This is a genomic window from Streptomyces sp. NBC_00354, from assembly GCF_036106915.1.
GTDB lineage: Bacteria > Actinomycetota > Actinomycetes > Streptomycetales > Streptomycetaceae > Streptomyces.
This window is the reverse complement of sequence record NZ_CP107983.1, coordinates 961,304-1,018,026: the sequence shown is the minus strand read 5'-3', so window position 1 is coordinate 1,018,026 and position 56,723 is coordinate 961,304. Positions and strand designations below refer to the sequence as shown.

Below are 56,723 nucleotides of genomic sequence, written 5' to 3'. Positions count from 1 at the left end.
CAAAATCGGCCGCGACGCGGGCCGGCTCGGCAAACTCGACCACGACACCGGGGTCCTGGCCACCGACGACATCGAGGCGGTCCTCGCCGCCGGGCCGCAGGCCGTCGTCTACGCGGCCTCCGGCGACACCCGCCCCGACGACGCCCTCGCCGACATCACCCGGGCCGTCCGGGCCGGCGCGGTCGTCGTCAGCCCCGCCCTCTATCCGCTCTACGACCACCGCAACGCGCCGCCCGAGTTCCGCGATCCGGTGGCCGCCGCCGTCGCGGAGGGCGGCGGCTCGCTGTTCGCCTCCGGCGTGGACCCCGGCTGGGGCAACGACGTACTCCCGCTCCTGCTCAGCGGACTCGGCAGCACCATCGACGCCATCCGCTGCCAGGAGATATTCGACTACTCCACCTACGACCAGCCGGACTCCGTCCGCCACCTCGTCGGCATGGGACAGCCCATGGACTTCGAGCCGATGATGCTGATGCCGTCCGTCCCGACCATGGTGTGGGGCGGGCAGATCCGCATGATGGCCCGGGCCCTGGGCGTCGAACTCGACGAGATCCGCGAGACCGTGGACCGCCGAGCCCTCGACACCACCGTGGCCACCCGCACCATGGGCGAGTTCGAGGCCGGCACCCAGGGTGCCATCCGCTTCGAAGTGCAGGGGATCGTCGAGGGCGAACCCCGCATCGTCATCGAGCACGTCACCCGCATCCATGCCTCCTGCGCCCCCGACTGGCCCACGCCGCCCGGCGGTGGCGACGGCGCCCACCGGGTGATCATCGAGGGCCGCCCGCACATCGAGGTCACCATCGAGGCCACCGACGAGGGCGAGAACCGCTCGGCAGGCGGCAACGCCACCGCCGTCGGCCGTCTGGTCGGCGCCATCGACTGGCTGGTGGAGGCCGAACCGGGCCTCTACGACGCCCTCGACATCCCCCTGCGCCCCGCCATCGGCAAGCTCGGAAGGAAGAAGCCTTGAGGATCGACATACCCGAGGGTCAGCACCCGATCGAGTACGTGTGGGGCGACATGGTCCCCGGGATCGGGATGGCCGCCGCGAACTTCTCCCTGTCCGTGTACGCCCACACCACCCTGGGGCTGCGCGAGTTCGAGGCCGCACGGCTGCGCGTCGCGCAGATCAACGGGTGCGTGTTCTGCCTGGACTGGCGGACCGAGCGGGACGGGGAGAAGGTCGAGGAGGAGTTCTCCGACGCCGTCACCGACTGGCGCACCACGGACCGGTTCGACGAGCGGACCCGGCTGGCCGCCGAGTACGCGGAGCGGTACACGCTCGACCACCACAACCTCGACGAGGAGTTCTGGGAGCGGATGACCGCGCACTACAGCCAGCTCGAGATCGTGGAGCTGACGATGAGCATCGGGTCCTGGCTGGCCTTCGGCCGGCTCAACCACGTGCTCGGCCTCGACAGTGTGTGCGTACTGCCGGGGCACTGAGGCCGGTTGCGGCAACGGGTCCGGGGCCGGTCGGTACCGCCGACGGCCCCGGGTCTGCGTACGGATCGCCTACAGGTCGGTGGCGATGATCTTCTCGATGTTGCGCTCGGCGAGCGCCGTGATGGTGACGAACGGGTTGACGCTGGTGTTGCCGGGGATCAGCGCGCCGTCGATGACGTACAGGCCGGTGTAGCCGTGCAGGCGGCCGTAGTTGTCGGTGGCCTTGTCCAGGACCGCGCCGCCGAGCGGGTGGTAGGTGAGGTGGTCGCCCCAGATCTTGTTGGTGCCGAAAAGGTCCGTCCGGTAGATCGTCCCCTCCTTCGAGTTGATCTTGTCGAAGATGGTCTTGGCCATGTCGATGGACGGCTGCTTCCACGCCATCTGCCAGTTCAGCTCGACGTTGCTCGAGGCCGCGTTGTACGTGAACTCGGCGCGGTGCGGGTTCTTGGTGATCGACAGGTAGAAGGAGGCGTACGTCTCGATCCCGGTCGGCAGCGGTGCCACCTCGGCGAACGCCCCGCCCGCGTCCCAGTTGTCGATGCCGCCGCAGGGGATGGAGGCCTGGACCTTGCCGGTCGGGTCCCACAGGTGGTTGGCCCGCCCGCACATCACGTTGCCGTTGTCGCCCCAGCCCTTGCCGATCTCGCCGTTCAGGGCGGGCAGTGCGCCGGTGGCCTTGAGTTTGACGAGCAGCTTGCTGGTGCCGACGCTGCCGGCCGCGAAGAACACCTTGTCGGCGACCACGGTCTTGGTGGCCGTGGTGGCGCCGGTGGTGTTGATCTGGTCGATGACGACCGAGTAGCCGCCGCCGGCCGCGGGGGAGACGGAAGTGACCTTGTGCAGCGGGGAGATGGTGACCTTGCCGGTGGCCCTGGCCTGGGCGAGATAGGTCTTCTGCAGCGATTTCTTGCCGTAGTTGTTGCCGTAGAGGATCTCTCCGGCGACCGCGGACTTGGGGGCGGTGCCGGCGGCCTCCTGCTTCATGTAGTCCCAGTCGTAGACGTCCGGGACGAAGACGAACGGGAAGCCGGAGCGCTGGGCGTGCTTGCGGCCGACACGGGCGAACTGGTAGCAGTCGACGGTGTCGAACCACGCCGGGTCGACCAGACCGACCCCGAGACCGGTATTGGCCCGCGGGTAGTAGGTGGTGTACATCTCGTCGGCGTTCACCGACGGGAGGATCGCGGCGAAGTTCGCACGCTTCGGCGTGACCGCCATACCGCCGTTGACCAGGGAACCGCCGCCGACGCCGCGGCCCTGGTAGACGATGATGCCGCCCATCTCCTCGGCGTCCAGGATCCCGGTGTAGCGGGGGATGTCCTTGTCGATCGGGAAGCCGAGGAAGTTGCTCAGGGGCTGCTTGGTCTTGGTCCGCAGCCAGTAGGAGCGCTGGTCCGGGCTGGTCGTATTGCAGAAGATCTTGCCGTCCGGGCCCGGGGTGTCCCAGGCCATGCCCATTTCGATCATGTGGACGTCGACGCCCGCCTGGGCGAGTCGCAGGGCGGCGACGGACCCTCCGTAGCCGGTGCCGATCACCAGGGCCGGTACGTGCGCGCCGTTGTCGATGGCGCCGCCGGCCGCTGCCACTGACGCGACGGTCCGCGCGTGGGCCGGGGTGATCTGACCGGCCAGGGCCGCCGCCCCGAGAATAGAACTTGTTCCAGCCATGAATCCACGACGTGAGATCCCGTTGGAGCCGGATTTGTGCAGGGGTTTGTCACTCATGTGACGTTCCTCACTCTCGGTGGAATGGGAACGAGTTCTACTGCCGGTCGCATGGGAAGTCACTACATACGTCTAGGTAACTTTCGGCCTGTCATGTCACAGAGGCGCCGGGCCGGGGGCGCCGTACCCACCCCAGGACCAGCAGGGACGAGACCGCCGCGAAGGCGCACCAGGTGGAGGCGAATTCCAGCCGCCACAGCGCTGAGCAGGCCAATGCCCCGGCGCCGAGCACCGCACCGAGGAGCCGCAGCCGCCGGTCGCCCGACAGCAGCAGGGCGCCCAGCGTGGCGAACAGGTAGCCCGCGAGGATGAGCGGCATCCACGGAACATTCACGCCGTAGCCGAGGGTGTGCCCCCGGATCTCGGCGGTCGCCGGCCGCGTCGCGAGGCAGTACGAGAGCACCGCGGCGGTGGCGAGACCGGCGACGGCCGGACCCCACAGGCGGCGGCGGTCCGCCGGAGCGGCCGCGAGCAGCACCCCGAGCGGCACCCACACCGGCAGCACCGGGAGGGCGATCACCACCCAGGCCGTGGTCGCCGGACCGCAGCCGCCGCCCGCGTGCCACACCGCGGCCTCGACCAGCTGGTGGACGCCCAGCAGCAGGGGCAGTGCGGCGACGGGCAGATCGCGGGCCCGCCGTGCGTGCGCCACACACACGATCCCGGCGGCGGTGATGACCGCACCCGCCGTCAGATCGGCCGTGGCGTTCCAGCACATGGCGCGCCGGTCAGGGCTTCGCCGTCCTCGGGGGCTCGAGCGGCGGGGAGGTCGTCGCGCAGAAGGTGTGGCACTCCGGGTGGCACCCCGCTCCCGGCACGGGGTTGCGTACGGTGGTCCAGGCCACGGCAGCGCCCGCCACCAGCAGCCCCGCACACCACAGCATGGCCCGCCCGAACGCGGCGTCGAACTCGGACGCCGAGCGGTACGCGTCCGGCCCCATGCCGGCCAGCAGCGGCAGCGCCGCCACTGCCAGCAGTCCGGCCGCCCGCGCGGCCGCGTTGTTGATGCCGCTGGCCAGGCCCGCCCGGCCGGGGTCCACCGAGGACAGCACGGTCGCCGTCAGCGGAGCCACCAGGGCCACCATGCCCATGCCCATCACGATCAGCGCCGGCAGCACGTCCTGTACGTACGAGGCGTCCGGCCCCACCCGCAGCATCAGCAGCAGTCCGGCCGCGCACAGCAGCGGCCCCACGGTGAGCGGGATCCGCGGCCCGATCTTCTCCCCGAGCGCCCCCGACCGAGCCGAAAGCAGCAGCATCAGCGCGGTCGTCGGCAGCAGCGCCGCCCCCGCGGCCAGCGCCGAGTAGCCGGAGACCACCTGGAGCTGCAGGACGACGAGGAAGAAGAACCCGCTGAAGGCCGCGTACACGAACAGGGTGACCACGTTGACGGCGGTGAACTGCCGGGAGGCGAAGATGTCGGGCGGCAGCATCGGATCGGCCCGGTGCCGCTCGACGTGGATGAACACGGCGGCCAGCAGCACGCCCCCGACGGCCGCGGCGATCACCAGCGGGGACCCGGAACGGGCCTCGATCAGCGCGTACGTCACCAGGGCCAGGGCCGCGGCCCCCAGGACCGCACCGAGCACGTCGAACCGCCCGTGCGCCTGCGGATCACGCGATTCCGGTACGTGCCGCAGGGCGATCGGCACGCACACCGCGGCCACCGGCACGTTCAGCAGGAACACCCAGCGCCAGCCGGGCCCGTCCACCAGCCAGCCGCCGAGGAACGGCCCCACGGCCGCGCCCACCCCGCCGAACCCCGACCACAGCCCGACGGCCCGGGCCCGGTCCCCGGCGGCGATCGAGCCCTGGATCAACGCGAGCGAACCGGGGGTCAGCAGTGCGCCGCCCACGCCCTGGAGGGCCCGCGCGGCCACCAGGACCCCTGCGTTGGGCGCGATCCCGCACAGCAGTGAGGCGGCCGCGAACCACACCACGCCGAGGACGAAGATCCGGCGCCGCCCGAACCGGTCGCCCAGCGCCCCGCCGACCAGGATCAGCCCGGCCAGGGTGAGCATGTACGCGTTGACCGTCCACTGGAGGACGGCCAAGTCGGCACCCAGGTCCACCCCGATGGTGGGGAGGGCGACGTTGACGACGGTCGAGTCGAGCAGGGCCATGGTCGACCCGAGCACGGTGGCCAGCACGATCCAGCGGCCCCGGGCGGAGGCGAGCGGTACACCGGGCCCGGCCGGAACGTGCTCTTCCGTACCCGGCACTGGATCGGTCATGTCTTCAGGCTGGCCCGCCGGGGCCGCAATGGCCACCCCGGGCGCGCAGCATACGGCTCATTAGGCCCTCTTGTAATGAGCATGACCCCTCCTTCACCATGACCGCGCACGTCACGCACGCCCTTCCCGCACAACCTGCACACGGCGTCCGAGGAGGACCACACGTGGCCCAACGCAACAGACGACGATCCTTACGCGCGGCGCTCGCCGCACTCACCGCAGTCCTGCTGTTACCCATCGGCGCGGGCGTTGCAGCGGCCGCGCCGGAACCCGGGCCCACCCCCGGAGCGGCCGAGCGCAAGATCGAGCCGAAGCTCCGTGCCCAGCTCGACGACTCCGCCAAAGCCGCCTTCTGGGTCTACCTGGACAGCGCCGCCGACCTCACGGCGGCGGGCAGGCAGAAGACCCGGGCCGCCAAAGCGGAAACGGTTCTGCACGCCAAACAGCAGCACGCCGCGCGCAGCCAGGCCGAGGTGGTCAAGGCCCTGGACGGCGCCAAGGCCGAGTACACCTCGTACTGGATCGTGAACGCCGTCCGCGTCGTCGGCAGCCAGAAACTCGCCGGGACCCTCGCGCAGCGCCCCGAGGTCTCCCGGATCGACGCAGACGACAAGGTCACCCTCCCCAAGCCCGCCGAGGGCAAGCGGGAGAAGGCCGCCGCCGACGCCGTCGAGTGGAACATCGACCGCATCAAGGCCCCGCAGGTCTGGGACCAGCTCGGCGTGCGCGGTGAGGGCATCGTCGTCGCCAACATCGACAGCGGCGTCGACTACACGCACCCGGCCGTGAACGGCCAGTACCGCGGCAAGAGCGCCGACGGTTCGTACGACCACAACTACAACTGGTTCGATCCGGCCGGCGTCTGTCCCACCGCGGCCCCCTGCGACAACAACGACCACGGCACCCACACCATGGGCACGATGGTCGGCGACGACGGCGGCGCCAACAAGATCGGCGTGGCCCCCGGCGCCAAATGGATCGCCGCGAAGGGCTGCGAGACCAATTCCTGCTCCGAGGCCTCCCTCCTCGCCGCCGGCCAGTGGGTCGTCGCCCCGACCGACCTGAACGGCCAGAACCCGCGCCCCGACCTCGCCCCGCACATCGTCAACAACTCCTGGGGCAGCGCGACGCACGACGACTGGTACCAGCAGATCGTCGACGCCTGGCGCGCCGCCGGCATCTTCCCCGCGTTCTCCAACGGGAACTCCGGCCCCGGCTGCGCCACCAGCGGATCGCCCGGCGACTACGCGAGCTCCTACAGCTCCGGCGCGTTCGACATCAACGGCGCGATCGCACCGTTCTCCTCGCGCGGCGCGGGGCCCGGCGGCATCATCAAGCCGAACATCGCGGCCCCCGGCGTGAACGTCCGCTCCTCCGTCCCCGGCGGCGGGTACGAGGCCTTCTCCGGCACCTCCATGGCCTCACCGCACACCGCGGCCACCGTGGCCCTGCTCTGGTCCGCCGCACCCGCCCTCGAAGGCGACATCGCGCAGACCGAGCAGCTGCTGAACGGAACCGCCCAGGACACCGACAACGGCCAGTGCGGCGGCAACGCCGCAGACAACAACGTCTTCGGCGAGGGCAAGCTCGACGCGCTCGCCGCCGTCTCGGGCGCCCCGCGCGGCGCCATCGGCGCCGTCTCCGGCACCGTCCGCTCCGGCGGCGAGCCGGTCGCGGGCGTCAAGGTCACCGCCACCGGACCGATCGGCCGTACGACGACCACTGCGGCCGACGGCACCTACACCTTCCGGTCCCTGTCGGTCGGCGCCTACACGCTGACTGCCGCCAAGTTCGGCTACGGCCAGGAGACCGCAACGGCGACGGTGACCGAGAACGCCACCGCCACCGGCGACTTCACCCTCACCCAGGCCCCCTCAGGCAAGCTCACCGGCACCGTCACCTCGGCCGCCGGACCCGCCGCGGGCGCCACCGTCACCGTCACGGACACCCCGGTGACCGCGACCGCCGACGCGCAGGGCCGCTTCGAGGTCACCCTGCCGCACGGCACGTACGAGGTACGGGCCGCGCACTCCTCCCGGTGCGTCACCGGCGGCAGCGCCCGGACCACCGTCGCCGGCGACACCACGGTGGCGGTCAACCTGCCGGAGCGCACCGACGGCTACGGCTACGCCTGCTCCACCGCGGGCAGCCGCCCGTACGCGGCGGGGGACCGGCAGCTCGCGCTGACCGGCGACAACACCACCGAGCGCATCGACCTCCCGTTCCCCGTCCCGCTGTACGGCAAGACGTACGGCCAGGCCTGGATCGGGACGAACGGCACCGTCAGCTTCGGCGGCAACAACACCGGTGACATCAACGGGGACATCCCGAGCACGGCCACGCCCAACGCGGCGCTGTACCCGTTCTGGGACGACCTGGTCGTCGGCGCGGCCGGCAGCGGCTCGGGCGTCTTCACCGCCGTCACCGGCACCGCCCCGCACCGGACGTACGTGATCGAGTGGCGCGAGGTGTCCCACTGGTCGGCGCAGACCGACAAGTTCTCGTTCTCGGCGGCGATCGGCGAGGACGGCACCGTCGCGTACACGTACAAGGGGACGGGCGGCACCGGCATCAGGGGCGGCTCCACGGCCACGGTCGGCGTGGAGAACGCGGCGGGCACGGACGCCTTCAAATACTCCTTCAACCAGGCGGTCGTCACCGACGGCCTGGCCATCGCCTTCAGGACGACCAAGAGCGGCGTGGTCGCGGGCCGGGTGCTCGACGCGAACGACGGCAACGGCGTCGCGGGAGCCACGGTGACCGTCGGCACCGGCGACACGGCGGTGTCGGCGACCACGGCGGCGGACGGTGGATACGTCGTCCAGAGCCCGTCCGGTTCGCGGGCGGTGTCCCTCGCGGCCCCCTCGTACGAATCCGCGGCGGCGACCGTGGACGTCAAGGCGGCCGACGTCACGACGGTGACGCAGTCGCTGCGCACGGGCCGGGTCACCGCCGCCAAGCCGGCGGTGGAGGTCGTCCTCCCCGCCGACCAGAAGCGGACCCGCACCCTCGACCTCACCAACCCGGGCCTCGGCACGGACTTCACGGTGACCGAGGACGCGGCCTGGCTGACGGCCACCCCGGGGACGGGGAACCTGCCGACGGGAGGCAAGGCCGCGGTCACCCTGGCCGTGGACACCAAGGGCATGACCGCCGGGACGGTCCTGACGGCCGACCTGAAGATCACCTCGGCCAGCGGGCGCGCGCCGGTGCTCACCGTGCCGGTCAAGGTCGTGGTCCCGCGCTACCAGGTCGCCCTGGACGCGGGCTCCGACTACACGGCCACGGACACCCTGGGGGACAGCTGGTCCCCGGACCGCAAGTACACGGCCGGCTCGTACGGCTACCAGGGCAACTCCTCGGTGCACGCCACCGGCCGCACGATCGCCGGCACGGCCGAGCAGAAGCTGTTCCGCAACGCCCGTGAGGGCATGTACGAATACCGCTTCGACAACGTCCCGAACGGCACCTACACCGTGGAGCTCGGCTTCGCGGAGCTGTCCTCGACGAAGCCGAACAAGCGCGTCTTCGACGTCCTGGCCGAGGGCACGCAGGTCCTGCCCTCGCTGGACATCTCGCTGGAGGCGGGCACGTACACGGCCCTGACCCGGACGTACACGGTCACGGTCACGGACGGGGTGCTCAACGTCCGCTTCGTCGCGCACGGGGGCTACGGCAAGCCGTTGCTGAACTCCCTGCGGGTGACGGACCGCCCCGACAAGAGCTGACGCCGTCGGGCGGATCTTTCGGGGGCGGGGCGCCGTGGGGCGCCCCGCCCCTTCCGGTCCGTCAGCGCAGGAACGCCCGGTCGCGGTCGGCGACGCAGTGCACCGGGGCGGCGGCGCGCAGGACGACGTCGAGGGCGCGCTGCGGATCGCACGCGTACGTGCCGCTCGCCCAGGCGGCGTTCGCCTCGATCACCGACCAGCGGCCGTCCGCGACACCGACGTCGACGACGATCGCGGACGGGAGGGTGGTGAAGGGGAGCCGTTCTGCGAAGGCCACCGCCTCGTCGGCGGCCGGGCCGAGGCTCAGGCGGCCGTCCTCGGCGTACCGGCTCGCGGTGTGCACGACGCCGTCGAGGAGGTACATCCGGTACTCGGCCGTGAAGCCTGCGACATCGCTGACCAGCACCTCCGTCTCGGGATCCACGGCGTCCGGGCCGGGGAGGCGGGAGCCGTCGGCGTAGACCAGGGCCGGGATCGACTTGTCGTTGGGCGACTTCACGAAGACGGGCCGGCGCAGTGCACGGGCCTCACGGATCGGGACCAGGCGGACCTCCCGGCCGGTGAACTCCCGAGGCAGCCGCGCCAGCCAGTCCGCCGGGGCCTCCAGCAGCCCGATCCCGAGCCGGGGTGCCACGGCGTCGGCGAATCCCGGCCCGGCGTGCAGATGCCGGGCCCGCAGCCCTTCGGGCACGGCGAAGGTGTCCAGCTGTACGGTGTCCAGCCCGCGCGCGCGGGCGGCGTCCCGGAGCCGGGCGGCGGAGTCGGTGATGCGGGGCGGCAGGATCAAGGTCACGGACCGACCCTGCCAGCCGTACTGCCGGACAGCACATGGTTTTCCGGCCCCCGGGCCCGCCAGGTCCGGGCGCACGCCGGTGGGTGGCGCGCGGCTGGCATTCGGGTGGCGCCGGGGCGAATCCGCGCCGACTTCGTGGCGACGCGCCCGCGAGGGCGGCCGGCCGGTGGCTAGCGTGGGGAAGCATGACGCTCCAGAGCGACCATGCCGATGCGGCCGAGCCGACCGACACAGCCGAGGGAGTCGATCTGCCCGACGCGGTCAAGACGGCCCACCGGGGTGAGCGGGCCGGTGTGGGCCAGGCGGCCGACGTGGGCGGGGTGGCCGACGCGGCGGATGCGGTCGACCCTGCCGACATGGCCGAGCGGGTTCGGGTCGTACTGCAAGCCGCGGATCCCGGCGCGGCGTGGGCGGTCGGGGGGCCGGACGGGCTCCATGCCGGATCGCAGGACGACGGCTCGGCCCTCGACGTCGGGGACCTGAGCCCCGTGCTCGCCGTTTGGCCCGTGATCGGGAGCCTCGTCGCCGAAGAGGCCCTGCGGCTGCACACCCCCCTCACGGCGTACGGGACCGAAGCCCCCGCCGGGACCACCGCACACCACCTGCTCAGCCACTCCACCGGCCCCGCGGCCCATGACGCCCTCACCCGTCTCGCCGAGCAGCTCACCGGCAGCCCCCTCGCGGAGCTCGCCGCCACCCGCTTCTGGCACCCCCTCGGCATGGCCGGCACGTGCTTCGCCGACGGCACGCTGCGCGCCCCCCTGGCCGACCTCGTCCGCTTCCTGAGTCACCTGCTCTCCCCGGCGGACCACCCCGTCACCCGCGCCTGGATCACCGAGTCCCTCCGCATTCGGACGGGCGAGCTGACCCCCGCCCGGGGCCTCCTCTGGTACCCGGCCCCGCACGGCACCTGGTCGTACGGCGAAACCCCGACGGTCTGGGTCTCCCCCCGCCGACACCGCTGGGCGATCCTCCTCCCCACCCACCCCCCGGGCCCCCTCCGCCACACCTTCCGCGACACGGCCTTCGCCCCAACTCCCTATCCTTGAGCGCACATTGACGTGACAGGGGGAGTGGGCTGAGCGTGACCGGCCCGGGCCGCAGTCCGCTGGGACGAGGTGCTCGTCGAGCAGGGACGCCGGTCGACGAGGCCGTGGCGCTCGTGAGGCGGCCGCGGTCGCCCTGGGCGCTGAGCAACGACGCCTTCACCTCCTACCTCTCCGCCGGGCTCGATGTCGCCGCGCTGCTCGTGGGGCTGGATCCGCTCGGGTAGTGCTCGGGGCGCGGTCGCCGCGAGGCCGACGTACGGTGAGCTCGATGTCACCGACCGTTGGTTTCCGGCTGCGCGCGGAGGTACACGGATGCGCACGCTTCACGAGGCCGCCCTCGACGTGCTGCGCGTACGGCGTCGGCGCCCGCCGGAGGACCCCGCCGCCCGGACCGGCCGCCGCGCGCGGCCTCCGGCGGCCCGATCCCAGGGAGGCGGTGAAGCCATGACCGGTCCCGGTACGACCCAGTCGGCCGTCTCACGCGGACAGCAGGCGCGGGCCGGGCGCGCCGGGTCCGTCCGGTTCGTCGCCGGCCGTGCCCTCCCGCTCTTCGTCCGCGGCTCCGGCGGCGCCCGCCCCGTCTTCTCCGCCGACACGCTGCGCGCCCTGCGGGCCCGCCACGGCGGGGCGCCCGTCCTCGCCCGCGGGCTGTCGGGGGCCGTGCTCGTCCTGCTGGACCGGCAGGAACTGCGGCAGTTCTACGAGGCCGAGGCCGAGGCCGAGGCCGAAGCCGCCGTGCTGTCGCCCGGAGCCGGCGAAATCCGCCCGTGCGGGGCCGTCCGCAGCATCATCGCCGAGGAGGCCCGGCACCTGACCGCCGCCGCCACCCTCGACCTGGCCCGCGCCCGGCACACCGTGGCCCGCGCCGCCCGGCGGATCGTGCTCGGCGACGCCGCGGCCGCGGGGGACGAGCAACTCACCGGCCTGCTCGGCCGGCTGCGCCGCCGCGGCCGGGAACGTGCCGGGGCGGCCGACGGGCACACCCGGCTCGGCCTGCCCGGCGCGTACGCCGACCGGGAGGAGCGGGCCCTGCGGGCCATGGACTGCATCCCCGCGACCCTGCTGCGCACCCTGCTCCTGCTCGCCGCCCATCCCGCCGAGCAGGACGCGGCGGCCGCCGAAGCCGCCGGATCGGCGGTCCCGGGGGAACTGCCCCGGCTGCGCGCCTGCGTACGGGAGTGCCTGCGCCTGTACCCGGCGGTGCCCGACCTGATCCGGGTCACCCGTGCCGAGACCGAGTGGCGGGGCGTGCGCCACCCGGCCGGCACCTCCGTTCTGCTGCCCGCCCACTTCCACCAGCGCGACCCGGAACACGTGCCCGCCGCGCACGTCTTCGTACCGGGCCGCTGGAAGACCCCCGGCGCGGACGAGGACGTCCGGATGGCCCCGTTCGGGCACGGCCCGGGACGCTGCCCGGGCGACCGGCTGGGCCTGCTGATCACCACCGCGCTGTGCGCCGAGGTCCTGCGCCGGCGCCGCATCACGGGCACCCGGCCGGTGCTCGACCCGACCGGACCGCTGCCCGTGGCGCTGGACCCGCGCGGCATCCGGCTCACCCTCACCCGCCGCTGACGCCACCCTCCCCACCGACATCCCGCGAGGATTCCATGTCCGACGCCGCGACCTCCGCGCCCACCGACCCGGACGTAGAACTGCTCGACGCGCTGTGCCGCGAGCTCGCCGAGGCCGCCGACGCCGTCGGCGAAGCCGCCCGGCACGCCTCCGAACTGGCCCTAGGCACCCGTCTCCCGGCCGCCGCCCTGAGCCGGTCCCGGGCCCGTGTCCGCGCCCGCTCGCGGCTCGGCTGGCGCACTCTGCTGCGCACCCTCACCGATCCGGCGGGCCTGGGCTGGGCCCCGCGCGGCCGGGGAGTCGCGCGGGCCGGCTGGTTCGCCGGGATCCTCACCGGCCGCGAGAGCCTCGCCGTCAGCCTCGCCGTCTGCGGTCTCAAGGCCCGGATCCGGGTGGCGAGCGCCGGCCGTCCCGATCTGCTGGACGACCCCGACTGCGCGGCGATCCTGCGCGCCGTGGACGAGGACCGGCAGGCGGCGGCCGTCCGCGTGTTCCGCCGGCTCGTGCGGGACCGGGGCGCCGAGCGGGCGTTCGCGCTGCTGTCGCCGTCCTTTGCCGACCTGTTCGCCTGGAACGCCCTGACCGACGTGAACCCGTTCAATGACCACGCAGGCTGGCAGGTGGCCACCGGCCGGGCCGTGCCCGCCGAACCACTGCTCGGACTCGGCGCCGCCGTACGGGCGTTCTTCGACCGGGACCGGGAGTCGCGCCACCAGCCCACCACGACCGCCTCGGCCGGTCCGCACAAAGGCTGCGTCCACACCATCGGCCTCATCGGCACCGGCGGCATCCTCCTCGTCCAGCCCTGGCGCAGCCGGTGAGCCCCGCCACCCGGCTGCGGTCCGGTCCGCCGGACCCGGCCGACGGCCTGCGCAGCCACTCCGTCGTCCTGCGCGGCCACGCGCGCCGGCTGCGCGCCGCCGCCGAAGCGCTGGACTGGCAGGGCCCGCAGGCCGACGCGTTCCGCGCCGAGGTCGCCGCTCTGGCCGACCGCTGCGCCACCGCCGCGAACGGCCTCGCCGTGGCCGCCGCGCAGTTGGAGGACAGCCCTTAGAGGACGAGTGACAGCAGCAGGACGAAGCCCAGCCCGACGACCGAGATGATGGTCTCCATCACCGACCAGGTCTTGATCGTCTGTCCGACCGTCATGCCGAAGTACTCCTTGACCAGCCAGAACCCGGCGTCGTTGACATGGCTGAAGAACAGCGAGCCCGACCCGATCGCCAGCACCAGCAGCGCCGTCTCCGTGGTCGACATGCCGGCGGCGAGCGGGGCGACCAGGCCGGCCGCCGAGATCGTGGCGACCGTCGCCGAGCCCGTGGCCAGGCGGATGGCCACCGCGATCAGCCAGGCCAGCAGCAGGGCCGGGATGGACCAGCCCTGCGACAGCTCCAGGATCATCCGGCCGACGCCCGCGTCGATCAGGGTCTGCTTGAAGCCTCCGCCCGCGCCCACGATCAGCAGGATGCCCGCGATCGGGGCCAGTGACTTCTCCACGGTCGTGGAGATCCGTGCCTTGGTGAACCCGGCCGCCCGGCCGAGGGTGAACATGCCCACCAGCACCGCCGTGAGCAGGGCGATCAGCGGGGATCCCGCGACGTCCGTGACCCGCTGCAGGCCGTTCTCCGGGTCGTCGACAACGATGTCCACCAGTGCCTTCACGAGCATCAGCGCCACCGGCAGCAGCACGGTGAACACCGTCGCCCCGAACCGGGGGCGGTGCTCGAGCTCCGCCGACGGCCGCTGCGGGACCATGTGCTCGGGCGCCGGGATGTCCACCCAGCGCGCCGCGTACTTGGAGAAGAGCGGCCCGGCGATGATCACCGTCGGGATCGCCACCAGCACGCCGAGGCCGAGGGTGACGCCGAGGTTCGCGTGCAGCGCGTCGATCGCGACGAGCGGGCCGGGGTGCGGCGGGATCAGCCCGTGCATCACGGAGAGGCCGGCGAGCGCAGGGATGCCGATCCGCATCAGCGAGTAGTTGCCGCGCTTGGCCACCAGCAGCACCACCGGGATCAGCAGCACGATGCCGACCTCGAAGAAGAGCGGCAGCCCGATCACCGAGGCGATCAGCACCATGGCCCAGGGCATCGCCCGGCCCTTGGCCCTGGCGAGGATGGTGTCGACGATCTCGTCCGCGCCGCCCGAGTCCGCGAGCAGCCGGCCCAGGATCGCGCCGAGCGCGATCAGTACGCCGACCCCCGCGACGGTGGCGCCGAGCCCGGCGGTGAAGCTGGCGATCGTCTTGTCCAGCGGGGCGCCCGCGAACACCCCGAGGGCGAGCGAGCCGACCGTCAGCGCCAGGAAGGCGTGCAGCTTGAGGCGGGTGATGAGCAGCACGATGACGGCGATGCCTGCGAGGACGGCCACGCCCAGCTGGGCGTCCCCGGCCGAGGTGATCGGGGCGGGCGCGGCCGCTGCCAGTATCTCGACGTTGAGACCTGTCACGGTGGGTTCCTTCAGCTTTCTCGGGACGGAGCGGCGGGCGGGCACACACCAGGGAGCGCGGACAGCGCGGCCAGGGCCCGTTCGGTGATCTCCTCGGGTGATCCGGACACGTCGACGACGACGCCGAGTTCGTCCTGCTGGAGCGGCTCCAGCGTGGCGAACTGCGAATCCAGCAGGGCGGCCGGCATGAAATGGCCCGTGCGCGCCGCCATCCGCCGCTCGATCAGCGGGCGCTCTCCGGTGAGGTGCACGAACACCGCGTCGGGCGCGGCGCTGCGCAGCCGGTCGCGGTAGGCGCGCTTGAGCGCCGACGAGGCCACCACCGCACCCCGGCCCGCGGGCCGGGCGCGGATCCACTCGCCGATGGCGTCCAGCCAGGGCCACCGGTCGGCGTCGCCCAGCGGAATCCCGGCGGACATCTTGGCGACGTTGGCCGCCGGGTGGAACGCATCGCCCTCCACGTACGGAACGCCGAGCGCGTCCGCGAGCAGCCTGCCCACGGTCGTCTTGCCCGTGCCGGCCACGCCCATCACCACCAGCACGCGCTGGGTGCCGCTCACGTCGTACCTCGCTGTCTTCGTCGACATCGGTTCGTGCGCCCTCACTGAAGCCTATTAAGTAGTACTTATTCAAGAGTCCGGCGGTAAACATCACATCTTTGGTTCGCCGGGAGGTCACCGTACGCTTGCGCCATGACCACTGAAGGCCAGGGACTCCACTCCCACGTGCTGGACACCCTCGGCCTGGCGATCACCGCGGGGGAGCACCCGCCGGGCAGTGTCCTGCGCACCGACGAGATCGCCGAGCGCTTCGACGCCTCGCGCACCGTGGTCCGCGAGGTCGTCCGGGTGCTGGAGTCCATGCAACTGGTCGAGTCCCGCCGCCGGGTCGGCGTCACCGTGCGCCCGGCCGAGGAGTGGAACGTCTACGACCCGCGCGTCATCCGCTGGCGCCTCGCCGGCACCGACCGCCCCCGCCAGCTGCGCTCCCTGACCGTGCTGCGCTCCGCGATCGAGCCGGTCGCGGCCGGCCTCGCCGCCGCCCGGGCCACCCCCGACCAGTGCGCCGCCCTCACAGAGGCGGCCCTCGGCATGGTCCGCACCTCGCGCGGCCACCAGCTCGACGGCTACCTGCGCCACGACATCGCGTTCCACCGGATCGTGCTGAACGCCTCCGGCAACGAGATGTTCGCCCGGCTCGGCGATGTCGTCGCCGAGGTCCTGACCGGCCGTACGCAGCACGCGGTGATGTTCCACGACCCCGACCCGGCCGCCGTCACCCTTCACGTCCAGGTCGCCGAGGCCGTACGGGAGGGCGACGCGGCCCGCGCCGAGGCCCTGACCCGGCAGATCGCGGTGGGCGCCCTGGAGGAACTCGACGTCCTCGCGCCGGCGCCCGCCTCCCCGTGACGGGCCTCCCGGCCGGCAGAGCGGAACAAGTCATTCAATAGAGTCGGGCCATGAAGTTCTTCAGGTCCAAGTCCGCCACCTCGTACGATCCCCACCTGCCCGCCCTGACGACCCGCCAGGCCGAGCATCTCCGGGAACTGGTGCACCGTCATCATGCCGACCAGGGCGCACAGGTCACCGTCGCCGGAGACTCGGTCCAGGCGCCCCAGGGCACCCGGGCCCTGCACAACCTCGCCGAGTTCGTCCGCCGAGCCGACCCGCGGGACTGGCCCCGCATCGTGGAGCAGCACTTCACCGCCCTCGACAACGCCTCCCGGTCGACGGCCGACGCCCCCGACCGGACGCTGCGCAGCGCGTACTTGCGGCTCGTGCCCGAGGACTCCATCCCGCCGCAGGCCGCCCCCTCCTTCAGCTACACCCGCCGCATCGCGCCCGGACTGCTGGAGACGCTCGCGCTCGACCTTCCCGACGCCGTACGGATCCTCGACGACCAGGATGTCGCGGGCATCGGCCTCGAAGCGCTGCGCACGGCCGGCCGCGCCAACCTGGTCGCCGAGCCCGTCGAGTACGAGACGACGCGCACGCAGAGCGGCGGGCTGCTGCACATCGTCTCGGGCGAGTCGATGTTCGTCGCGAGCAAGGCGCTGGTCCTCGACGAGCTCGTCCGCTCCGTGACGGGAAGCCATCTGCCGGCCGACGGCGCCCTGTTCACCGTGCCCAGCCGGCACCACCTGGTCTTCCACCCGCTGGCGGACCACCACGTGGTCGGCGCCGTCAACGACCTGGCCGCCTTCGGGCTCGGTGCCTACCAGGACAACAATCCGGGCCCCCTCTCACCGCGGCTGTACTGGTGGCACCAGGGCGCCGTGACGAGCCTGACGCAGATCGACGACGCGACCCGGTCCTTCTCCGTGGTCCCGCCCGACGAACTGATGGCGGTCATGCGCCGCCTGCACACCCCCTAAGGCGTGTCGGCGAAGCCGGCGAAGTAGGCGGCGGCCATGTCCTGTTCGGCGTGGCCGCGGGCCGCCGCGCGGTGGAGGCGGGCGGCGGTGGCCCGGGCCAGGTCGACGGCCACGCCCGCCCGGTCCGCCGCCTCCGCGATCAGGCCGGTGTCCTTCTCGGCGCCGTGCACCGTGAAGCTCGGGGCGAAGTCCCGTTCCAGGACCGCTTTCATCTTCGCCTGGAGGTACGGGTTGTCCATCGGGCCGCCGGTCACCGCCTGCGCGAACAAGCCCGGGTCCACCCCCAGCCCCTCCGCCAGCGCGAGGGCCTCGCCGACCGCCGCCGTCAACGTGATCGCGTACCCGACCGTCGTCAGCTTCAGGCGGGTCGCCGCCCCCGCCTCCTCCCCGGCCCGGAGCGTCTTGGCGCCCACCGCGGCGAACACCGGCTCCAGCCGCGGATCCGCCGGTCCGGAGGCCAGTACCACCAGCGTCCCGGCCTCCGCGGGCTGCCGGGTCCCCTGCACCGGGGCGTCCACGAACACCAGGCCGTGCTCCCGGGCGAAGCCGGCCAGCTCCTCGAGCGCGAGCACGCCGACCGTGCTCATCTGCGCCCACACCTGCCCGGCGCGCAGACCCGGCACGGCCGCGGCCATCGCCTGCGCCACCGCCGCGCCGTCCGTCAGCATGGTCAGCACCACATCGGCCCCGGCGACCGCCTCGGCCGGGCTGTCCGCGACGACGGCGCCCTCCGCGGCCAGCGGCTCGGCCTTCTCCCGGGTCCGGTTCCACACCCGCAGCCCGAGCCCGGTCCGCAGCAGGTTCCGGGCCATCCCCGAGCCCATGATCCCGGTGCCCAGCAGTGCGACAGTCTCCACGGCGTCACTTCCCTTCCGGATACGTCCAGTTGCCCGCCCAGTCTGGACGCCGCGCGCCACCGGCGGGTCACCCCACGCCCGGCACCATGCCCTGCGTGCACAGCCGGACGGCTTCCGATTCCGGATTCACGAGACCTGACCTCCGCCGGCCGGGCGGGCGGGCAGGGCTACGGGCATGACCAGCGTCGTGAAGCTGCCCTGGTCGGCCGAGCGGACCAGGACCGGCCGGGCGGGCGCCAAGGAGATCTCCAGCAGGACGTCCGGCCCGACGGCCGCTTCCAGGGCCGGTGCCAGCGCCGCCGGGTCGAAGCCGATCCGCACCGGCTCCGCTTCCTCGCGTACGGCGGCCAGCCGGGCGGCGCAGGTGCCGGTGTCCGGCCGGGACACGAGCAGCCTGTCGCGGCCCAGTTCGACCGCGACGGCCGGGACGGCGTCGCCGCACGTGTCGAGGGCGGCGATCAGCGCGGCCCGGTCCACGACCACCCGGTGGGCGGGACCGTCGAGGGCAGCCAGCATCTCCCGGTACGCGGGGAACGCGCCATCGGCCGCGACCACCTCGCGGGAGCCGCCCGGATGCCGGACCGTGAGCGGGATCCGGGCCCCCTCGGGGCCGGCGGTCACCGTCACCTCGGCGGCCCGGGCCGCCCAAGTCCCCAGCGCGACCAAGGCGTCCGCCTCGATCAGGAACCGGCCCGGCGGCCCGCTCAGGGCCGAGGGCCGCAGCGTACGCAGGGCGAACCGGTAGCGGTCGGTGGCCACGAAGCGGACCTCGTCCTCCTCGAACTCCACCAGCACACAGCCCAGGACCGGATGTCCGGGATCCCGCCCGGCGGCCGGCGCCACCTGCCGGGCCGCGCTCGCCAACTCGGCTCCGCCGAGCGTGAACTCGGTGACCGCCGGGCCGCCGGGCAGCCCGCCCAGCACCGCCCCGATCGCCGCGTCGGCGGCCCGCCCGCGCTCCCGGACCGCGGCCCGGTGCCGCTCCAGCACCTCCCGGGCCCCCTCGGGCGGCCCGTCGAGTACGGCGACCACGTCGGCCAGCGCCAGCCCGGCGGCGCGCAGATCGCGCAGCAGCGCGGCCCGCGGCTCCTGCGCGGCGGTGTAGTGGCGGTACCCGGTCGCCGCGTCCACGTGGGCGGGCAGCAGCACGCGGCAGTCGTCGTAGAAGCGCAGGGCGCTGGGTGCGAGTCCGACCCTGCGGGCGAACGCGCTGATGGTCATCAGGTCGGGCGAGGTGTCGCCGGTATCGTCCATGACGCGATTGTCGACTTTCATCCCGCTTGAAGGTCAACTCACGGCCGCCGCAGCGGCCTGCCGCCCGACCTGCAGAGCCCCTGGGGCGTGTCGTCAAGGTCCCGTCGGGCCGGCGACGCCACTTGACGACAATCCCTAGCTTTCGGCTGCCGCCGTCGTGCGCGGCTTCGTCTGCTGCACAGCCCAGCCGTTGCCGTCGGGGTCGGAGAAGTAGACGAACGAGCCCCACGGCATGTCCTGGATCTCCGTCACCTCGATGCCCCGGCCGCGCAGGTCCTCGTACGCCTCCTCGATGTCGGTGACGACGACCTGCATGTTGTCCAGCGAGCCCGGGGCCATCCGGGTGAGGCCCTTGCCCAGGGCGATCGAGCAGGCCGACCCCGGCGGGGTCAGCTGCACGAAGCGAACGTCCTCGCTCACGGTGACGTCGTGATCGGCATGGAAGCCGACCCGCTCGTAGAAGGCCTTGGCCCGGTCGACGTCGGTGACGGGGACGGCGACCAGCTCCAGCTTGATGTCCATCGGTGCTCCACGTGCTCCACGGTCGGTGGTCGGCGGCGGCCCGCCGCATGAGGGCCTCCCGGCATCATGCTCCAGCAGCCGGTACGGCGCCGCCCGGCGCGGCATCCGCCGCCGCGAACTGGGTCCGGTACAGCTCCTCGTACCGCCCGCCAGCGGCCAACAGCTCCGGGTGCGTCCCGCGCTCCACGATCCGGCCGTCCTCGACCACCAGGATCAGGTCGGCCGCCTGTACGGTCGAGAGCCGGTGCGCGATGACCACCGCGGTCCGGCCCGCCAGGGCCTCGCCCAGGGCCTCCTGCACCGCCGCCTCCGAGGTGGAGTCCAGGTGCGCCGTGGCCTCGTCCAGGATCACCACCCGCTGCCGGGCCAGCAGCAGCCGCGCGATGGTCAGCCGCTGCCGCTCACCGCCCGAGAGGCGGTAACCGCGCTCGCCGACCACCGTGTCCAGGCCGTCCGGGAGCGAGGCGACCAGCCCGTCCAGCCGCGAGCGCCGCAGCGCCTCCCAGATCTCCTCCTCGCCCGCACCCGGCCGGGCCAGCAGCAGGTTGGCCCGCACCGACTCGTGGAACAGGTGCCCGTCCTGGGTGACCATGCCGAGCGTCTCCCTGATGGAGTCGGCCGTGAGGTCCCGTACGTCGACCCCGCCCAGGCGGACGGCGCCCGCATCGGCGTCGTACAGCCGCGGCAGCAGCTGTGCGATGGTCGACTTGCCGGCGCCGGACGAGCCGACCAGGGCGATCATCTGCCCGGGCTCGGCGCGGAACGACACCTCGTGCAGGACCTGCGTACCGCCGCGGGCGTCGAGGACCGCGACCTCCTCCAGCGAGGCGAGCGAGACCTTGTCGGGGGAGGGGTAGCCGAAGGAGACCCGGTCGAACTCCACGGCCACCGGCCCGTCCGGCACCCGGCGGGCGTCCGGCTTCTGGGCGATCAGCGGCTTCAGGTCGAGGATCTCGAAGACCCGCTCGAAGCTCACCAGGGCGCTCATCACCTCGACGCGGGCCCCGGCGAGCGAGGTCAGCGGGGCGTACAGCCGGGTCAGGAGCAGGGCGAGGGCGACGACGTTCCCGGCGTCCAGGGTCCCGCGCAGGGCGTAGTACCCGCCGAGCCCGTAGACGAGCGCGAGCGCGAGGGCCGAGACCAGGGTGAGCGCGGTGATGAACGCCGACTGGGCCATCGCCGTACGGATCCCGATGTCCCGTACGCGCGCCGCCCGCGCCGCGAACTCCGCGGACTCGTCGGCGGGCCGCCCGAACAGTTTGACGAGGGTGGCACCCGGCGCGGAGAAACGCTCCGTCATCTGCGTGCCCATCGCGGCGTTCAGCGTCGACGCCTCCCGCTGCATGGCGGCCATCCGTGTCCCCATCCGGCGTGCCGGCAGCACGAACACGGGCAGCAGGACGAGGGCCAGCAGGGTGATCTGCCAGGAGATGCTCAGCATCACGGCCAGCGTCAGCAGCAGGGTCACCGTGTTGGCGACCACCCCGGACAGGGTGTTGCTGAACGCCCGCTGGGCGCCGATCACATCGTTGTTGAGCCGGCTGACCAGCGCCCCGGTCCGGGTCCGGGTGAAGAAGGCCACCGGCATCCGCTGCACGTGGTCGAAGACGGCCGTCCGCAGATCCAGGATCAGCCCCTCCCCGAGCGTGGCCGACAGCTTGCGGGTGAGCAGCCCGAGCCCCGCCTCCGCGACCGCGATCACCGCGATGAGCAGGGCGAGCCGGGTGACCGCCCCGCTGTCCCGGCCGTCCACGATGGCGGTGACCACCCGACTGGCGAGGACCGGAGTGGCCACCGCGAGCAGCGCGGTCACCACGCTGAGCAGCAGGAACAGGGTGAGCCCGCGGCGGTGCGGGCGGGCGAATGCGGCGACCCGGCGCAGGCTCGCCCGGGAGAGCGGGCGCCGGTCCTGCTGGGCGTTCATCGCGCTGTGCAGCGATGTCCAGGCGGTGACTTCCATGTCCATGGTGGGAACGCTAGGACCTCAACCAAACTTGAGGTCAACCTTTTGGCCGGATCGGTACCGAACTCCCGCTCGTACGAGGGATGTTCACGTCTCCTCCCTGCTGTCGGCGGCGGGTGCCATCATCGGGGGATGACGCAGGGATCGACGCAGGAACCAGGGTCCGATCGCTCCGGTCGGACGACCGCCGACACCGTCCTGCACCTGTTCGAGCTACAGGCGCGGGACACCCCGCAGGCATACGCCCTCATCGCCGGCGTGCACAGCCTCACGTACGGGCAACTGGACGTCCGCGCCAACCAGTTGGCACACCACCTCATAGCCGACGGACTGCCGCCCGGCGCCGTCGTGGCCATCGGGACCGCCCGCCGGACCGAGATCGTCGTCGCCCTCCTCGCCGTCCTCAAGGCCGGCGGGGCCTACGCCGTCATCGACGTAGAGGTTCCGCTCACCGGGCAGCGGCAACTCGCCGCCCTCACTCCGTACGTCCTGCTCACCGACGCCGCGCACCATGCCCGGCTCGACGACGGCAGCGGGCTGCGGGTGATCCGCCTCGGCGCGGAGGCGGCCGAGACGGCCGGCCGGCCCACCGAAGCGCCGGAGCGGCCCGAGCCCGGCGCGACGGCCGCCGTCCTGTTCACCGGAGCGACGGTGCCGCGTGCCGTGCCCGTCGGCCACGTCCGGCTGCTCGCCGCCCACGAGGGCTGGGCCGAGGTCATCCGGCCGGTCCCCGTGGACCGCCACCTGATCACCCACGGCCCCGACCTCACCCCGTTCGCGGCCGGTTGGACCCGGGCCCTGTGCTCGGGCGGCGCCCTCGTCGTGCCCGAGCGCACGCCCTGGACGCCCGAGGGGATCCGCCGGGCGATCGAGACCGAGCAGGTCAGCGTGGTGCACACCGACCCGGCGGGTGCGACCCGGCTGCTCATACGCGACGCCTCGACCGCTGCCGGATCCGGCGGGGGATCTGCGGGCGGCGCGCGCAGCCGCCGCGACGGCGACCCGGCCCTGCGGTCGCTGCGACTGGTCACGGTCACCGGGGACCGGCTCTTCCTCGACGAGCAGGCCGCCTTGCAGGCCAGGCTCCGCGCCGGCGCCCGGCTGCTCAACGTCTACGGACCCACCGAGACCGCGGGCGTCGGCGCCTGGTTCGAACTGCCGCAGCTGCCCCGCCCGTTGGACGACCCCGAGCAGATCGCCCTGATCGGCACCCCCTTCCCCGGCTGCCGCGTGGACCTCCGCGACGGGGAGATCAGCCTCACCCCGCCCGACGGCGGCGATGCGATCCCCACCGGCGACCGCGCGGGAATCCGCCCGGACGGGCTGCTGGAGTTCCGCGGCCGCACCCGGGACCGGATCACCGTGGCCGGTGCGGTGCTCCACCCGCACGCCGTCGAATCCGTCATCCGGAGCCACCCGGACGTCGGCGCCGCGCTCGTGGCCCAGGTCCTGGACGGCGACGGCACGGGCCGGCTGGTCGCCTACGTGGCTCCGCCCGCCGACGCGCACTCCTGGCCCCCGGGCACCGACCTGCCGGAGAGCGGCCGGCTCGGTGCCCACCTCGCCGGGAAGGTGCTCCCGACGCGGACCCCGAGCGCCGTGGTCCGGCTGCGCACCCTGCCCCGCAACCGCGCGGGCCAGGAGGACCGGGAGGCCGTGGCGAAGCCCGTGCTCGCGGTGAAGCCGGGCCAGGGGAGCGCCGCGCCGGGCGCCGGAAAATACGCGGCCGCCGGCCGCGGCACCCTCCCGACACCGCTCGGCCTCATCGGCTGCGGCCTCCCGCTGCTGGTCGCCGCCGGCCTGGTCTTCTTCGTCCTCTCGAAGATCTTCTGGCCGGGCTCGACCGACCTGAGCGGTGTGCCACACCCATGGGCGTTCCTCTTCTTCGTGCTCTACCTGTTCGAGGGAGCCGCCTTCGCCGCCGGGTTGCTGTTCCTGATCGGGGGACGGGCGTGGATGGTGCGGCACGGCCGAGGCCAGGGCCGCGGGCTCACCACGGCGGCGCACCTGGCGGTGGTCTACCTGCTCGTCGCCTGGTGGCCGCAGGACAACTTCTACCGGCTCGCGGCCAAGCAGGACTGGCCGCTCCAGGCCGCCCTCGTCTACGCCTTCAACATCCCCCTGATGATCGCGGCCGGCATCGCCGCCGCCTACGTCACCGTGAAGCCGCCGTCGCCCTTCGACTTCGACGACGAGGACGATTGAGCCGGCTCCGACGTCGTCGGCGGCTCCGGCGGCTCCGACGGATCTGAAGCCCCGGACCGCTGGCCTTCGGTGAAGGCCGCCCCGACGGCGAGCGCCTCCGCCCGTACCACTGCCTCGGCCGCGTCCAGCACCTCCCTGCTGTGCGCGGCCACGAACACGCCCAGCCAGGGCGCAGGCTCGAAGGCTCCGGTCGGGATCGCCGGGAGGAACACCGCCCCGAGCTCCGTGCAGCGCCGGGCCAGCGTCTCGCACAGCTCGTCGAGCGGGGCCTCGGGCAGCCTGGCCCCCAGCTCCACCCGGTCCATGATCCGTACGAGATGGCCCGCGCCCCGCAGCGCGTCGAGCCGGGCCGCCACCATGAAGGCCACGGACGGCCCGGTGAGGCGCAGGTTCGTCTCGGTCGGCGCCAGCCGCCCCGCTCCGTCGGCGACGAAGTCCACGTCGAACCAGCCCCGGTAGCCGGCGGCCGCCAGCTCCCGGCCCACCGCCTCCCCGAAGGCGAGCAGCGGTTTCTCCGCCCATGCGGGCACCACCCCGGGGCCCGCCGTGGCGCCGCGGTACCCCGTGCCCGCGACGTCCATCACCGCGCCGCCGACCTCGTGCACCCGGCCAGCCCCGTCCACGAACCCGTCGTACGTCAGGTCGCGCGGTGCGCCGGGCTCCGTCGGGCCGGCCACGTACTCCTCCACCAGCAGCGGCCCACGCGGCAGAGCGCGCAGCACCGCGCGGGCGCCGCCCGCCGCCCGGACCCGGCCGGGTGTCACCACGGTGGTGCCCGAGCCGCCGACACCGTGCTCCGATTTGAGAACGGTGCTCTCGCCCGCCTCGGCCCGGGCGGCCAGCAGCCGGGCCGCCGCCCGCCGGCTGGCGGCCCGCCACTGGGCGGGGAGCACGATCCGGGAATGCCCGCCGCCCGCCAGGATCCGCGCGAACAGGCCGTGCGCCGCCGCCTTCGACTCGTACCGCAGCTCGCGCGGCCGCCACGGCCTTCCGGTCAGCCGTGCGAACGCCTCCGTCCGGCCCCACGGTACGAGGGGCAGCCCGGCCGCGGTCAGCCGCCCGGCCAGCGCAGGGCGGGCCCGTACGGCATCCGACAGCCCGGCATCAGCCGGCAGCCCGGGACCCCCGTCCGCCAGGCCGTCGTAGACTTCCACCCCCTCCCACTCCAGGAGGCGTCCGACCCGCTCGATCCAGCCCCGCGGCACCGCCGCGGGCAGCACCAGCGCCCCCGGCCACGGGCTGTAGAACGCGGCCAGGCAGGCGTAGTGGTGTGCGGCCCGCTGTTCGCGGTCCAGGGAGGCATCGGCGAACTGGGCGTTGTACTCGGCGACATTGCCCACGTGCACGGCCGGTCCGCCGCCGGTCCAGGCCTGCGCCCAGTCGGCGAGCGGCGCGGGCGCCGCCTCGAACCGCACCAGGCCGGCGGGCACGTCGTCGTCGCCCGGCCGGCAGGACGTCGGAGAAGTCAGCGCGCCCATCGCCCGGTAGAACCCCGCCGCATGCGGATCGGCGTCGATCAGCAGCCTGCGGAACCCCAGTGCGGCAGCCCGGCGCAGCGCATCCCGGTACAGCCGCCGTCCCACGCCCCGCCCGACGGCGTCCGGCTCCACGAACAGCAGCCCCAGCCGGGCCACCGGCGCCGCGCCCTCCAGGGAGGCGACACCCAGCACCCGCCCGCCGGAGGTGTCTTCGGCCACCACGATCCGGCGGTCCGCCACCTCCCCGGCCCGGATCCGCAGTTCGTGCGCGCAGGAGGCCAGGAACTCCGCGTCGTACCCCCAGTACGCCTTGGAACGCAGCACCAGCGCGGTGAGCGCCTCCGCCTCACCGGCCCCCGCCGCTCTGAGCTTTACCATTCCCTGACCTCCCCATGGTCTGCCGCAAGACGGTGCGATAGATTCGGCCACCCTGACGGCCGGTGCGCGGCAGGTACGGCAGGACCTTCCTACCCCCACGGAGAACGGCTTCTCAATGAGCGACATCATCAACGGACTTGGCCGTACCAGCGCCTTCGGTGCCCTCGGCCTGGTGCTGCTGATCCTCGGCATCGTCCTGGTGGACGTGCTGACGCCCGGGAAGCTGCCCAAGCAGATCTGGGAGGAGCGCAACCGGAACGCGGCCGTCATGCTGAGCTCCGCGCTCATCGGCGTCGGCGGGATCGTGTTCACCTCGATCTGGACCACGTACGACGACTTCGGCAAGGGCCTGCTGTCCACCGCCGCCTTCGGCCTGCTCGGCCTGATCCTGATGGGTGTGGCCTTCCTGGTGCTGGACTGGGTGACCCCCGGCAAGCTCGGCGCCATAGTCGTCGACCCGGAGCCGCACCCGGCGGTCTGGGTCACGGCCTGCTGCAACCTGGCGGTGGCCGCCATTGTCGCGGCCTCGATCGCCTGACCTGTTTCCCGTCCACGCCGAGAGCGCCGCTCCCTGAGGGGAGCGGCGCTCTCGGCACTGTTGGCCACCGGGTCGCCTACGTGGCCACGGTCGGGGCCGGCGACGGGGGACCACACGGAGCGGCGACGCAGATCCATACGGGTTCCCTGTACGGGTTCGTCACTCCGGTGTTCTCATGGCGGTCGGTCTTGCCGGGGCGGAGCTTGCCCAGGTCCGGCTTGACCACATCACCCTTGCCCTGGCCGTCCTGGGCGTCGGGCTTGACGACGATCCTGCCCTCGTCACTGTCCTCGGGAACGACCAGGAGGAGGGTGGAGTTGTTGTCGTTGTGCGCGGGATTGGGGCCGGGTTCGCCCTGGGCTACGACGGTGTGCGGCGTCGCCGGAGTGGCGGCGAAGGCCCCGGTGGGCAACAGCACGGCGCCTGCAGCCGCGGCGGTCGAGGCGGCGAAGACGAACATGCGTCGCATCCGGAAAGGGTGCGTCATGGGAATTCTCCTTGAGTGAGTGGGCCGATGCGGGTGGGCCACTTCACTACGTGAGCCCATGTCCAGTAAGGCCCCGCCCTCGCGTCGAGTCATGCCCCTGCATCACGTGGCTTGACGGACGGCAACGGTCTTGGTACTTCCCCGTACTCACACAGCCCCGCGCCCGAGTGTCAGGCCAGGCCCAGCGCGAACACCGCGAACCCGGCCGCCAGCAGTCCCGTGAGCGTCCGCCGGACCACCGTGGCCCGCTTCCACGGCTCCTCGAACCGGCGCGCGTAGCGGGCGATGCCCACCAGCAGCGCCGCGAACACCGGTATCCACGCCACCCGCGCCGCGATCCACCCCAGGCTGTCCGGCGCCGTCGTCAGACCCGCCAGCTCCCCCACGAAGGAACCGGGCACGGCCGCAGCCAGCATGGCCGTCTGGTGCCAGCACAGGATCGTCATCGCGCACAGGTTGATCACGACCACGGGCGCCCACAGAGCCGGCCGGGCGAGCAGCTTCGCCAGCCGGCCCCGCAGCAGCATCGCCGCCCCCGACTGCGCCGCGGCCAGGGCCAGCACCAGCAGCGACGGCGGGTGCGAGTTGGTCCGCGCCTCGCCCGGTACGCCGACCATCGACGCCGGGTAGTGGAACAGCGTCAGCAGCGCCGCGAACAGCACGGTCCCGCCCGCCAGCAGCAGCCAGGCCCCGCGCCGCCCGATCCGCCCTTCACCCCAGGAGACGCCGAGCTGGTACGCGAACAGCCAGCCCGGCAGGATGTTCACCACGGCCAGCCAGGAGGGCACGGAGTCGGCGAGCGGCCCGTAGCGCAGGAAGTCCACCACCGCGACCGAGGCGAGCAGCGGGGCCGCCGCCCAGCCGCCGAGCCGGTGGGCCGCCCGTACGCAGTACGGGGTCAGCGCGGTGACCACCACGTACACCCCGACGAACCACAGCGGCTGGATCACCAGGGTGGCCCCCGTCCGCAGCGTTGCCTCCGGCACCCCCGCCGCGTACAGCACCGGCGCGGCCAGCGCCCACGCCGCCGTGACCCCGAGCACCGGCCGCCCCAGCCGGGCGATCCGGCCCTTCAGCCAGGCCCCGGCGGACCCCGTGCGGCGGTGGTAGGAGAGCGCCGATGCATAGCCGCCGACCAGGAAGAAGATGCCCAGCATCTGGAGCACCCAGCCGGCCGGCGCGAGAGCGCCGAACGCGGACAGCGGGCTGGCATTGTGCAGGGCGCCCTCCGCGTCGAGGGTGAATCCGCCGAGCAGCCAGTGCCCGGTCGGCACGGCAAGCAGGGCGAGGGCGCGCAGCCCGTCGACGGCCCGGTCGCGGTGGGCGGGCGTCTGCCGCTCGATCCGGTCGGCCGTCCCCTTGAGCAGGGTCAGGGTGCTCATCGGGCCTCTCCCCTCGCGATCGCGGCGAAGGCCGCCAGGGACTGGGTGCCGGGTACGAGATAGCCGGTGTGGCCCTGTACGTCGGCGGCGGGCACCTTGCGGGCGCCGAAGGCGGCGGAGGCCGGATCGGCGCCGTGGCCGATCCCGGCGAGCTGCACGTTCGGCACGTCGGCGATCCAGTCGGAGGGCCCCCGGGCCGCCCAGACGCGTGCCCCGGTGTGCAGGCCGGCCGCGTTGTCGGCGCGCATGCCCGGGGAGCCGAACACGACGATGTCGGTGGCGTCCGTGTGCCGGGCGGCAAGGCCCCCCACCACCGAGCCGTAGCTGTGGCAGAACAGCACCGGGTCGGGCGCACCGACCGCGTCGAGCCCTGCCGTGAACCGGGCCAGCCGGTCCGCGCCCGCCTTCGCGAGCCGCCCGGAGGCCGCGTCCAGGCCGACCCCGACGGGGGTGGTGTAGCCGGTCCATGCCACCACCGCGGTGCTCTCGCCTGCCGCGGCGTGCAGCGACCGGGCCATCCCGGCCGGACCGGTGTTCGGCGCGCGCCTCGCGTCGTACGTGGTGGCGTCACTGTCGGAACCCGGCACGATCACCGATACGTGCGCGGCCCGCTCCAGATCCCCGAAGACCTCGACGACCTGGCCGCGCCCGCGCGGGTCGAACGCGAGGATCTGCCGCCCCTGCGAGGCGAGCGAGGCGTAGCGCGCCTCGCCGGTCGCGAGGACGGCCAGCCGGTTGGCCTCGTACCTGAGGGTGACCGGGGCGCCGTCGAGGTTGCCGACCACCAGCGGGTGGTGCCGTACGAGCTCCCGGCGCTCGGCGTCGTCCAGCCCGGCGAAGAACCGGGCCACGTCCTGCGGCGAGGCGCTCGCGGGATCGGGGAGCGAGCGGCCGGACGCGGTGTCGGCCCGCCAGGCGGCGGTGCCGGGCGGCGGTCCGGTGACCGCGTGCTGGCTGTCGCCGGAGGCCCATCCCGCGGTCCCCCCGACCACGGCCACGGCCAGTGCGGCCGTGACCAGGGTCCTTCCGAAGCGGCGCATGCCCCTTCTCCTCTCCTCGTGACGAGGAGAAAGTAGGAAGGAGGTGTCAGGCCGGGCGTCGGACCGTGGAGCCAAGTCGGATGTCATACCCCGGTAGGGGGTGGAGGAGATGCGCCGCGCCAGGCCGGGGCAGACGGGCAGGCGTCAGTCGGAGTCGCCCGGCCGGACCAGCCCCGCCTCGTACGCGAAGATCACGGCCTGCGCCCGGTCCCGCAGGTCCAGCTTGGCCAGCACTCGCCCGATGTGCGTCTTCACCGTCTGCTCCGCCAGCACCAGGTGCCCGGCGATCTCCTGGTTCGACAGTCCGCGCGCGATGAGCTCCAGTACCTCGGTCTCCCGCGGGGTCAGCCCGTTCAGCCGCAGCGCCGGGTCCTTGCGCGGGGCCGGCCGCTGCTGGACGAAGTCCGCGATCAGCCGCCGCGTCACCGAGGGCGCCAGCAGCGCCTCGCCCGACGCGACCACCCGCACCGCCGCGATCAGATCGGCCGGCGGCGCGTCCTTCAGCAGGAACCCGGAGGCGCCCGCGCGCAGCGCCTCGTACACGTAGTCGTCGATGTCGAAGGTGGTCAGCATCAGCACTTTCGGCCGGTGGACGACCCCCGGCGGCGGGCTGAGCAGCTCCCGGGCGGCCGTGAGCCCGTCCATCTCCGGCATGCGTACGTCCATCAGCACCACGTCGGGATGCACGGTGCGGGAGACCTGTACCCCCTGCCGCCCGTCGGGGGCCTCGCCCACCACGTCGATGTCGGCCTGCGCCGACAGCAAAGCGGCGAACCCCGCCCGTACCATGGCCTGGTCGTCGACGATGATCACACGGATGGTCAACTGGCGTCCTTGGTCGGGTCGTTCGTCGGGTCGTCCGTCGGGTCGTTCAGGGGCAGGCGGGCCGCAACCCGGAAACCGCCGTCGGGCAGCGGACCGGTGTCCAGCGTCCCGCCCGTCAACCGTACGCGTTCCTGCATGCCGACCAGACCGTGCCCGGTGCCCGAACTCTCCAGTACCACCACGGCATCCCGGGCCGCCGGGCCGTTCACCACGAGCACGAGGACCTCCTCGGCGTCGTGCGTCACCGACACCCGGGTCTCGGCCCCCGGCGCGTGCCGCACCACGTTCGCCAGGGCCTCCTGCACGATCCGGTACGCCGACAGATCCACGGCAGGCGGCGCCGCCTGCGCCGCCCCGGCGGCGAGCGACAACTCCACCGGCTGCCCGGCCCGTACGGTCGCCTCCACCAGCTGCTGGATCCTGCCGATCCCCGGCTGCGGGGCCAGTACGCCCCCGCCGCCGGACGTCCCGTTGCCGCCGTTCCCGCCGTTCGCCCGGTCACTGCGCAGCACCGTCAGCAGCCGCCGCATCTCGCCCAGCGACTCGCGCGCACTCGCCGCGATCGCCGCGAACTCCTCCTGCACCGGCTCCGGCATGCCGGGCAGCCGGTACGGCGCGGAATCCGCCTGCACGGTGATCACCGACATGTGGTGCGCGACCACGTCGTGCAGCTCGCGGGCGATCCGCGCCCGCTCCTCGAGCAGGGTCCGCCGGGCCCGCTCGGCCTCGCTGATGCTCTCCTGCTCGGCGATCCGCTGCTGGGCGTCGCCGATCCCGCGCAGCGCCCCGGTCACGGCGAGGAAGGCTCCGCTCAGCACGAAGAGAAGGGCGGCCGTCGTGGTCACCTCGAGGTCGTAGAACCCCAGCGCCACCCCGACGGCGCCCGTCACCAGCCACACCCCGACCAGCGTCCGGATGGACTCGCGCAGCCCCAGGCAGACCATCAGCAGCAGGTAGCCGACGATGCTCATCGGGGTCCACGGCCAGGCGTGCCCGGCCACGTTGTCGGCGGAGGCCAGCACCATCGCCCCGACCGTGTCCGCGAGCAGGACCAGGACCCACGCGGGCACCGGCCGGGTCACGGCCAGCAGCAGCGGCACGGTCTGGGCCACGCCCAGCGCCCCCGCCCAGCCACCGCCCGCCTTGTAGTCGTCGGTCAGCACGGCGATGGTCACCGGCAGCAGCGACACCACGAAGACGCCGACGACGGCGTACGGCAGCATCCGCTGCCAGGCCTTCGGCGCCTGCGCGAACAGGGGTTCTGCCGCCCGGGCGGGCGTGCGCAGCACCACTGTGAACCGCATCGGCGCCCGGGCCGCCTTCGCGGGGGCCGGCGTACGGGGACGGGCTTCGTCGCGATCGCTCATGATCGGACCAGCCTAGGGGCTGTCCGGGCGGGCACGGGTAGGCTGCTCGCGGTCGATCACAGGGGGAGCCGGTACGCATGGGCACGGCAGCCGCACTCGAGAAGCTCGTGCCGGTACTGCTGGCCTTCGGCGGCGGCGTACTGCTCGCCCGCCGCAAGACCGTCCCGGCCGAGGCCTCCAAGGCCTTCGCCGACTACGCCTTCCTCTTCGCCGTCCCGTGCTACCTCTTCGGCAACATCTACGCCAGCGACCTCGGCGCCCTCTTCAACTGGCGGGCCATCGGCGCCTACGCCGCGGCTGCCGCCCTCGCGGTGCTCGCCATCGCCTTCGCCTCGGGCGCCCACGGCGTACGGGAGCCCCGCGACGTGGCGCTGCGCGTGATGGCCGGAGTCCAGGTGAACACGGCCTACTTCGCCGTCCCGGTGTTCATCACCCTCTTCGGGACGGCCGCGCCGATCTTCCCCGTCCTGCTGTTCCAGGTCTGCGTGCTGTCCCTCGTCGTCATCTCCATCATGGAGCTGGGCCGCGCCGGCCCGGCCTCGGGCGGTCCGGGGCAGCGGCTCGTCCGGGCCGTCGGCGCCTCGCTCTCGACCCCGCTGGTGCTGGCCTGCAATGCCGGGATCGTGCTCAACCTGCTCTCGGTGCACGTCCCGAAGGTGGTCCTGGACGGGGCCGCCTTCGTCGGCGACAGCGCCTCGCCGATCGCCCTGTTCGCCCTCGGGCTCCACCTCGGCGGCCTCGGGCTGGACATCCGGGGCACCGGCCGTGAGGAACTGGCCCTCATCGCCTTCAAGTGCCTCGGCTTCCCGCTGCTGGCCTGGGCGGTCTGCGGGCTGCTGTTCGGCGTACGGGGCGAGTGGCTGACGTACCTCGTCCTGATCGCCGCGATGCCGACCCCGCAGAACCTCTTCGTCTTCGCCCAGCGGTACGACGTCGGCGTGGACCTCTCCGCCTCGCTGGTGATCAAGAGTTCGGTGGTTTCCCTGCTGCTGCTCCCGGTCTGGCTGCAGACTGTGGCCTCATGACTGCACCGACGCGAACCGCCACCGCCACCGCCGCCGTCACGGGCTTCGGGCTCCTGGCCGCCTGGGCCGTGCACGACCTGGAGGAGGTGGCGACGATGGGGCGTTGGTCCCGTACCCGGGTCCCCGTACTGCGCGAGCGCCACCCCCGGGTCCCCGACCGGATCTGGGACCGGCTGGGCAGCACGGACGGCCGGGAGTTCGCGCGCGCCGTCGGGGTCATGGGCCTCGTGGTGGCCGCGGCGGCCGCGGACGGGTACCGCACCGGTGGCCGGTCCGCCTTCTACCAGACGAGCCTGAACGGCTTCGGCCTGCACGGCCTCGTCCACCTCGCGCAGGCGGCCGCCACCCGCGGCTACACCCCGGGCGCAGCCACCTCGCCGCTCGTGGTGGTCCCCTTCACCCTCTGGGCGCGGGGCCGGCTGCGGCGCGCCGGGGTGCTGCGGCCCGCGCGGGCGCGCGACGCGGTTCAGGGACTGGCCCTGGCCGCGGCGGCCACCGCGGGGGCGCACGCCGTGGCCCGGCGCCTCGGGTGACCCGCGAGCTGTGAACCGGCGGGCGGCCGGTCGTTCCCCGCGGGGGCTTCGGTCGTTGACCCGGCATGGAGCTGCTGCCGACCATCGCGGCGCCGGGCGTCGGTGAACGGGCCGACGCCGCGGCCGATGCCGCCTGCCACCTCTACGACGCCGTCGCCCCCTGGAGCTCCGCCGAGCCCGGCGGGTGGAGCCGTACGGCGGCGGAGGACGCCGCCGAGACCATCGAGACCACCGCGCACGCACTCGCGTACGCCCATCCACGCGCCGAGGTCATCCTGGCGCCGGTGCACGCCGCCCTCGCCGACCTGCGGCGCCGGCTCGGGCTCCCGCCCTCCGACCAGCTGACCGCCGACGGGCTCCCGGCGACCCCGCGCACGGTGGGGAACCCGCGGCGCACCCGCCGGGTGCGGGTGCTCACGCCGCCTTTGCCCCGGCAACCGCCTGCTCGTACAACTTCTTGATCTCCGGGCCGAAGTAGGAGCTGTACGAGGTGTCGGCGGTGTCCCCGCCCGTCTTCCAGCCGCCGATGACCCCGACGACGTCCCCGGTCTCGGTCACCTTGTCGTAGTTCTTCAGGAAGGGGCCGCCGCTGGTCCCGCCGGGGTACCCGGTGCAGTCGATGCGCAGGAACGATCCGGGGATGCCCGCATCCTTGCTCGTGAACTTGGTCGTACTGTTCACGCACAGCCGCGGGCGTGCGGCCGATGCCGGATAGCCGATCAGCGACACCTTCGCGTGCTCGTAACCGGCGCCGGTGACCAGGCGGTTCCCGCCGACCACGTCCTCCACGGGGAACCCGTCCGCATCCGGCCCGACCTGCGCGAAGGCCACGTCGAGGGTGGCCCCCTTGTCGGCGCCCAGGCTCTTGTAGCGCGGGTCGATCCACACCTTCGAACGCCCGTCGGCGGCGCGCTGCACCGGGAACATCCCGTACGGCTGCGGGTTGTCCGCCGTGTACAGCGGTACGAAGGCCACCTGGCGGGCGTCGGTGCCGAGCAGGCAGTGGGCCGCGCTCAGCACCAGGTTGCGGCCGGGGGAGGCGACCACGCTCGCGGTGCAGAAGTACGCGCCGCCGTCCTTCATCACGAACATCCGGCCGACGACCGGGATCCCGTCGAAGTCCTGCCCGGTGCCGGGGTCGGTGGCCGGAGCCGCCGACGCCAGGGTCATGGGGGCCGCGGCCGCCATCCGGTCGGCCGTCCAGAACGTCTCCGCCTCGCGGGCGGACCACCTGCCGGGCGACGGCAGGGCGCTCCCGGCCTCGGCCACCGGCAGCGGCCCGGCGGGCAGCAGCAGGGCTGCCGTCGCCGCCGCCACGGTCAACGTACGTCGCATGTCGAGCTCCTCTAGTGCTGTGGCCGGAAAGGTTTGCCGGGTCGCGGTGTCCGGTGCGGTGCATCGCAGGGCGGAGGGCCGCGACTCGTACTGGACGTACCGTCGCGGTCCGACAACGCGGCGAGGTGCCGTGCCGGGCGCCGTGACACGGTGAACCTTTCCGGCCACAGCACTAGATGGCCTGCGGGAAGCGGAACAGCCGGTCCGGGTCGTAGGTGCGCCGGACCTCCTCGAGGCGGGCGAGGTTCGGCCCGTAGTAGGCCTCGCGCCAGGAGGGCAGTTTCGGGTCGATGTAGTTCTGGTACGCGCGCCCGCTCGCCCAGGGGCGCAGGTCCTGCCACAGCCCGTCGAGCCAGCCCTGGTGCGCGGCCACCTGCGCGGGCGTCGCGGACGCGGGCCGGTAGGCGAGGTACTGGGTCAGGAAGGCGCAGTCCCGGTGCACGAACGCGGTGTCGGCCGCCGCCGTCCGGTTCACCGCCCCGCCGCATTCGCCGCTGAACTGCACGACCCCGAGCCCGCCGGCCGGCACGGACTGCCCGTAGCGGCGTACGGCGGCCAGCACTGCGGCGATGCCCGCGTCGGGCAGCCCGGCGCCGCCCCAGAAGTCGCAGCGCCCGCCGTACGAGTCCCGGCCGATCCGTCCCTCGGGGGTCCGGCCGGGCAGGGTGCCCGGCAGATGGCACTGGGCGGCGCTCCGGTCCTGGCAGCCCGACATGGCCCGCAGCGTCTCCTCGTACGTGCGTACGGCGATCCAGCTGTCCCGGAGCGGTCTGCCGACCAGGTCGGACAGGCGGGTCAGCTCCCGGTCGAGCTCGGCGCGCCCGCCGAAGCACAGGACGCGTACGGCGGGGGCCGGAGCCGGAGTCCCCTCGACGAGGAACTCGACCTGGCTCCAGAAGGGGTCGGGCAGGGCTGCCAGCCAGCGCTGCCAGGCGCGCAGTACGGCGGCGGAATCGGCTTCGGCCCAGTGGAGTTCGGCGTAGGCGCAGTCGGTGGCCGGATGAGTGCGGAAGCGGAACTCGGTGACCACGCCGAAGTTGCCGCCCCCGCCGCCGCGCAGGGCCCAGAACAGCCCCGGGTCATGGGTGGCGTCGACCTCGCGCACGATGCCGTCGGGGGTGACCACGGTGGCGCCGGTGAGGGCGTCGGAGGTGGTCCCGTACGCCCGGGAGGCCAGGCCCAGCCCGCCGCCCAGGGTGAGCCCCGCGATCCCGACGGTGGGGCACAGCCCGGTCGGGATGCCGAGGCGCTGCGCGGCGAGGTGCCGGTTGACGTCGCCGAGCCGGGCCCCGGCGCCGATCCGCACACCTTCCGCCCCGTCGACGGTCAGCCCGGCCATGGCGCCGACGTCGACGACGAGCCCGCCGGCGCAGGTGGACCAGCCGGCGTAGCTGTGGCCGCCGCCGCGCGGCACGACGGGGACGGCGGACCGGCGGGCGAAGTCCAGGCAGACGGCCACGTCGGCGGCGTGCGCGGGGTAGGCCACCGCGCCCGGAGCGACCGTGTCGTACCGGGGCTGGAACAGCTGCCGGGCCTCGGGGTAGTCGGGGTCGCCCGGCAGCACCACCCGCCCGTCGATCCCGTGGGCGAGCGCCGCCCAGTCGGGGCCGCGGGCCGGTGCCGCCGTGACGGCGAAGGCGGCCAGCACGGCTGCGGGCGCGCTGCCCAGCAACTGGCGGCGATGGAGGCTCATCCCTCCTTCCTGCCACCGCCCGGCCCGATCGCAGCGAAGGCGGGCCCACGGCGGCCACGTTGCCCCCCGAACGGCCCACGGCCCTCCGCCCGCCGACAGCCGCCCGTACCAGCGTGCGCGCGCTCGTGCAGGCGCACTTGCGCTTCACGGCCCGGTCGGCGAAGCTGCGCCGCCCGCCCCGCGGATCCTCGCGTGCGGCTGCGCGGCCGTGAATCTCGAGCGGGCCGAGGGAGGTCCGTAAGGGAATGGTTGGACACCCGCGGCTGCAAGGGGCTCGTGAGGTGAGTACGGTCGGCCCATGCAGATCGACGGAGCCGGCAGGCAGCAGCGGGGGCATGTTCTTCTCATAGCGGGCGACGCCGCCGTACGGCGGCGGGCCGTTCAGGTCGCGCCCAGTGCGAATCTGGCCGCGCTCGGAGTGCTGCCCGCCTCCGCGTTGCTGAACAGCCACGTCCCCAGTGACACCACGTACCTCGACGGCGCCCGGGATCCGAACACCGTGCTGATGCGGCTGCGCACCGCCGCCGCGACGCCGGGGCCGCTGCTGGTCTACCTGTCGGGGCGGCTCACCCTCGACCGCCGCGGGCACCGCCTCCACCTCGCGCTGGCGGGGACCACGGCCTCCACCGTCCGCTACGCGGCGCTGCCTTGGGACTGGCTGGGCACCGAGCTCGGGGCCCGGTCCGCCGGGCCGACCGCGGTGGTGCTCGACCTCGTCGCAGACAAGTCCGCCTGGCCGGTGCTCCAGGAGTACGGGAGCCTGCCCGCCCCGCCCACCGCCGATGTGTACGGGGTCGTCGTCCCGCCCGCCTTCGTCGGCGGAGCGGACCGCGTGAGCTCGTACACCCACCACTGGATCGACCAGCTTCGCCGCAGCCCCACCCGCCCCGCCAACCTCCAGCTGCACGCGTTCGCCGTCGGAGCCGCCGCCCTGCCGCCCGGCACCCTCGTCCTGCCGGCGACGCGCGAGCTCAGCGTGTCCGCCGCCGCCCAGCAGGTGCCGCAGGATGAGGTCCCCGACCCGCGGCCGCACATCCACGCCCTCGCCTCCGGCGGCCGGCACCAGGAGGCCGCCACCCTCGCCCAGGCCTGGGAGCAGCACGTCCTGCAGACCCACGGGTACACCTCGCCCGAGGCCACCCACTGGGCCGAGATCCGGGCCGACCTCGCCCGGATGGCCGGAAACTACCGCTCGGCGACCCAGCTCTGGATCAACGCCGGGCGCACCCGCCTGGAGCACCAGCCGCCGGACGCCCCCGAGGTCCTGGCGGCCGCGGCGGGCGCCCTGTACTGCTGGACCCAGCTCAAGGACCAGGCGGAGGCCCGCGACGCAGGCCCCGAACTCGTCCGCCTGCTGCGCGCCCTGCCGAGCCTCGAACCGCGGCTCCTGCGGCTCACCCAGCAGCGGCTGGAGGTGCTGGAGGGCAGCCCTTAAGCATGCTTACGGGCCAGGAGGAAGGCCTGGGGGGATTTCTCGTGGTCCGCGGGCTGCCGGACCAGGCGGGCCACCTCCTCCAGGCCCGCCCCGGCGAGCAGGCCGGCGATCAGCTCCGGCGGGGTCCAGTACACGTCCAGCTCAACGGGGTGCCCGTACGCGTGCTCCAGCCGGATCTTCTCGTCGCCCGCCTTGAAGGCGATCAGCAGGTGGCCGCCCGGCGCGAGCACCCGGGCGAACTCCGCGAACAGCGAGGGAAGTTCCCCCGGCGGGGTGTGCACCGTCGAGTACCAGGCCAGGACTCCGCCGAGCACCCCGTCGGCCACGTCCAGCGCCGCCATCGAGCCCACCTCGAAGCGCAGGCCCGGATACGACCGCCGGGCCACCGCCACCATCGCCGGGGAGAGGTCGACGCCGAACGTCCGTACGCCGAGCCCGTCCAGATGGGCCGTCACCCGTCCCGGACCGCAGCCCAGGTCCGCGACCGCTCGCGCCGCGCCGCCCTCCTCGCCGCGCACGCACTCGGCGAAGGCGGCCAGCATGGCCCGGTCCAGCGGCTTCCTGGCCAGCTCCGCGCCGAGGAGCCGGGCGTAGTCGACGGCTACGGCGTCGTAGGACGCCCGTACGGAGTTCAGGTCCGAAGTCTCCTTCATGCCCTGTGACACTAGACCGCCCGACCCCGCTCGTCGGCCCCGGCCAGCGGATTGTCGAGCTCCGCCCACTGGTCGCCCGGGATTCCGGGGCTCAGCCGCATCAGCGTCAGGGCCTTGGTCGGCAGCGGCGCGGTCAGCAGGGCCTCGGTGTCGGCGGTGGCCGGGAGGCCGGCGGCCTGGGCCAGCGCCTCGGCGAAGGCCGCCGCCGAGCCCGTCGTGGCCCCCAGGGTCCCGGTCAGCAGGGAACCGAACAGTTTGCGCCGCAGCAGGGTCACGTCGTCGGTGATCAGCCGGCCCGACAGCGGCGGCACCGGCAGACCGTGCCGGACGAGCCGCTCCGGGCTGATCCGGATGTCGGCGAGATCGCGGTAGACCAGCCGCAGCGGGGCCCCGGCCGGGGACAGGACGACGAGGAGGTTCTGGCCGTGGGCCTCCAGCGCCACCCCGAGATCGAGTACCCGCAGGCACACCGAGAGCGCGAGCCGGGCGAACTCGGCCCGCCAGGACGCCGAGCGCGCGAACGGCGACAGGGCCAGGGCCGCCACCGGCGCGACCCACTCGCCCGCCGCGGCATCCGCGTACACCTCGGGGGGCTCGCGGAGCACCGCGGCCAGGTCCGGGCTGTGCGCGGTCGCGGCGCCGAGGGTCCGGGTGATGTGCAGCCGGCCGTCGAGCCGCTCGGACAGGGCCTGCGCGAACGCGGACACCGCGGCCGCCGTCTCGATGGAGTATTCCGAGATGTCCCGTACGGAGGAGGTCAGCCGGGTGCTCAACGCCGTCTTGACGTGTGCACCGCCCGCCACCGGGGCGAGGGTGCGCAGGGCCATCAGAGGATGCGCCGCGAAGCCGGGGCGCAGCGCCCCCGGCCCCCGGCCCGTCTGTTTCAGGACGTGTTCCGCCTGCCACGGGTGCACCGGCAGCAGGAGCCGGCGGCCCTCCCGCAGCTCGGCCGGCCAAGCACCCGTGACCAGGCATTCCTCGGCCCGTACGGCCACCAGCCCGAGCTCGACCACCGGCCGGTGCTCCGGCGCGTACGCCAGCTGCTCGGCCACCGAGAACCCGGGCCGGGAGCGGCAGTTGGGGTGGTACGGATGCCCGTCGACCACCCGCTGCTCCCACTCCCAGCAGGCCTGCGGGGCCGCCTGCTCCGTCGCCGGCCGTCCGGCCCGGGACAGCGCGAGCGAGGCCGAGCTGTCGTCCAGCTCGGCGGCGAAGGCGTCCCCGTGCGGCACCCCCAGCGCCGCCACCAGCCGCCCGGCCTGCCGGTACGGGGTGCCGTCGAGCAGCACCTCGGACACGTACGGGTCGGTCGCGTACGGGTCCGGCAACGGGCCCTCCAGCCGTCTGCCCCCGGACAGCAGGAGCGTCAGCCCGCCGGGCCCGCGCTCCCGGCGTTCCACCCATGGCAGCGGTTCGAAGGCCAGCGCCCGCCACAGCCGGGTCAGTACGGCGGCCCGGGCGCCGGCGAGCGCGGCGCCGTAGGCGGCAACGAGCGCAGGGCGCACCTCGGCCAGTTCGGCGGACACGGCCTCTTCGGCGGGGGAGGCGGGAAGGTACATGCTGGAGTCCAGGGCCCTGTTCCTCTCACGGGTGACGTGATGATCACTTCATCATCGCGGATACTGAAGATCACGGCCGGTGGTACGCCCCGCGAACTCCCGGCGCATTGGATGGACCGAATGGAATCCGTGGACCTCAACGCCGCCGCCGACGCGTACGCCGGCACCCCTCTGCTGAACTGCCTGCTGCGGGAAGCCGCCGATCCCGCCGAGGAGTTCGCAGTCACGACGGATGATGCCCACGCGGGGCGCGTCCACCGGCTGCGCGGCAGCGGGCGGCTGCTGCGGGTGCGGGGCGGGCGCCGGCCGGTACGCCCCGAACTGCGCACGGCGCAGGGCTGGCAGCCGCTCAGCCACACCGAGCTGGTCAAACTGACCGCCGACGAGCTGCACCGGTACGCGGGCGCGGCGAACGACGAGCTCCCGGTCGAGATCGCCGACAGCCGCGAGGCCGTCGCCGCGCTGCTGGCCGCCCGCGCCGCAACGGCGCCCCCGCAGGACCCGTACGTGCTCTCCGAGCAGTCCCTGGTCATGGGACACCCGTACCACCCCGCCCCCAAGGCCCGGGGCGGCGCGCCCGCCGCGAGCTGGCTGCCGTACGCGCCGGAGGCGTACGCCCGGTTCCCGCTGGTCTTCCTGGGGCTGCGCGAGGACCAGGTGGCCGAGGAGGGCGGGCCGGCCGCGGCCGGTGCGATCGACTCGCTGGCCGGGCTGCTCGACGGCCCGCGCCCGCCGGCCGGGTACCGGCTGCTGCCCGCGCATCCGTGGCAGCTGGAGCTGGTGGGCTGCTCGGCGGCCGTACGCGAGGCCTTCGCCGACGGGCGGCTGCTGCGGCTCGGCCCGGGGCGGCTCCCGGCCTGGCCGACCGCCTCGATCCGGACCCTGTACGTACCCGGCGAGGGGAACCGGGAGCGGGACCTCTTCGTGAAGTTCAGCCTCGACGTCCGGATCACCAACGACGTGCGCCGGCTGTGGCGGCACGACCTGCTGAAGCTGCGCCGTACGGACGCCGCGGTCGAGGCCGGGTTCGCCGATCTGCGCAGCTCCGGGTCCAACGCGGTCTGGCTCGCCGACCGCGGCTACCGGACGGCGGCCTTCGCCTTCGAGGAACTCGCCGTCCTGGTCCGCGACGGTCTGCACGCGCAAGTGGAGCCGGGGGCCACGCCGTTGGCGTGCGCCGCGCTCGCCGAGGGCTTCGCGGACAGCCCGCTGGCCGCGACGGGCGATCCGGTCGGCTGGTGGCGGGCGTATCTGCGCCATGTCGTGCCGCCCGTGCTCGACCTGTTCGCCCGGCACGGCGTCGTACTGGAGGCGCACCTGCAGAACACCCTCGTGGCCGTCGACGCCCAGGGCATGCCGGTACAGGCCCTGTTCCGGGACGCGGAGGGGGTCAAGCTCCTGCCGGACGTGGAGCGCGATGCCGCCTGGCAGCGGCTGGTCTACTGCCTGGTGGTCAACCACCTGACCGAGGTGGCGGGGGCCCTCGCCGAGGAGCACCCGGACGCGGCCGCCGCGGTGTGGCCGGCGGCGCGCGAGGAGTTCCTGCGCTACGACGCCGAACGCGGCCTTCCGGAGATCGCGGAACTGCTCTCGGCCCCGGCCCTCCCGGCCAAGACGAACCTGCTGCTGCGCTGGACCCGCGCCGACGGCGCGGACGCACGCTACATCCCGCTCCCGAACCCGCTGCGGGTTTAGCCGCTTTCAGGCGCTGCGCGGTCAACCGCGTCGGACGGGGCGGTGGGGCGGCGGGATCCGGCCAAGGTGGCGGTGGGATCGGGGGCTCCCCTCACCCAAAGGTATAGACCAATGCTAGGTTGCGTACCGCGCAGTCCTTGACCACCCGTCAGAGGAGAAGCCATGCCCTCCCTTACGCGGGGCGGCGGCTCGGCCGCCGCCATGCCCAAGTATCAGCGGATCGCCGCAGCGCTGCGGCGCGAGCTCGAGCGCGCCGGGCGCACCCCCGGTGGCAGACTGCCTTCCGAGCGCACCCTGGCCGCCCGCTACCAGGTCAACCGGCAGACCGTCCGGGCCGCCCTCCAGCACCTGCGCGAGGACGGCCTGATCGTCACCGAGCGGCGCGGCACCCGGCCGGCCGCCGTCGAGGGCGCGGCGGCCGGGCGCACGGTGGTCGTGCACGACCGGAGCCGGCTCACCCTGGTCACCGTGCCGCCCTCGCTCGCCGCGCTGCTCGGCATGCGCGGCGGGGACCGCACGCTGGTCCACCACCGCCGCGAGCGCGGCCCGTCGGGGGAGACGCTCCGGGACGCCGTCACTTACCTGTGCCCGCGCGCGATCGCCGGGAGTCCCGAACTCGCCCGCTACCGCGACCGCTCGGCCGTCCGCGACGAGGACCTCGGACCGCTGCACCGGTGGCTCGAGCGGGCCGCCGGGCAGGGCCGGGTCGCCGAGACCCTCACCATGACCCGCAGCAGCCACCCGTCGGCCGCCGCCGCGGTCTGCGGGCTGACCGTGCGCCGCACCCTGCACGACGGCACCGGCTGGCTGCTCGCCGTCACCGACCTCGCCTTTCCCACCTGGGACCGGCTGACCTTCCACCGGGACCACGAGGCGGCCGGTTTCCGCGTCACCTGACACCGGACCCCTCAGAAGCGCAGGGCCCATGCGTCGATGTAGCCGGTGTAGCCCGCAAAGGCGTCGTACACCCGCAGCTTCCACACGCCGTTGGCGGTCTGCGACGAGGCGTCGATCGCGATCACCCCTCTGAGGTCGGCGTTGCCCCAGCCGGTGTAGCTGTCCTTGATCGGGTACACCGTGCCGTCGGGCGCGATCACGTCGACCTGGAGGGTGCCGGAGTCCGGGTGCCTGATGTCGAGCTCCACGTCCAGCTGCGCGGGCGCGTGCCCGGCGATCCCGCTGACCGTGACCGGGGATTCGACCGGCTCCAGGTCCTCGACCGGGTAGTCCGCGGTGTTCGCGAAGCGCGGCCCGGGCACCCGGTTCGGCGCCGACCCCACGTAGAGGAGCCGGTCGGGCGAGCCGGGTCCGGCGTCGACCACCGAGGCGGTCGTGGCCGCCGCGGTCAGGGCGCCCGCGACCTGCGCGGGTGTCGCCGTACGGTGGTCGGCGAGGTAGAGCGCGGCCGCGCCCGCCACATGCGGGGAGGCCATCGAGGTGCCGGACATGGCGGTGCTCCAGTCGTCTCCCCAGAAGACCGCCGAGGTGATCGAGTCACCCGGGGCGAACAGGTCCACGAGAGGGCCGTAGTTGGAGTACGGGGCGCGCGCGTCGCGGTCGTCGGTCGCCCCGACCGTGAGCGCCGTGGGCACCCGGGCGGGGGAGTGGGTGGAGGCGTCGGCGCTCTGGTTGCCCGCGGCGACCGCGTACGTGATCCCGGAGGCGATGGAGTTCCGTACGGCGGCGTCCAGCACGTCGTCGGGGTCGCCGCCCAGGCTCATGTTCGCGACGGCGGGTTTCACGGCGTTGCGGGTGACCCAGTCGATCCCGGCGACCACCTGCTCCGTGGTGCCCTGGCCCGACCAGTCGAGCACCCGGACGGACACGAGCTTCGCCTTCTTCGCGACGCCGAACTTCGTGCCGACGAGGGTCCCGGCGACGTGCGTGCCGTGCCCGTGCAGGTCCTCGGACTCGTAGTCGTCGTCGATGGCGTCGTATCCGTACGAGGCGCGCCCGCCGAAGTCCTCGTGGCTGATGTTGACGCCGGTGTCGAGGACGTACGCGGTCACGTCCTGCCCCGCCGAATCCGGATACGCATAGCTCCCGTCGAGCGGGAGCCTGCGCCGGTCGATCCGGTCGACGCCCCAGGACGGCGGGTCCGGCTGCGTGGCGTCGAGCCGCAGCCTCCGGTTCTGCGCGACCTCGGCGACGGCGGGGTTCGCGGCGAGTCGCCGGGCCTGCCGCGCCGACAGTTCGACGGAGTAACCGTTCAGCGCGGCGTCGTAGGTCCGGCGGATCCTGCCGCCGAAGCGTGCGACCACCTCCCGGCCCTGCGTCGTACGGGCGCCGGCGCGGGCCGGGTCCAACAGGACGAGGTAGCTGCGGGCGACGGCTCCGGGGGTGCCGGCGTACCGGACGGTCCCCTCGGGCGGGCTCGCGGCGGAGGCTCCGGTGTCCGCGCCGAGCGCGAGCGCCGAGGCGAGCGCGAGGACGGCTCCGCACCGTCGCCATCCGAACCGCCGTACTCCGCTTGGTTCGCTTCGTGCACTTCGTCCACTTCGCCCGTGTGCTCCGAGTGGTCCGCGTAATCCGTGCGATCTCGTGCTCATCCGGCTCGATCCCCCCTGGCGTCGTCCGCTCAGACTGGGGCGCCCCGGGGCCCCGCACAAGGGAGTGCACGCAGCTGGAATCCGACCCGCCGGTCGCGCGCACGCGGATGCGCCTCGCGTGCGCGCGCGAGTAAACGGACGGCCGCATTTCCGGCAATTCTTGACGTATAAGCTGAAAGAGACCACCATCTACGGCAGTCAAGGTCCCGCGCCGCAAGCCGACAAGCCCAAGGAGCGAACCCCATGCCCGCCCTTGCCCCGTCCTCCACTTCCGAAACCGTCACAGTCGTTCCCCGTCCGCGCCGCGGCATCCAGGCCGCCCGGATCGCGGACCTGCCGCGGATCGAGGAGCCTAGGGAGGTGGCTCCCGCCGATGCCCGGGAGCTCTCACGGGTGTTCTTCCGGCGGCTGCACGAACTGCCTGAGGGCACCCCGGAACACCAGTACGTTCGCAACGCGCTCATAGAGATGAACGCCTCACTCGTCCAGTACGCCGTCCGCCGCTTCCGCGGCCGGGGTGACGGAGGCGACATCGAGGACATCGTCCAGGTCGGCACCATCGGCCTGATCAAGGCGATCGACCGGTTCGACCCGGCCCGCGAGAACGAGTTCGCGACCCTCGCCATGCCGTACATCACAGGTGAGATCAAGCGCCACTTCCGCGACACGTCCTGGGCCGTCCGCGTCCCGCGCCGGCTCCAGGAGCTGCGCATCGACATCGCCAAGGCAAAGGAGCAGCTGACCACCACGCTCGACCGCTCGCCCACCGTCGTGGACCTCGCCGACCACCTCAGCCTCTCGGAGGAGGAGGTCATAGAGGGTCTCGTCGCCGCCAACGGCCACACCAGCGGCTCCCTGGACGCCCCGCACACCGCGCACGCGGAGCGCGGCGACGGCTCGGCCGACGGCCACACCCTCGCCGACGTCATGGGCGAGGAGGAGCCGGCCCTGGAGCGCGTCGAGGACATCCAGACCCTCGCGCCGCTGCTGGAACAGCTCACCGACCGCGAGCGCCGCATGCTGCAGATGCGCTTCGGCGAAGAGCTGACCCAGGCGCAGATCGGCGCCGCGCTCGGCATCTCGCAGATGCAGGTCTCGCGCCTGCTGACCCGCCTCCTCGCGCACCTGCGCACCTCCATGCTGGAGGACCCCGACCCGGCGTGAGGTGGATCACCTCGGCGTTTACCCCCGAACGCCCTGGGCACCCGCGGATCCGGAGCGGACCCTTCCGCCGGCCGTGACACGGCCGGCGCGGGGGCGGGCGGATCCCGTACCGCTCCACGGCTGCGCCCGGCCCACCGGCCGGGCGCGCGCCGTTCCCGGTACGACCCGCGAGGTGTATGTGTCCACGCTCCAGGCCGAGCACGTCTACAAGGTGTTCGGAAGGCGACCCGGCGACGCCGCTGCCGCGGTCCGCGCGCTCCGAGCCGGCGCCGGCCGCGACGAGCTGCGCGCCGACGGCACGACGGCCGCTGTGATCGACGCCTCATTCCGCGTCGAGCCCGGCGAGATCTTCGTCATCATGGGTCTGTCGGGATCCGGCAAGTCCACGCTGCTGCGCATGCTGAACGGACTGCTCGAACCCACCCAGGGGCGCATCCTCTTCGACGGCCAGGACCTCACCTCGCTCTCCCGGCGTGAGCTGCGCCACGTCCGCTCCACCAAGATCAGCATGGTCTTCCAGCACTTCGCGCTCTTCCCCCACCGCAGCGTGCTCGAGAACGCCGCCTACGGGCTGGAGGTGCAGGGCGTCCCCCGCGCCGACCGCGAGCGCCGCGCCGCCGAGGCACTGGAGCTGTGCGGGCTCGCGGGCTGGGAGGCGTCCTGGCCGGACGAGCTGTCCGGCGGCATGCAGCAGCGCGTCGGCCTCGCCCGCGCCCTGGCCACCGACGCAGACCTGCTCCTGATGGACGAGTCCTTCAGCGCGCTGGACCCGCTGATCCGCCGCGACATGCAGGACCAGCTGCTCGAGCTCCAGCAGCGGCTCAGGAAGACCATCGTGTTCATCACGCACGACCTCAACGAGGCCATGCGCCTCGGCGACGGCATCGCCGTCATGCGCGACGGCCGCATCGTCCAGCAGGGCACCGCCGAGGACATCCTGACCCGCCCCGCCGACGACTACGTCGCCTCCTTCATCCAGGACGTCGACCGCTCCCGGGTGCTCACGGCCGACGCCGTGATGACCGACCCCGTCGCAGGCAGCTGCGCCTGCGGCTGCCCCAGCGTCACCGCGGACACCCCGCTCGCCGACCTGTGCGCGGTCAGCGCCCGCGTCCCGCACGCCGTCGCCGTCACCGACGCGGACGGCGCCCTCGTCGGCTCCGTGCCGCAGGACCGCCTCATCGCCTTCATAGGTGACGAACAGCGGCCCCCGATGGCCTGCGTGGAGGTGGCCGCCTGATGCCCCGCCTGCACCTCGGCGCCTGGGTCGACAGCGGAGTCGACTTCCTCCAGCGCCACCTCTCCTGGCTGTTCGACGCCGTCAGCATGCTCGTCACCGGCCTGTACGACGGCATCCACGCCGTGCTCGACGCACCCGCCCCGCTGCTGTTCGCCGGCATCCTCGCCGTCGCCGCCTGGTGGCTGCGCGGGCTGCTCGCCGCGCTCCTCGCCTTCGCCGGCTTCGCACTCGTCGACTCCGTCGGCCTGTGGGCCGACGCGATGTCCACGCTCTCCCTGGTCCTGGTCGCGACCCTCGTCACACTCGTGTTCGCGGTCCCGCTCGGGATCTGGGCCTCCCGGTCCGACCGGGTCAGCGCCGTCCTGCGGCCCGTCCTGGACTTCATGCAGACCATGCCGGCCATGGTCTACCTGATCCCCGGCATCATCTTCTTCGGGGTGGGCGTGGTGCCCGGCATCATCGCGACCATCATCTTCTCGCTGCCGCCCGGCGTCCGGATGACCGAGCTCGGCATCCGCCAGGTCGACACGGAACTCGTCGAGGCCGCCGACGCCTTCGGGACCACCCCGCGCGACACCCTCGTACGCGTGCAGCTGCCGCTGGCCCTGCCCACCATCATGGCGGGCATCAACCAGGTCATCATGCTCGGCCTGTCCATGGTCGTCATCGCCGGCATGGTCGGCGGCGGCGGGCTCGGCGGCGCCGTCTACCGGGCCATCGGCAACGTCGACATCGGCCTCGGCTTCGAGGCGGGCATCTCCATCGTCATCCTCGCCATGTACCTGGACCGGATGACCGGGGCGCTCGGCCGCCAGGTCTCCCCGCTCGGCCGGCGCGCGCTCGCCAAGGCGCAGGCCGCCACGAGCGGCGCCGCCAAGCTGTGGAACCACCGCCCCCAGCCGGCCTACGCCGTCACCGGCGCCGTGGTGCTCGCCCTCGTCGCCGGCGGCCTGAACACCTTCGGCGGCTCCGGGCAGCCGGCCGCAGCCGGGGCCGGCGGCATCGGCAAGGGCCGCAAGATCAGCATCGGCTACATCCCCTGGGACGAGGGCATCGCCTCGACCTACCTGTGGAAGGAGCTCCTGGAGCGCCGCGGCTTCCAGGTGGAGGCGAAGCAGCTGGAGCTCGGCGCCCTGTTCACCGGGCTCGCGGGCGGCCAGGTCGACTTCCAGACCGACGCCTGGCTGCCGGTCACGCAGGCCCAGTACTGGGAGAAGTACGGGAACAGGCTGGACGACCTCGGCTCCTGGTACGGACCGACCTCCATCGAACTGTCCGTCCCCTCCTACATGAAGGACGTCACCTCCCTCGCCGACCTCAAGGGCAAGGGCGGCGAGTTCAAGGGCCGGATCGTCGGCATCGAGCCCAGCGCGGGCGCGATGGGGATCCTGAAGGGCAAACTGCTCAAGGAGTACGGCCTCGACGGCGAGTACGAGGTCGTCGACGGATCGACCCCCGGCATGCTCGCCGAGCTCAAGCGGGCCTACGAGAAGCAGGAGCCGGTGGCGGTCGTGCTCTGGTCGCCGCACTGGGCGTACGCCTCGTACGACCTGAAGAAGCTCGAGGACCCCAAGGGGGCCTGGGGCAAGGGCGACGGCATCCACACCCTGGCCCGGAAGGGCTTCGCGGCGGACGAGCCGGAAGTGGCCACCTGGCTGCGCTCGTTCAAGCTGACCGAAGCCCAGCTGACCGGCCTGGAGGCGAAGATCCAGGAAGCCGGCAAGGGCAAGGAGCAGCAGGCGGTCCGCGCCTGGCTGACCGAGCACCCGGAGATCGCGAAGGCCGCGTGACCGCCGCGAGGCCGTGAGGGCGCCGGGCGCGCGGGAGCGGAGGAGGAGTACGCCCTCCGCGCCCCGGCTCCTTCACCCGTCCCGGCGAGTGGGCACCGGGCCTCGTCGGACGCCGCCGGGGACGCGACTCTGACCAGCCGGAACTCTGGAGGATCGGCCCGTGCGCCCGGAGGGTGGTCCATGGCACAGTGCCAGGAGCACAACCGCCGGACCAGGGAGCCCCCATGCGCGAACCGCACCTCATGCCCCGGCTCGCGTCCGCCCCCGCAGCCCCGGCGGAGCCGAGCCCGCTGCCGCGCTGCCCCGAGTGCGCGAGCGCACCGGAGCGCATCTCCTGGCGCCAGCGCCCGGGCCGGCCGGTGGTGCTGGCCTTCGACCCCTGCGGCCACCGGTACAGCTCGCCGGCCCCGCCGATCCTGGCCGTCACCCCGCCGCCGGCCGAAGCGTACGAAGGGCCCGCACCTCTCAGCAGGTGAGGAACGTGGCGATCCGCTCGGCGAACGCCTCCTCGCCGACGATCTCGATGCCCGCCTCCTCGGCCTTGGCCACCTTGCTGCCGGCCTTGGCGCCCGCCACGAGCAGCGTCGTCCGCCCCGATATGCCGCTCGCGGACTTCCCGCCGGCCCGCTCGATCAGCTCGCGTACCTTGTCCCGCGTGTCGTACGCCGCCAGCGCACCCGTCATCTTCCCCGTGACCACCACGCACTGACCGGCGAGCGGCCCCTCGGCGCCCTGCGCGCCCTCACCGCCGGCGGGGCGCGCCACCTGCGGCTCGACGAGGTTGACCCCGGCCGCGGCCAGCTTGTCGATGACCGGCCCGAGCTCCGCGACCTGTGCGACGATCCCGGCCGCCTTGGTGTCCCCGACCAGTTCGACCTCGGTCATCGCGGCGGCATCGGCGGCCCGGATCGCCTCCATCGTCCCGAAGTGGCGGGCGATCCGCCGGGACATGCCCCGCCCGGTGCCGACGACCCCGAGCGCGCAGAACACCCGGGCCAGCGGCCTGCCCTTCGCGGCCTCGATCTGCTCCAGCAGCTTCACCGCCCGCTTCTCGCTCCCCGCCGCCTCCGCGAGCGCCGCGCGGTCCAGCCCGAACAGGTCGGCCACGTCCCTGACCCGACCGGCCTCGACCAGCGCCCGTACGTACGTCTCACCCAGGCCGTCGATGTCCAGCTGGTCGCGCCCGCCGGCGTACAGGATCGCGGCGATCCGCCCGCAGTCGGCCGGCTGCGCGCACCGCCACCGCTCCTGGCTCCGGTCGATCTCCCCCTGGCAGCCGGGGCAGACGGCCGGCAGCTCGATGGCCCGCTCCTCGCCGGTGCGCAGCTCCAGCACCGGGGCCTCGATCCGCGGGATGATGTCGCCCGCCTTGTACACGGTCACGGTGTCGCCGAGCCGCAGGCCGCGGCGCTCGATGTCGGCCGGATTGTGCAGCGTGGCGTGCCGCACCACCGAGCCGTCTATCTCCACCGGCTCCAGCACGGCGGTCGGCGCGAGCACCCCCGTGCGGCCCACCGCCCAGGTCACGTCCAGCAGCTGCGTGCGCCGTTCCACGGCCGCCAGCTTGTACGCGGTCGCCCAGTGCGGGTGGCGCGAGCCGGTCCCGGCCGCTGCCTGTTCGGCCAGGGAGTCCAGCTTGACGACGACCCCGTCGATACCGAAGGGCAGCCGGGCGCGCAGGGCCGCGATCCGGTCGACGTGCTCCTGCACCTCGGCGACCGTGGCCACCACCGTCAGCCCGGCGGGGGTGGCCGCGGCCGTCCGGACGCCCGCGGCGGCGACGAAGGCCATCACCTCCGCATGCGTGCTCCCGGGCAGCACCGCGGGGCCGTCGGTGCCGTCGAGTTCGACCGCCCCGAACGCCCAGAACGTCATCTCCACCGTGTACGGGCGGCCCTTGGCCCGGAGCGTGCCGGCCGCACCGTTGCGCGCGTTCGAGAACGCCCCGGCGCCGTGCGCGGCGCGTATCTCATTGGCCTGTTCGAACTGGGCCGTGGTCAGCAGGACTTCGCCGCGCACCTCGAAGGAGACGTCCGAGGCCAGCCGCTCCGGGAGCCCGACGATGGTCCCGATCGCATGGGACACGTCCTCGCCGCTCGTTCCGTTGCCCCGGGTGACGAGCTGGACCAGCCGGCCGCCCTGGTACCGGGCCGCCAGCGAAGCCCCGTCGAGCTTCGGCTCGACGACGAAACCGCCCGCGACCGGTGCGCCCAGCCGGCGAACCACCGAGGCCTCCCAGTCGAGCAGGTCCTGCGGGCCGAACGCGTTCGCCAGCGAGAGCATCGCCGCCGTGTGCGCCACCTCCCCGGCCGGCACCGCGCCCCCGGCCACCTTCCCCGTCGGCGAGGCCGGGTCGATGTGCTCCGGGTACCGGTCCTCGTACGCCTGTATCAGCGAGACGAGGAGGTCGAACGAGGCGTCGTCGAGCGGCGAATCGCCGGACCCGTAGTACGCGGCGGCGGCCCTGATGGCCGTACCGATCGCGTCGGCGTACTCGTCGCGGGTGGTGAGGGCGGGACCGGAAGGAGCGGTGGTGATCGTCATGCTCCGATCCTCGCGCAGGGGTCTGACAACGGCCCCGGGTCGGGGCGGGCGGCTGGACCAGGGCCTGCACACCACCGCGTACACGAGAATTGACGCGACGTCAGTCCCGGGGGCCGGCCAGCGCGGGCTTCGCGCCCGCGTCGTACGCCGGCCGGCCACCCCGGCTTCGGCCTCACGGGCGAGGTCCGCCGGTGGATGCTCGAAGGTGCTTGATTGAAGACGATTTCGAGCAGCATCCTTCAAGTGATCTCCGTGGGCCGCTATCTTGCCAGGCGCATGCCAAAGCGGTGTGTCCGCAAACCGGACCGCACGAGGAGCTGCCCCATGAGACTCATCCGCATCCCCAGGCGCACGCACAGCCGTATCCCCACCCGCATACGCAAGAAGGCCAAGCGGCAGCGCGCGCCCCTCGCCGCGCTGCTCGCCGGGGCCCTCGCCGTCGCGGGGCTGGCCGCCGCCGGGCCGATGATCACGTCGGCCGCCGCGGCTCCCGCGCCCGCCACGGCAGGCAATGCCACCGGGCTCACCCAGTCCGGGAACACCTTCACCGTCAGTACAGCCACCGGCGCGAAGGCCCGCGTGGTCGTCGCCCGCGCCGACATCTTCCGGCTCTGGCTGTCACCCGACGGTGCGTTCACCAACGACCCGGCCGGCTCCGACCTCGCCCCGACCACCGACTTCGGCTCCGTCGACACCACCTTCACCGACGCCGGCGCGTACTACCGGATCACCACCGGAGCCCTGAACATCCGCGTCAACAAGACGCCCTTGCAGTTCTCCGTCTACCGCGCCGACAACTCCACCCTAATCTGGCAGGAGACCCAGCCCACCTCCTGGACCGGTACCCAGACCACCCAGTACCTGGCCCGCGGCGCCGACGAGCAGTTCTACGGCACCGGCCTGCGCCTCGGCGAATGGGCGCTGCGCGGCAAGACCGTCCCCGTCGCCGTCGACAACAAATGGCGCGAGAACAACAACGCCAGCCCCGCCCCCTTCTACATGTCCACCAACGGCTACGGCGTCATGCGCAACACCTGGGCCCCCGGCTCGTACGGTTTCAACGCCCCCACCACCCTCACCCACGACGAGAAGCGCTTCGACGCCTGGTACTTCAGCGGCGATTCACTCAAGTCCGTACTCGACGCATACACCGACGTCAGCGGAAAGCCCTTCATGGCGCCGATGTGGGGCCTGGAACTGGGCAACGCCGACTGTTTCAACGCCTCCAACCCCGACTACCAGGGCGACCACAACCGCCTGCGCCACCAGACCACCCCCGATGTGGTCGGGTACGCATCCGATGCCCGCGCCGCCGACATGCCCTCGGGCTGGTTCCTGCCCAACGACGGCTACGGCTGCGGCTACACCGCCCCGCTCAAATCCACCGTCGACGCCCTGAAGGCGAAGGGCTTCCAGACCGGACTGTGGACCTCCACCGGCCTCGGCTCCATCGCCGACGAGGTCGGCACAGCCGGAACCCGCGGCGTGAAGACGGACGTCGCCTGGATCGGCGGCGGCTACAAGACCGCCTTCACCGGCGTGCAGCAGGCCGTCGACGGCATCGAGAAGAACTCCGACGCCCGCCGCTACGTCTGGACCGTCGACGGCTGGGCCGGCACCCAGCGCAACGCCGTCGTCTGGACCGGCGACACCAACGGCACCTGGGACGACATGCGCTGGCACGTCCCCGCCATCGCCGGCGCCGGCCTGTCCGCCCTCAACTACGCCTCCGGCGACATCGACGGCATCTTCGGCGGCAGCCCCAAGACGTACACCCGCGACCTCCAGTGGAAGGCCTTCACCCCCGCCTTCATGACCATGTCCGGCTGGGGCGCGACCAACCCGTCCGCCGGCTACCAGGACAAGCAGCCCTGGCGCTTCGCCGAGCCGTACCTCTCCATCAACCGCAAGTACCTCCAGCTCAAGATGCGGCTGATGCCGTACCTCTACACCATGAGCCGCACCGCCCACGAGAGCGGTGTGCCGAGCACCCGCGCCCTGGTCCTGGAGTACCCGGACGACCCGGTGGCCCGCGGAAACCTCACCAGCGGCCAGTTCATGGCCGGCGACTCCTTCCTCGTCGCGCCCGTCGTCTCCGACACCTCCGTCCGCGACGGCATCTACCTCCCCGCCGGGACCTGGACGGACTACTGGACCGGGAAGACGTACGCAGGCCCGGGCTGGCTGAACAACTACCAGGCTCCGCTCGACACCCTGCCGCTCTTCGTCAAGGGCGGGGCGATCGTGCCGATGTGGCCGCAGATGAACCACACGGGCGAGAAGCCGGTCTCCACCCTCACCTACGACATCCACCCGCGCGGCAACTCCGCCTTCAGCCTCTACGAGGACGACGGGCTCACCCGCGCCCACCAGTCCGGCGCGTACGCCCGCCAGCAGGTGGACGTCACCGCCCCGGCCGCCGGCTCCGGCACGGTCAGCGTCTCCGTCGGCGCCCCCACCGGCAGCTACACCGGCAAACCGGCCGCGCGCGGCTACGAGTTCACCCTCCACGTGGCCTCCGCGCCGGGCACGGTGACGGCTGACGGCAGCGCCCTGGCCCGCCAGACGTCCAAGGCGGCCTACGACGCGGCCGCGTCCGGCTGGTACTTCGACCCCGCCGACCGCGGCGGCATCCTGTGGGTCAAGACCGGTTCAAAGTCGGGCGCGTTCGCCGTCACGGCCACCGGCACCTCCGTCCCTGCGGCCGACCCGATCCCGGCGGCCTCCGCCCCGATCCCGCAGTCGGCGTGGACCCTGGTCTCCGCCGACAGCCAGGAAACCGCCGCCGAGAACGGCGCGGCCGCGAACGCCTTCGACGGCAAGCCGGCCACGATCTGGCACACCGCCTGGTCCTCCGGCACCCCGGCCGCGCTCCCGCACGAGATCCGCATCGACCTCGGCGCCCGCTACGCGGTCGACGGCCTCGGCTACCTGCCCCGCCAGGACGGCGGCGTCAACGGCCGGATCGGCGGCTACGAGGTGTACGTCTCCGACACCACCACCGACTGGGGCTCCCCGGTGGCGACCGGCACCTTCGCCGACACCGCCGCCGCCAAGCCCGTGTCCCTGTCCGCGAAGACGGGCCGCTACCTCCGCCTCAGGGCGCTGACCGAAGCCGGCGGCCGCGGCCCCTGGACCAGCGCCGCCGAGATCAGCCTCACCGGGCGCGCAGCCCCGCTCCCGGCCGACGCCACCCTCGTGAACGCGGCCTCCGCCCGCTGCGCGGACCTGCCGCACAGCGCGACCGCGCCGGGCACCGAACCCACCCTGTACACCTGTCACGGCGGTCCCAACCAGCGCTGGAGCCTGAAGGCCGACGGCCACGTCACCGGCCTGGGCGGGGTCTGCCTCGACGGTACGAGCGTCTCCCGGGTCACTGTCCAGACGTGCAGCGCAGCCGCCGGCCAGACCTGGCAGCCGGGGCCGGACGGCAGCCTCCGTACGCTCGGTCAGTGCCTGGCACCGGTCGGCTCCGGCACCGCGAACGGCACCGCACTCACCCGCGCTGCCTGCGACAACAGCCCGGCCCAGCGCTGGACCTTCACACCCTGACCCCGGTCACGGCGTCAGGGCGCGCCGCCGCCGAGCACGGCCTGGCAGTCCCGCCAGGCCGGCTCGGTCAGCAGGCCCCGCATCCGGGTGAACAGCGCGAGGAGACCGGGCCCGTGGGCCGCGCGGAAGGAGGGGTCGATCCGCGCGAGGTCCAGTTCGTTCGCGGCGGACAGCTCGGCGAAATCCCGCCGCGACCGGCGGTCGGGGGAGTACACCTGGCCGGTGAACCGGTCGCGGAACGCGGCCGCGCCGTCCTCGTCGGCGCCGAGCGTCGGATAAGAGGCCCCGCGGTCGCAACTGGCGTAGAAATAGACGATCTCCTCGGCCTCCGCCCCGATCACCGCCGCGAGCGCGGCCCGCCGGTCGACCGGCAGCAGCGCGGTGGCGAAGCCGTCCGTTCCGTAGAACGCGTGGCACAGGCCCGCGAGTCGGAGCGCGGGCCGGGCACCCCACGCCCCGAGCTGCGCCTGTACGCGTTCCAGATGGGCGAGCAGGGTGCCGCCGGGGTGGTCGAGGCGCCCGGCGCCGAGCTCGCGCAGCAACGTGAGGGCGCGCGCCTCCGGCCCGTCGGGCTGTGCCGGTACCGGCATCTGCTGGTCCTTCCTCGCGCGTCCGACGGAGCTGAAAGAGAAGTGTGGGTCGACACCCGTCCCCGCCTGCGCCGGTTCCGGACCGTGGCGCAGGCGGGGACGGGTTGCCGCCCTGGGCCCTGCATTGATCATGGTCCAGCCGAAAACCCAAGTCAATCCTCTGAATACCTATCAAGACCCAAGCTGTAGCTTGGATCCCATGACTCTCGACGATCTCCGCGTCTTCGTGGCCGTCTGCCGGGCCGGCAGCCTCAGCGCCGTCGCCCGCGACCTCGGCTGCACCCAGTCGGCCGTCAGCCAGCACGTCCGCCGCCTCGAGAAGCAGACCGGCACCGATCTGCTGGAGCGGCACGCCCGCGGCGTCGTCCCCACCGAGGCCGGGCGCATCCTCCAGGCGGCCGCCGCCGACGGCATCGCCGGGCTCGACGGCGCCCTGCGCCGCCTCGACGACCTCGTCCGCGGGGACACCGGCTCGGTCCGCATCACCACGGGCGCGACGACCGTACGGCACTTCATGTCCGAGGCCGTCGTCGACTTCCGGCGCCGCCACCCCCAGGTCAGCCTGGAGTTCCAGACCGAGAACTCCAGCCGCAGCTGCTTCGACGCGCTCGCCGCCGACGACCTGGACCTCGCCTGGATCACCATCGGCAGGCCCGTGCGCGGCATCGAACAGCGCCCGGTGATGGAGCTGCCCTGGGTGCTCGCGGTCTGCGCCGACGACCCCCTCGCCGCCCGGCCCCGGATCGAGCCGGCCGACCTCGCCGGCATCCGCCACATCAGGCTCCCGGAGAACTCCGCGTCCCGCGCCCACCTCGACGCCGCCTTCGCGGAATCGGGCATCCGGATACGGTCCGACACCAGCGTGGCCGACTGGGACACCGCCCTGCTGCTGGCCGAACTGGGCCTCGGCCACGCCGTCGTGCCCGCCCTGCCCGGCTGGCGGGTCCCCGGATCAGACGGCCCGCTGCGCCTCGTCCCGGTCCCGGCCCTGCCGCCGCTCGCGGTCGGCTGGGCCGTCCGCCGCTGGTCGGCCCTGTCCCCGCTGGCCCGGGTCTTCGCCGACGACGTGGCCCGCAGCTGTACGGCGCGCGCCGCGCGGCAGCAGTGAGGCCGGCAGCAGTCCCACGCCGGCCAGCGCCGCCAGTACGAACAGGGCCGTCGGCGCGGCCCCCGCGCCCGCGGCGACGGCGATGCCCAGGGTCGGACCGACGTTCATCGCCGTCTGCTTGAGCCCGCCGACGACCCCCGCGTACCCGGCCGGGGCGTCTGTGACCACCGTGCCAGTGGCGGTCACCATGACCGCGGCGAACCCGGCGCCGAGCACCGCGAAGGCCGCCATGACCGCCGGGCCGGACCATGCGCCCAGCCCGCCGACCCCTAGGACGACCAGGCCCGTACCGGTGAGCGCCGTCCGCCGCGGCCCGTACCGGCGCAGCGCCATCGCGGCCAGCGGCGCGCCAGCGACCATGCTGCCGGTCAGCGGGAGCACCAGCAGGCCGGTGGCGAGCGGGTCGAGGCCCCGTACGTCCTGGAGCAGGAAGGTCGCCGTGAACAGCGCCCCGAACATGCCGGCGGAGACGGCCAGCAGCAGCGCCATCGAGGCCGCGACCGGCCGCGACCGTGCCACGGCGGTCGGCACGAGGGGCTGCGCGGCCCGCCGTTCGTACCGTACGAGCGCCACCGCGAGGGCGGCGGCCC

General features: G+C 73.4%; 46 protein-coding genes and 1 pseudogene (2 of these 47 running past the window's edge). 23 read left to right on the top strand and 24 right to left on the bottom strand.

The window, feature by feature from the left end:
* Window positions 1–973 carry the 3' portion of an NAD(P)H-dependent amine dehydrogenase family protein gene (locus tag OHT74_RS04835; protein ID WP_266660938.1) on the top strand. Its footprint begins 110 nt before the window's first position, so only the last 973 of its 1,083 coding nucleotides appear in the window; the start codon falls outside the window, past its left edge; the stop codon is at window positions 971–973.
* Window positions 970–1,449: a carboxymuconolactone decarboxylase family protein gene (locus tag OHT74_RS04830; RefSeq protein WP_053692332.1), complete on the top strand. Its 480-nt coding sequence runs from the start codon at window positions 970–972 to the stop codon at window positions 1,447–1,449. The genes OHT74_RS04835 and OHT74_RS04830 overlap by 4 nt, the downstream gene beginning before the upstream one ends.
* 69 nt (window positions 1,450–1,518) lie before the next feature.
* Here the strand turns inward: OHT74_RS04830 and OHT74_RS04825 are convergent, their stop codons facing one another.
* The 3 genes from OHT74_RS04825 to OHT74_RS04815 all read right to left on the bottom strand — a co-directional run bounded on the left by OHT74_RS04825 (window position 1,519) and on the right by OHT74_RS04815 (window position 5,408).
* Window positions 1,519–3,174: a GMC oxidoreductase gene (locus OHT74_RS04825; protein ID WP_328619460.1), complete on the bottom strand. Its 1,656-nt coding sequence runs from the start codon at window positions 3,172–3,174 to the stop codon at window positions 1,519–1,521.
* A 91-nt stretch (window positions 3,175–3,265) separates the two neighbouring features.
* Complete coding sequence (locus OHT74_RS04820; RefSeq protein WP_328619459.1) at window positions 3,266–3,892, bottom strand: DUF6629 family protein; 627 nt, start codon at window positions 3,890–3,892, stop codon at window positions 3,266–3,268.
* Between the two features lie 10 nt (window positions 3,893–3,902).
* On the bottom strand, window positions 3,903–5,408 hold the full coding sequence (locus OHT74_RS04815) for an MFS transporter (RefSeq protein WP_328619458.1): 1,506 nt from the start codon (window positions 5,406–5,408) through the stop codon (window positions 3,903–3,905).
* A 164-nt stretch (window positions 5,409–5,572) separates the two neighbouring features.
* Between OHT74_RS04815 and OHT74_RS04810 the strand changes: the two genes are divergently transcribed.
* Window positions 5,573–9,136, top strand: coding sequence for a S8 family serine peptidase (locus OHT74_RS04810; protein ID WP_328619457.1), 3,564 nt, complete (start codon window positions 5,573–5,575; stop codon window positions 9,134–9,136).
* Between the two features lie 61 nt (window positions 9,137–9,197).
* Here OHT74_RS04810 and OHT74_RS04805 read toward each other — a convergent pair whose 3' ends face one another.
* Window positions 9,198–9,929, bottom strand: coding sequence for an ATP-grasp domain-containing protein (locus OHT74_RS04805; RefSeq protein WP_328619456.1), 732 nt, complete (start codon window positions 9,927–9,929; stop codon window positions 9,198–9,200).
* A gap of 185 nt (window positions 9,930–10,114) precedes the next feature.
* Here OHT74_RS04805 and OHT74_RS04800 point away from each other — a divergent pair, with 185 nt between their 5' ends.
* From OHT74_RS04800 to OHT74_RS04785, 4 genes are all read left to right on the top strand, one after another.
* Complete coding sequence (locus OHT74_RS04800; protein WP_328619455.1) at window positions 10,115–10,978, top strand: hypothetical protein; 864 nt, start codon at window positions 10,115–10,117, stop codon at window positions 10,976–10,978.
* Between the two features lie 312 nt (window positions 10,979–11,290).
* Window positions 11,291–12,550, top strand: coding sequence for a cytochrome P450 (locus OHT74_RS04795; RefSeq protein ID WP_328619454.1), 1,260 nt, complete (start codon window positions 11,291–11,293; stop codon window positions 12,548–12,550).
* Between the two features lie 35 nt (window positions 12,551–12,585).
* Window positions 12,586–13,371: a hypothetical protein gene (locus OHT74_RS04790; RefSeq protein ID WP_266660919.1), complete on the top strand. Its 786-nt coding sequence runs from the start codon at window positions 12,586–12,588 to the stop codon at window positions 13,369–13,371.
* Window positions 13,368–13,604 carry a hypothetical protein gene (locus OHT74_RS04785; RefSeq protein WP_266660917.1) on the top strand — a complete coding sequence of 79 codons (237 nt, stop codon included), beginning with the start codon at window positions 13,368–13,370 and terminating at the stop codon, window positions 13,602–13,604. Before OHT74_RS04790 ends, OHT74_RS04785 begins: the two co-directional genes overlap by 4 nt.
* Here the strand turns inward: OHT74_RS04785 and OHT74_RS04780 are convergent.
* Window positions 13,601–14,998 carry a GntT/GntP/DsdX family permease gene (locus OHT74_RS04780; protein ID WP_328619453.1) on the bottom strand — a complete coding sequence of 466 codons (1,398 nt, stop codon included), beginning with the start codon at window positions 14,996–14,998 and terminating at the stop codon, window positions 13,601–13,603. The two genes, OHT74_RS04785 and OHT74_RS04780, sit on opposite strands and share 4 nt — an antisense overlap.
* An 11-nt stretch (window positions 14,999–15,009) precedes the next feature.
* Complete coding sequence (locus tag OHT74_RS04775; protein ID WP_266660913.1) at window positions 15,010–15,585, bottom strand: gluconokinase; 576 nt, start codon at window positions 15,583–15,585, stop codon at window positions 15,010–15,012.
* Window positions 15,586–15,690: 105 nt separating this feature from the next.
* On the opposite strand from OHT74_RS04775, the gene OHT74_RS04770 reads away from it, so the two are divergent.
* Window positions 15,691–16,407, top strand: a complete 717-nt coding sequence (locus tag OHT74_RS04770) for a FadR/GntR family transcriptional regulator (RefSeq protein ID WP_328619452.1) — start codon at window positions 15,691–15,693, stop codon at window positions 16,405–16,407.
* 50 nt (window positions 16,408–16,457) lie between these two features.
* Window positions 16,458–17,372 (top strand): hypothetical protein, encoded by a 915-nt coding sequence (locus OHT74_RS04765; protein WP_266660909.1) that lies wholly within the window; start codon window positions 16,458–16,460, stop codon window positions 17,370–17,372.
* On the opposite strand, the gene OHT74_RS04760 is transcribed toward OHT74_RS04765, so the two are convergent.
* From OHT74_RS04760 to OHT74_RS04745, 4 genes are all read right to left on the bottom strand, one after another.
* Window positions 17,369–18,229, bottom strand: coding sequence for an NAD(P)-dependent oxidoreductase (locus tag OHT74_RS04760; protein ID WP_328619451.1), 861 nt, complete (start codon window positions 18,227–18,229; stop codon window positions 17,369–17,371). The two genes, OHT74_RS04765 and OHT74_RS04760, sit on opposite strands and share 4 nt — an antisense overlap.
* A 126-nt stretch (window positions 18,230–18,355) precedes the next feature.
* Window positions 18,356–19,483: a DNA polymerase III subunit beta family protein gene (locus tag OHT74_RS04755; protein WP_328619450.1), complete on the bottom strand. Its 1,128-nt coding sequence runs from the start codon at window positions 19,481–19,483 to the stop codon at window positions 18,356–18,358.
* A 135-nt stretch (window positions 19,484–19,618) separates the two neighbouring features.
* Window positions 19,619–20,005 carry a VOC family protein gene (locus tag OHT74_RS04750; protein ID WP_266660903.1) on the bottom strand — a complete coding sequence of 129 codons (387 nt, stop codon included), beginning with the start codon at window positions 20,003–20,005 and terminating at the stop codon, window positions 19,619–19,621.
* Between the two features lie 64 nt (window positions 20,006–20,069).
* Window positions 20,070–21,971 carry an ABC transporter ATP-binding protein gene (locus OHT74_RS04745; RefSeq protein WP_266998787.1) on the bottom strand — a complete coding sequence of 634 codons (1,902 nt, stop codon included), beginning with the start codon at window positions 21,969–21,971 and terminating at the stop codon, window positions 20,070–20,072.
* A 129-nt stretch (window positions 21,972–22,100) separates the two neighbouring features.
* Between OHT74_RS04745 and OHT74_RS04740 the strand changes: the two genes are divergently transcribed.
* Window positions 22,101–24,173: an AMP-binding protein gene (locus OHT74_RS04740; protein WP_328619449.1), complete on the top strand. Its 2,073-nt coding sequence runs from the start codon at window positions 22,101–22,103 to the stop codon at window positions 24,171–24,173.
* Here OHT74_RS04740 and OHT74_RS04735 read toward each other — a convergent pair.
* Window positions 24,119–26,029 carry a GNAT family N-acetyltransferase gene (locus OHT74_RS04735; protein ID WP_328619448.1) on the bottom strand — a complete coding sequence of 637 codons (1,911 nt, stop codon included), beginning with the start codon at window positions 26,027–26,029 and terminating at the stop codon, window positions 24,119–24,121. The two genes, OHT74_RS04740 and OHT74_RS04735, sit on opposite strands and share 55 nt — an antisense overlap.
* 115 nt (window positions 26,030–26,144) lie before the next feature.
* Here OHT74_RS04735 and OHT74_RS04730 point away from each other — a divergent pair, with 115 nt between their 5' ends.
* Window positions 26,145–26,567, top strand: coding sequence for a DUF350 domain-containing protein (locus tag OHT74_RS04730; RefSeq protein ID WP_266660895.1), 423 nt, complete (start codon window positions 26,145–26,147; stop codon window positions 26,565–26,567).
* 76 nt (window positions 26,568–26,643) lie between these two features.
* On the opposite strand, the gene OHT74_RS04725 is transcribed toward OHT74_RS04730, so the two are convergent.
* From OHT74_RS04725 to OHT74_RS04705, 5 genes are all read right to left on the bottom strand, one after another.
* Entirely contained in the window at window positions 26,644–27,054 is a 411-nt protein-coding gene (locus OHT74_RS04725) for a hypothetical protein (RefSeq protein WP_328619447.1), read from the bottom strand.
* Window positions 27,055–27,224: 170 nt separating this feature from the next.
* Window positions 27,225–28,436, bottom strand: coding sequence for an acyltransferase family protein (locus OHT74_RS04720; RefSeq protein WP_328619446.1), 1,212 nt, complete (start codon window positions 28,434–28,436; stop codon window positions 27,225–27,227).
* Entirely contained in the window at window positions 28,433–29,476 is a 1,044-nt protein-coding gene (locus OHT74_RS04715; RefSeq protein WP_328619445.1) for an alpha/beta hydrolase, read from the bottom strand. The genes OHT74_RS04720 and OHT74_RS04715 overlap by 4 nt, the downstream gene beginning before the upstream one ends.
* Window positions 29,477–29,620: 144 nt before the next feature.
* The gene (locus tag OHT74_RS04710; protein ID WP_266660887.1) at window positions 29,621–30,301 is read right to left on the bottom strand and encodes a response regulator; all 681 of its coding nucleotides are present in this window, start codon (window positions 30,299–30,301) and stop codon (window positions 29,621–29,623) included.
* The gene (locus OHT74_RS04705; RefSeq protein ID WP_443047276.1) at window positions 30,298–31,668 is read right to left on the bottom strand and encodes a sensor histidine kinase; all 1,371 of its coding nucleotides are present in this window, start codon (window positions 31,666–31,668) and stop codon (window positions 30,298–30,300) included. The genes OHT74_RS04710 and OHT74_RS04705 overlap by 4 nt, the downstream gene beginning before the upstream one ends.
* Before the next feature lie 77 nt (window positions 31,669–31,745).
* Here OHT74_RS04705 and OHT74_RS04700 point away from each other — a divergent pair, with 77 nt between their 5' ends.
* The 3 genes from OHT74_RS04700 to OHT74_RS04690 all read left to right on the top strand — a co-directional run bounded on the left by OHT74_RS04700 (window position 31,746) and on the right by OHT74_RS04690 (window position 33,687).
* A complete protein-coding gene (locus OHT74_RS04700; protein ID WP_266660885.1) occupies window positions 31,746–32,693 on the top strand; it encodes an AEC family transporter in 948 nt (315 codons plus the stop codon).
* Entirely contained in the window at window positions 32,690–33,226 is a 537-nt protein-coding gene (locus OHT74_RS04695) for an HXXEE domain-containing protein (RefSeq protein ID WP_328619444.1), read from the top strand. Before OHT74_RS04700 ends, OHT74_RS04695 begins: the two co-directional genes overlap by 4 nt.
* 65 nt (window positions 33,227–33,291) lie before the next feature.
* Window positions 33,292–33,687 carry a hypothetical protein gene (locus OHT74_RS04690; protein ID WP_328619443.1) on the top strand — a complete coding sequence of 132 codons (396 nt, stop codon included), beginning with the start codon at window positions 33,292–33,294 and terminating at the stop codon, window positions 33,685–33,687.
* Here OHT74_RS04690 and OHT74_RS04685 read toward each other — a convergent pair.
* Both OHT74_RS04685 and OHT74_RS04680 read right to left on the bottom strand, forming a co-directional pair.
* Window positions 33,641–34,561, bottom strand: coding sequence for a S1 family peptidase (locus OHT74_RS04685; RefSeq protein ID WP_328619442.1), 921 nt, complete (start codon window positions 34,559–34,561; stop codon window positions 33,641–33,643). The genes OHT74_RS04690 and OHT74_RS04685 overlap by 47 nt on opposite strands.
* A gap of 172 nt (window positions 34,562–34,733) precedes the next feature.
* Window positions 34,734–36,254: an FAD-binding oxidoreductase gene (locus OHT74_RS04680; RefSeq protein WP_328619441.1), complete on the bottom strand. Its 1,521-nt coding sequence runs from the start codon at window positions 36,252–36,254 to the stop codon at window positions 34,734–34,736.
* A 298-nt stretch (window positions 36,255–36,552) separates the two neighbouring features.
* Here OHT74_RS04680 and OHT74_RS04675 point away from each other — a divergent pair, with 298 nt between their 5' ends.
* Window positions 36,553–37,689 (top strand): hypothetical protein, encoded by a 1,137-nt coding sequence (locus OHT74_RS04675; RefSeq protein ID WP_328619440.1) that lies wholly within the window; start codon window positions 36,553–36,555, stop codon window positions 37,687–37,689.
* On the opposite strand, the gene OHT74_RS04670 is transcribed toward OHT74_RS04675, so the two are convergent.
* The gene (locus tag OHT74_RS04670; protein ID WP_266660873.1) at window positions 37,686–38,342 is read right to left on the bottom strand and encodes a class I SAM-dependent DNA methyltransferase; all 657 of its coding nucleotides are present in this window, start codon (window positions 38,340–38,342) and stop codon (window positions 37,686–37,688) included. The two genes, OHT74_RS04675 and OHT74_RS04670, sit on opposite strands and share 4 nt — an antisense overlap.
* A gap of 11 nt (window positions 38,343–38,353) precedes the next feature.
* Window positions 38,354–39,901, bottom strand: a complete 1,548-nt coding sequence (locus OHT74_RS04665) for an IucA/IucC family siderophore biosynthesis protein (RefSeq protein WP_328619439.1) — start codon at window positions 39,899–39,901, stop codon at window positions 38,354–38,356.
* A 111-nt stretch (window positions 39,902–40,012) separates the two neighbouring features.
* Here OHT74_RS04665 and OHT74_RS04660 point away from each other — a divergent pair, with 111 nt between their 5' ends.
* Together OHT74_RS04660 and OHT74_RS04655 are read left to right on the top strand one after the other, a co-directional pair.
* The gene (locus OHT74_RS04660) at window positions 40,013–41,596 is read left to right on the top strand and encodes an IucA/IucC family protein (protein ID WP_328619438.1); all 1,584 of its coding nucleotides are present in this window, start codon (window positions 40,013–40,015) and stop codon (window positions 41,594–41,596) included.
* Window positions 41,597–41,758: 162 nt separating this feature from the next.
* Entirely contained in the window at window positions 41,759–42,493 is a 735-nt protein-coding gene (locus tag OHT74_RS04655; protein WP_328619437.1) for a GntR family transcriptional regulator, read from the top strand.
* Between the two features lie 11 nt (window positions 42,494–42,504).
* On the opposite strand, the gene OHT74_RS04650 is transcribed toward OHT74_RS04655, so the two are convergent.
* The gene (locus OHT74_RS04650) at window positions 42,505–43,902 is read right to left on the bottom strand and encodes a S8 family peptidase (protein WP_328619436.1); all 1,398 of its coding nucleotides are present in this window, start codon (window positions 43,900–43,902) and stop codon (window positions 42,505–42,507) included.
* A gap of 486 nt (window positions 43,903–44,388) precedes the next feature.
* Between OHT74_RS04650 and OHT74_RS04645 the strand changes: the two genes are divergently transcribed.
* The 4 genes from OHT74_RS04645 (at window position 44,389) to OHT74_RS04630 (ending at window position 48,815) form a co-directional block, all read left to right on the top strand.
* On the top strand, window positions 44,389–45,309 hold the full coding sequence (locus tag OHT74_RS04645) for a SigB/SigF/SigG family RNA polymerase sigma factor (RefSeq protein ID WP_266660863.1): 921 nt from the start codon (window positions 44,389–44,391) through the stop codon (window positions 45,307–45,309).
* A gap of 178 nt (window positions 45,310–45,487) precedes the next feature.
* Window positions 45,488–46,549 carry a quaternary amine ABC transporter ATP-binding protein gene (locus OHT74_RS04640; RefSeq protein WP_266672476.1) on the top strand — a complete coding sequence of 354 codons (1,062 nt, stop codon included), beginning with the start codon at window positions 45,488–45,490 and terminating at the stop codon, window positions 46,547–46,549.
* Entirely contained in the window at window positions 46,549–48,339 is a 1,791-nt protein-coding gene (locus tag OHT74_RS04635) for an ABC transporter permease/substrate binding protein (RefSeq protein WP_328619435.1), read from the top strand. The genes OHT74_RS04640 and OHT74_RS04635 overlap by 1 nt, the downstream gene beginning before the upstream one ends.
* A 224-nt stretch (window positions 48,340–48,563) precedes the next feature.
* Window positions 48,564–48,815 (top strand): hypothetical protein, encoded by a 252-nt coding sequence (locus OHT74_RS04630; protein WP_328619434.1) that lies wholly within the window; start codon window positions 48,564–48,566, stop codon window positions 48,813–48,815.
* On the opposite strand, the gene ligA is transcribed toward OHT74_RS04630, so the two are convergent.
* Window positions 48,805–50,883, bottom strand: coding sequence for an NAD-dependent DNA ligase LigA (gene ligA / locus OHT74_RS04625; RefSeq protein ID WP_328619433.1), 2,079 nt, complete (start codon window positions 50,881–50,883; stop codon window positions 48,805–48,807). The two genes, OHT74_RS04630 and ligA, sit on opposite strands and share 11 nt — an antisense overlap.
* A gap of 324 nt (window positions 50,884–51,207) precedes the next feature.
* Between ligA and OHT74_RS04620 the strand changes: the two genes are divergently transcribed.
* Window positions 51,208–54,435, top strand: coding sequence for a TIM-barrel domain-containing protein (locus tag OHT74_RS04620; RefSeq protein WP_328619432.1), 3,228 nt, complete (start codon window positions 51,208–51,210; stop codon window positions 54,433–54,435).
* Window positions 54,436–54,449: 14 nt separating this feature from the next.
* Here the strand turns inward: OHT74_RS04620 and OHT74_RS04615 are convergent, their stop codons facing one another.
* Window positions 54,450–55,025, bottom strand: a complete 576-nt coding sequence (locus OHT74_RS04615; RefSeq protein WP_328619431.1) for a DUF6817 domain-containing protein — start codon at window positions 55,023–55,025, stop codon at window positions 54,450–54,452.
* A gap of 199 nt (window positions 55,026–55,224) precedes the next feature.
* Here OHT74_RS04615 and OHT74_RS04610 point away from each other — a divergent pair, with 199 nt between their 5' ends.
* Entirely contained in the window at window positions 55,225–56,133 is a 909-nt protein-coding gene (locus OHT74_RS04610; RefSeq protein WP_323139531.1) for a LysR family transcriptional regulator, read from the top strand.
* On the opposite strand, the pseudogene OHT74_RS04605 reads toward OHT74_RS04610, so the two are convergent.
* Window positions 56,080–56,723: pseudogene (locus OHT74_RS04605) on the bottom strand (MFS transporter); its annotated part runs 712 nt beyond the window's last position; the annotation flags it as partial. The gene OHT74_RS04610 and the pseudogene OHT74_RS04605 overlap by 54 nt on opposite strands.

Excerpts from the sequence above, each read along its gene's own strand:
- OHT74_RS04825 (WP_328619460.1), bottom strand. The coding sequence starts at position 3,174 with ATGAGTGACAAACCCCTGCACAAATCCGGCTCCAACGGGATCTCACGT.
- OHT74_RS04820 (WP_328619459.1), bottom strand. The coding sequence starts at position 3,892 with ATGTGCTGGAACGCCACGGCCGATCTGACGGCGGGTGCGGTCATCACC.
- OHT74_RS04815 (WP_328619458.1), bottom strand. The coding sequence starts at position 5,408 with ATGACCGATCCAGTGCCGGGTACGGAAGAGCACGTTCCGGCCGGGCCC.
- OHT74_RS04800 (WP_328619455.1), top strand. The coding sequence starts at position 10,115 with ATGACGCTCCAGAGCGACCATGCCGATGCGGCCGAGCCGACCGACACA.
- OHT74_RS04795 (WP_328619454.1), top strand. The coding sequence starts at position 11,291 with ATGCGCACGCTTCACGAGGCCGCCCTCGACGTGCTGCGCGTACGGCGT.
- OHT74_RS04790 (WP_266660919.1), top strand. The coding sequence starts at position 12,586 with ATGTCCGACGCCGCGACCTCCGCGCCCACCGACCCGGACGTAGAACTG.
- OHT74_RS04775 (WP_266660913.1), bottom strand. The coding sequence starts at position 15,585 with ATGTCGACGAAGACAGCGAGGTACGACGTGAGCGGCACCCAGCGCGTG.
- OHT74_RS04770 (WP_328619452.1), top strand. The coding sequence starts at position 15,691 with ATGACCACTGAAGGCCAGGGACTCCACTCCCACGTGCTGGACACCCTC.
- OHT74_RS04765 (WP_266660909.1), top strand. The coding sequence starts at position 16,458 with ATGAAGTTCTTCAGGTCCAAGTCCGCCACCTCGTACGATCCCCACCTG.
- OHT74_RS04755 (WP_328619450.1), bottom strand. The coding sequence starts at position 19,483 with ATGGACGATACCGGCGACACCTCGCCCGACCTGATGACCATCAGCGCG.
- OHT74_RS04750 (WP_266660903.1), bottom strand. The coding sequence starts at position 20,005 with ATGGACATCAAGCTGGAGCTGGTCGCCGTCCCCGTCACCGACGTCGAC.
- OHT74_RS04745 (WP_266998787.1), bottom strand. The coding sequence starts at position 21,971 with ATGGACATGGAAGTCACCGCCTGGACATCGCTGCACAGCGCGATGAAC.
- OHT74_RS04740 (WP_328619449.1), top strand. The coding sequence starts at position 22,101 with ATGACGCAGGGATCGACGCAGGAACCAGGGTCCGATCGCTCCGGTCGG.
- OHT74_RS04735 (WP_328619448.1), bottom strand. The coding sequence starts at position 26,029 with ATGGTAAAGCTCAGAGCGGCGGGGGCCGGTGAGGCGGAGGCGCTCACC.
- OHT74_RS04730 (WP_266660895.1), top strand. The coding sequence starts at position 26,145 with ATGAGCGACATCATCAACGGACTTGGCCGTACCAGCGCCTTCGGTGCC.
- OHT74_RS04725 (WP_328619447.1), bottom strand. The coding sequence starts at position 27,054 with ATGACGCACCCTTTCCGGATGCGACGCATGTTCGTCTTCGCCGCCTCG.
- OHT74_RS04720 (WP_328619446.1), bottom strand. The coding sequence starts at position 28,436 with ATGAGCACCCTGACCCTGCTCAAGGGGACGGCCGACCGGATCGAGCGG.
- OHT74_RS04715 (WP_328619445.1), bottom strand. The coding sequence starts at position 29,476 with ATGCGCCGCTTCGGAAGGACCCTGGTCACGGCCGCACTGGCCGTGGCC.
- OHT74_RS04705 (WP_443047276.1), bottom strand. The coding sequence starts at position 31,668 with ATGAGCGATCGCGACGAAGCCCGTCCCCGTACGCCGGCCCCCGCGAAG.
- OHT74_RS04700 (WP_266660885.1), top strand. The coding sequence starts at position 31,746 with ATGGGCACGGCAGCCGCACTCGAGAAGCTCGTGCCGGTACTGCTGGCC.
- OHT74_RS04695 (WP_328619444.1), top strand. The coding sequence starts at position 32,690 with ATGACTGCACCGACGCGAACCGCCACCGCCACCGCCGCCGTCACGGGC.
- OHT74_RS04690 (WP_328619443.1), top strand. The coding sequence starts at position 33,292 with ATGGAGCTGCTGCCGACCATCGCGGCGCCGGGCGTCGGTGAACGGGCC.
- OHT74_RS04685 (WP_328619442.1), bottom strand. The coding sequence starts at position 34,561 with ATGCGACGTACGTTGACCGTGGCGGCGGCGACGGCAGCCCTGCTGCTG.
- OHT74_RS04680 (WP_328619441.1), bottom strand. The coding sequence starts at position 36,254 with ATGAGCCTCCATCGCCGCCAGTTGCTGGGCAGCGCGCCCGCAGCCGTG.
- OHT74_RS04675 (WP_328619440.1), top strand. The coding sequence starts at position 36,553 with ATGCAGATCGACGGAGCCGGCAGGCAGCAGCGGGGGCATGTTCTTCTC.
- OHT74_RS04670 (WP_266660873.1), bottom strand. The coding sequence starts at position 38,342 with ATGAAGGAGACTTCGGACCTGAACTCCGTACGGGCGTCCTACGACGCC.
- OHT74_RS04665 (WP_328619439.1), bottom strand. The coding sequence starts at position 39,901 with ATGTACCTTCCCGCCTCCCCCGCCGAAGAGGCCGTGTCCGCCGAACTG.
- OHT74_RS04660 (WP_328619438.1), top strand. The coding sequence starts at position 40,013 with ATGGACCGAATGGAATCCGTGGACCTCAACGCCGCCGCCGACGCGTAC.
- OHT74_RS04655 (WP_328619437.1), top strand. The coding sequence starts at position 41,759 with ATGCCCTCCCTTACGCGGGGCGGCGGCTCGGCCGCCGCCATGCCCAAG.
- OHT74_RS04645 (WP_266660863.1), top strand. The coding sequence starts at position 44,389 with ATGCCCGCCCTTGCCCCGTCCTCCACTTCCGAAACCGTCACAGTCGTT.
- OHT74_RS04635 (WP_328619435.1), top strand. The coding sequence starts at position 46,549 with ATGCCCCGCCTGCACCTCGGCGCCTGGGTCGACAGCGGAGTCGACTTC.
- OHT74_RS04630 (WP_328619434.1), top strand. The coding sequence starts at position 48,564 with ATGCGCGAACCGCACCTCATGCCCCGGCTCGCGTCCGCCCCCGCAGCC.
- ligA (WP_328619433.1), bottom strand. The coding sequence starts at position 50,883 with ATGACGATCACCACCGCTCCTTCCGGTCCCGCCCTCACCACCCGCGAC.
- OHT74_RS04620 (WP_328619432.1), top strand. The coding sequence starts at position 51,208 with ATGAGACTCATCCGCATCCCCAGGCGCACGCACAGCCGTATCCCCACC.
- OHT74_RS04615 (WP_328619431.1), bottom strand. The coding sequence starts at position 55,025 with ATGCCGGTACCGGCACAGCCCGACGGGCCGGAGGCGCGCGCCCTCACG.
- OHT74_RS04610 (WP_323139531.1), top strand. The coding sequence starts at position 55,225 with ATGACTCTCGACGATCTCCGCGTCTTCGTGGCCGTCTGCCGGGCCGGC.